Raw genomic sequence first — 57057 nt, forward strand, 5'->3', positions numbered from 1 at the left:
CCCCGCCCCGTAGGCTTGGGGCCATGCGATGGCTTTTGCTGATACTGGCTCTTTCGCTCGCGCCCTTCAAGGCAGCGGCGGAGGACGGGCCGGTCCGCCTCCATGCCCCGGCAGCCCTCGTCGACACCGGCCTCTTCGACTACATCCTGCCCCGCTTCACCCTCAAACACCGGGTCCGCGTGGCCCTCGTCGACACGCCCGCCGACGCGCATATCATCCTCGGCCCGGACGGCCGCCCGCTCTTCACCGGCCCCGCGCAGACCTGGGCCATGGACATCCGCGACGCCGACCACCCCGGCACCGCCACCCTCGCCGACTGGCTGACGGACGAGATCGGCCGCAACACCATCCTCGCCTACGCCCCCGAGGGCGACGCCCTCTTCTCCGAGGCCGAAACCATCGAACCCGAAACCGCGACCGCCGATCTCTCCGGCGACCCGGCCCTCGGCCTGCGCATCTCGAAAGCCAAATGCACCCGCTGCCACGCCGTCGACGACAGCACCCGCATGGCCGGCATCGGCTCCACCCCGTCCTTCGCCGTGTTGCGCAGCCTGCCCGACTGGGAACAGCGCTTCGCCGCCTTCTACGTCCTCAACCCGCACCCCAGCTTCACCCAGATCGCCGAGGTCACGCCGCCCTTCGACGACCAGACCCCAAGCCCCATCGTGCCCATGGAAATGACCCTCGACGAGGTCGACGCCGTGCTCGCCTACGTGGCCGCGATGGACGCGGCCGACCTCGGCGCCCCCCTGCAACATCAGTGATCCCGCCGCTTCGACAGGTAATCCTCCGTCGTGCGCACCTTGGGCCGCTCGCCCACCGCAAACGGGTTGTCCTCGCTATGAAACTGCGCGTTCACCCGGCAATCGTCGCACATCTGGATCATCCGCAGCTTGTCACCGCCGAACATCGAATGCCCCTCCAGCTTCGCCGTGATCCGCTCCACCGTGCTTTTGACGCCGAACAGCGCCCCGCACTCGATACAGGCAAACGGCTCCTCTTCCTTCAGCACCCGTTGCCCCAGCGCCGCATCCGTCAGGTCCAGCCGCGGCTCGTATGAAATCGCATCCTCCGGACAGACATTCGCACAGAGCCCGCATTGCAGGCACGCATCCTCCTGGAACCGCAGCTCCGGCCGGTCCGGATTGTCCCCCAGCGCCCCCGAGGGGCAGAGCGACACGCAGGACAGGCACAAGGTGCAACTGCCATCATCCACCACCACGGCCCCGTAAGGCGCCCCCTCCGGCAGCGCCAGAACCTCCGTGCCCGGATGCAGCGCCTTCGCCGCCTGCCGCGTGATCTGCCGCCGCGTCCCCATGGGCCGCACCGGCGTCGCCACCGTGCGCGGCTTCTCCTCGCCGTACAGCTCATCCGCCATCACATCCGGATCCGGCGTGTCGATCACTGCAACGGCCTCCCCGCCAATCGCCTGTGCCAGTTCCACCTGCGCCCCGATCGCGTCCATATCCGCGCCCGCGCCAACCAACAGCCGAACCGACGCAAACCCGGCCGCCAGGGCCGCCACCATCTCCGCATGGCCGAACGCCCCCACCTTCGGCAGTTCCATCGGCACAACATCCGCCGGCAACCCGCGCCCGTGCCGCGCACACAACCGGATCATCTCCGCCCCATGCGCATCATGCACCAGCAGCCGCGGCGCCTCGCCCCCCGCCTCCAGATAGGTCTTTGCCAGCACCTGCACCCGCCGCATCACCATGTCCACCGGCGGCGCGTCATAGGAAATCGCCCCCGACGGACAGACCGCCGAACACGCCCCGCACCCGGCGCACACCATCGGGTCCACCGTCACATGCTCGCCCGCGGGCAAAATCGCCCCCGTCGGGCACAAATCAAGACACCGCGTGCACCCCGTCTGCTCGGCCCGCGAATGGGCACATAGCAGCGGCTCCATCTTCACATGCAGCACCTTCTCGAACGTGCCCACCATGTGCGAGGCCGCCATCACCGCCGCCGAAACCGATGGCCCATGCCCCGGATCGGCCCTGAGATACCCCTCCCGCTTCTCATGCGCCGGGAACAAGGGCACCTCCCCCCGCAGATCCAGCAGGATATCACACTCCGACCGCCCGCCGTCCTTCGGCGCGCTCAGGCCAAAGCTCCCGCGCCCGCCCGGCTCCACCATCCGCAGCGCGTCGATCACCACCTCGAACTGCCCCAGTGCCCCCCTGGCCTGCCGCAGCCGCCCGGTCACCACGTCATAACCCCGCGTATCCGGCACCTCGGCGCCCTCGGGCAGCAACACCGTCACCCCCAGGTGCTCCTGCAACTGCTCCGCCGCCGGCAACGCCACCTCCGGCGCCCCGACGATCAGGCACAAGCCTTCCGAAATCACGTCCATCGTCTTCTCGCCCGCCGCCGGCAATTGCGCCTCGGCGATCAGGGCGGACATTTTGGGCACATTCGACGCGGGGTCATCGCTCCATCCGGCCCGGTCGCGCAGGTCCAGAACCGGGGGCGCCTCCACCCCCACCTCCTCGGCCAGCGCCTCGAAAACCCGCGCCTCCTGCGTGCAGCAGAAAATCGTCTCACCCTGCGCCATCGCCTCCGCCGCGCGGTCGAGCTGCCGGGTGCAAAGCGCCGAACAGGGGGTCTTCACCTCCAGCCCCGTCACCCGCGAAAGCGCCTCGGAATCGATGCGCTGACTCCCCTCGCAATCACATGTTATCAATGACTTGGCCATGGTGTCCTCCCTGCGTTCACCGGCGCTTGCAGACGCCCTCCAAGCGTGCCCGCACCGGTTAGCTACACATGATTCGACCACGCTCACAACCGGTTTCGGACCGCGCGATTCGCCACACCCCGCCCGCCCGGCGAGGTGATTCGCACCCCGTCACGCTCCGAACCGCCCGATCCCGATTCCCGACCAAAACGGTCAATTTGGACAAAAAGACGAGTTGGCCACCCCCGCCCCCCGCAACCCGGTCAAAATGACTTGATCGGGCAGTTTGCAGGCCACCCGGCGCAAAAACCCTTTCGCGTCAAAGCCCCGCTCGGCCATCCTGAAGACCAGGGAGGATAACGTGATCTACAATCCGAACGCCTATCGATCGATGCCGGTGGGGGTGGTCATGCGCCGTGCCCCCGGTGTGACCCGGTGGGCCAAATGGCACTGGACGGCCGTCGCCGTCCTTCCGGGCGCCGGCCCCGCCGACTGGCGCGAGCTGCGGCGCGAGGGCGAAGCCGTGGAATACCACGCCGCCACGCCCCTCCTCGAACTCCACGGCGCCGAGACCGAGGCCTATCTCCACGGCATCAGCGCCGAGATCCCCAGCGTCTACGTCGTCATGCGTGAAACCGGCACGCCCGGCCCCGTCCCCTACGAGGTGCTGCTGATCACCGCCTCCCCCTACCAGGCCCAGGATTACACCGACAGCGGCGAGGAGCTGGTCGGCAAGATCCCCATGCCCCACGGCCTTGTCGCCTGGGTCCGCGACTTCGTCGAGGAACACCACCAGGACGAGGTCTTCGTCAAACGCAAGCGCGACCGCAAGCGCATCGACGAGGTGCAGGACGGCATCGGCGACCCGCGCATCGGCAAGCCGGGCGACGTCTACGCCTCCCCCGCCCTCAAGCGGAGGCGCGTGCAATGACCGCATCCACCGGATTCTGGACCCGCCGCAAGGCCGCCGTCGCCGCCGAGGAACAGGCCGAGATCGCCGCCCGCGACGCGGCCGAGCGGCAGGCGCAGGAACAGGCCCTGGCCGAGCGTCCCGATGCCGAGCTTCTGGCCGAAGCCGGCATGCCCGAGCCCGAAACCCTCACCACCGCCGAGGAGGTGCAGGAGTTCCTGAAAACCGCCCTGCCCCAGCGCCTCAAGGCCCGCGCGCTCCGCCGCCTCTGGCGGCTGAACCCGGTGCTGGGCAATCTCGACGGGCTGGTCGATTACGGCGAGGATTACACCGACGCCACCCGTGTCATTGAGAACATGCAAACCGTCTACCAGGTCGGCAAGGGCATGTTCGACAAGTTCGCCGAGCCCGACCCGGAACCGGAGCCCGAGGAAGAGCCCCTGCTCGCCGAGGCCGAGGAAGAGACCGAAGAAGAGGTCGCCCCCGAAGACCCGGTCGAGCCCTACAGCTACACCTTCACCGACACCGACGACACCGAACCGGCCCCCGCCGCCAACACGCGGCGGATGCGCTTCCGGTTCGAGACCGAGGAAACCGCATGACCGCAAACCCCGCCACACCCCCCATTGCCGAGGAAGACCGCCTCCGCGCCGACCTCTACAACTACCTCGGCGTCCTCCTCTCCGGCCCGCCCGACGAGATGCTGCTGTCGCAGACCGCCGGCCTCTCCGGCGATGACGGCCCGCTGGGCCAGGCCATCACCACGCTGGCGCGCATGGCCAAGGTCACCAAGCCGAAAACCGTGGAAAGCGAGTTCAACAAGCTCTTCATCGGCCTCGGCCGGGGCGAGCTTCTGCCCTACGCCTCCTACTACCTCACCGGCTTCCTGAACGAGAAACCCCTCGCCCTCCTCCGGCAGGACATGTCGCGCCTCGGCCTCGCCCGCGCCGACACCGTGTTCGAGCCCGAGGACAACATCGCCAGCCTGATGGAGATGATGGGCGCCATGATCGTCGGCCGCTTCGGCACGCCGGCCCCGCTCGCCACCCAGCGCGACTTCTTCAACCGCCAGATCGCCCCCTGGGCCGGCCATTTCTTCGCCGACCTCGAGGCGGCGAAGAACTCCGTCTTCTACGCCCCCGTCGGCACCGTCGGCCGCCTCTTCATGGAGATCGAGACCGAAGGCTTCCGGATGAGCGGCACCTGACATTCACCGCCCGGGCCGGGCCCGGGCATCCAACGGGCGGCACCATCCGCCCCCAACCCAGAGAGAGGAGGCTCTCATGAAGAAGGAAGACGGCGCCACGCGCCGCGATTTCCTCAAGCTGGCCGGCACCACGGCGCCCATCGCGGCGGTCGCTGTTGCCTCCGGCACATCGGACGCGGAAGCGGCCGAGCCCGACCTGTCATCCGACAAGATGCAGGACACCGCGCATACCCGCGCCTACTTCGCCTCGGCGAAGTTCTGAAACCGACCGCCGGCCCGCATCCCGCGGACCTGCTTAACCGACCGAAGGCGACTGGTTGCGTGACGCCCGACTGTCCAAGGTCACCGTAAGTGCCAAGCAAGCCGGGGCGGGGATGCCCGGGCGAGCAAGGGAGAGAGAAACATGCTTAGGAAAAAGACCAACGGGGTTGCGCGACGCCCCCAGCGGACTTCGATCCTGTCCGAGGTGGCGCAAACCTCGGTTGACCGCCGCGCCTTCCTGCGCGGCTCGGGTCTGGCCATCGGCGGCCTCGCTGCCGTCGCCGCAACCGGCGGAACGGTCCAGAAGGCCAACGCCGCCTCCACCGCGGCCGGCGCCGTCGATCTCAAGAAATCCGTCTGCACCCACTGTTCCGTGGGCTGCACCGTCATCGCCGAAGTGCAGGATGGCGTCTGGACCGGCCAGGAACCCGGCTGGGACAGCCCGTTCAACCTCGGCGCCCACTGCGCCAAGGGCGCCTCGGTGCGTGAACACGCCCATGGCGAACGCCGCCTCAAGTACCCGATGAAGAAAGAGGGCGGCGAGTGGAAGCGCATCTCGTGGGAACAGGCGATCGACGAGATCGGCGACGGCATGATGTCGATCCGCGAGGAAAGCGGCCCCGACAGCGTCTACTGGCTCGGCTCGGCCAAGCACAGCAACGAACAGGCCTATCTCTTCCGCAAGTTCGCGGGCTACTGGGGCACCAACAACGTCGACCACCAGGCCCGGATCTGCCACTCCACCACCGTGGCGGGGGTTGCGAATACATGGGGCTACGGCGCCATGACCAACTCCTACAACGACATCCACAATTCCAAGGCCATCTTCATCATCGGCGGCAACCCGGCCGAGGCGCACCCCGTCTCGCTGCTCCATGTCCTGCGGGCCAAGGAACAGAACAACGCGCCGCTCATCGTCTGCGACCCGCGCTTCACGCGCACCGCGGCCCATGCCGATGAATATGTCCGCTTCCGGCCCGGCACCGACGTGGCGCTGATCTGGGGCATTCTGTGGCACATCTTCGACAACGGCTGGGAGGACAAGGAGTTCATCCGCACCCGTGTCTGGGGCATGGACCAGATCCGCGAGGAAGTCGCGAACTGGACCCCGGAAGAGGTCGAGCGCGTCACCGGCACCCCCGGCGAACAGCTCAAGCGCGTCGCCCGGACCATGGCCAACAACCGTCCCGGCACCGTGATCTGGTGCATGGGCGGCACCCAGCACACCAACGGCAACAACAACACCCGGGCCTATTGCATCCTTCAGCTCGCGCTGGGGAACATGGGCGTGTCGGGCGGCGGCACCAACATCTTCCGCGGCCACGACAACGTGCAGGGCGCAACCGACCTCGGCGTGCTCTCGCACACCCTGCCGGGCTATTACGGCCTGTCCAAGGGCGCGTGGGAGCACTGGTCCCGCGTCTGGGGCGAGGATTTCGAGTGGCTCAGCGGCCAGTTCGCCTCGATGAAAGGGTCCGACGGCAAGGACAAGAACCTGATGAACGAGACGGGCATCCCCGTGTCGCGCTGGATCGACGGTATTCTTGAAGACGCCGAGAACATGGACCAGCCCAACAACGTGCGGGCCATGGTGCTCTGGGGCCATGCGCCCAACTCCCAGACCCGCATGGTCGAGATGAAGAAGGCGATGGAAATGCTGGACATGCTGGTCGTGATCGACCCGTATCCCACCGTCTCCGCCGTTCTGCATGACCGCACCGACGGGGTCTACCTCCTGCCGGCGGCCACCCAGTTCGAGACCTATGGTTCGGTCACCGCATCGAACCGCTCGCTCCAGTGGCGCGAGAAGGTGGTCGACCCGCTCTTCGAGTCGAAACCGGATCAGGAGATCATTGGCCTCTTCGCCAAGAAGTTCGGCTTCCACGACCGCATCTTCCGCAACATCTCGATCGAGGATGACGGCGTGACGCCCAATGTCGAGGACACGCTCCGCGAGATCAACCGCGGCATGTGGACGATCGGCTATACCGGCCAAAGCCCGGAACGGCTGAAAAAGCACATGGAGAACCAGCACACCTTCGACAAGACCACGCTTCAGGCGATCGGCGGTCCGGCCGACGGCGACTTCTACGGCCTGCCATGGCCGTCATGGGGCACGCCCGAGATGAACCATCCCGGCACGCCGAACCTCTACGACATGTCGAAACCGGTGGCCGAGGGCGGCCTCACCTTCCGCGCCCGCTTCGGCGTGGAACACGAGGGCGACAACCTGCTGGCCGAGGGGGTCTTCACGCCCGGCTCGGAAATCCAGGACGGCTACCCCGAGTTCACCATGCAGATGCTCGTCGACCTCGGATGGGACGGTGACCTCACGGACGAGGAACGCCGCACCATGGCCGGTGTCGTCGGGCTCGACCTTGACGGCTCGGTCGGCGAAAGCGACGACGGCGACACCGACGCGGCGCAGGGCCTGACCTCCGGCGAAGGCACGCAAGGCGCGGACGAGGAGGTCGGAGAACAGGCGATGTCGCCCTTCCCCTCCGACTTCAACGAGAAGACCGCCTCGATCAACTGGAAGACCGACCTCTCGGGCGGCATCCAGCGGGTGGCCATCGAGCACGGCTGCGCGCCCTTCGGCAACGCCAAGGCCCGCACCGTGGTCTGGACCTTCCCCGACCCGGTGCCGGTCCACCGCGAGCCGCTCTACACCAACCGCCGGGACCTGGTGGAGGATTATCCGACCTACGAGGATCGCAAGTTCTATCGTCTGCCGACGATGTACGCCTCGATCCAGAAACAGGACTTTTCCAAGGATTATCCCATCATCCTGACCTCCGGCCGGCTGGTCGAGTACGAGGGCGGGGGCGACGAGACGCGCTCCAACCCCTGGCTCGCCGAGCTGCAACAGGACATGTTCGTCGAAATCCACCCGCGCGACGCCAACAATATCGGCGTGCGGGACGGCGCACAGGTCTGGGTCGAAGGGCCCGAGGGCGGCAAGGTCCGGGTCATGGCGATGGTCACCGAACGGGTGGGCGAAGGCGTGGCCTTCATGCCCTTCCACTTCGGCGGCCACTTCCAGGGCGAAGACCTGCGGTCCAAGTATCCCGACGGCGCCGATCCGTATGTCCTCGGGGAATCCACCAACACTGCCCAGACCTACGGGTATGACAGTGTCACCCAGATGCAGGAGACGAAGGCGACTCTCTGCAAGATCATGCCAGCGTAAGGAGGAAAGAGAATGGCTAGAGCGAAGTTTCTCTGCGACGCCGAGCGCTGCATCGAATGCAACGCCTGCGTCACGGCCTGCAAGAACGAGCACGAGGTGCCGTGGGGGATCAACCGCCGCAGGGTGGTGACGATCCAGGACGGCAAACCGGGTGAACGCTCGATCTCGGTGGCCTGCATGCACTGCTCGGACGCGCCCTGCATGGCCGTCTGCCCGGTGGATTGCTTCTACCAGAACGAGGAAGGCGTGGTGCTCCACTCCAAGGACCTCTGTATCGGCTGCGGCTATTGCTTCTACGCGTGCCCCTTCGGCGCGCCGCAATACCCGCAGGCGGGCAATTTCGGGTCCCGCGGCAAGATGGACAAATGCACCTTCTGCGCCGGCGGCCCCGAGGAGAACAATTCCAACGCGGAATTCTCCAAGTACGGCCGCAACCGGATCGCCGAGGGCAAACTGCCCATCTGCGCCGAAATGTGCTCGACCAAGGCGCTGCTTGCCGGTGACGGCGATGTCGTCTCGGCAATCTACCGCGAGCGTGTCGTCGCCCGCGGCTTCGGCACCGGCGCCTGGGGCTGGGGCACCGCCTACGACCAGAAGGGCGGCTGACCGAACACCCCGCCCGGCCCGCTTCACCGCGGGCCGGGCGGACCTTCCGACCACACCCGACGTCACGGACGCACGACCCATCCGCCCTCTCGCGGATCGGTGATGCGCCCCACCGGGGCACAACAGACACCGAAACGTTCCTCACGAGTTTGGAGAGACGGATGCGCTACCTTGTCCATGTCCTGCTGATCCTGATGCTGGCCCTGCCACTGGCGCCCGCCGCCACGGCGCAAGAGGCCGAAACCGCACAGCCCGACCGCTCCGCCACCGGCGGCGCGACCACGCTGGAAGACATCCTCGCCCGCCAGCGCGGCGAAAAGGTCGATGACAGCTACCGCTCCGGCAACACCGGCGACCCCGACAGCGCCGCCGCCATGGCCGAACAGCTCGGCACCCTCGGCGGCGCCTCCGACCCCGACCTCTGGCGCGCCCTGCGCTACAACGAGACCGACGTGAAGGTCTCGGCCGGCGGCGACGTCGCCAAGGTGCTGGTCCAGGACGGCGGCATGCGCTGGTGGACCTTCCGCGAGGGCCCGCTCGCCAAGTACGGCGGCTGGCTCCTCCTCGGCACGCTGGCCTTCCTCGCCGTCTTCTTCCTCCTCCGCGGCCGGATCCGCATCGACGCCGGCCGGACCGGCCACACCGTCACCCGCTTCGCCGCGTTCGAGCGCTTCTCCCACTGGCTGCTCGCCGGCTCCTTCATCCTGCTGGGGCTGACCGGCCTCTTCACCCTCTTCGGGCGCAAGTTCATCGCCCCCTACCTCGGCAAGGAATTCAACGCCTCGCTGCTGACCTATTCCAAGTTCATCCACAACAACGTGGCCTGGGCCTTCATGCTGGGCCTCGTCCTCGTCTTCGTCCTCTGGGTCTGGCACAACCTGCCCAGCCGGACCGACCTCACCTGGTTCCGGCAGGCCGGCGGCATCATCGGCAAATCCCACCCGCCCGCGAAGAAATTCAACGCTGGCCAGAAAATCATCTTCTGGTCCGTCATCATCCTCGGCAGTTCCATCGCCGTCTCCGGCCTCTCGCTGCTCTTCCCGTTCGAGCTGCAGCTCTTCGCCAAAACCTTCGGCATCATGAACGACCTCGGCCTGCCCGGCCTCTTCGGCTACGATCCCCTGCCCACGGCGCTGGCCCCGCAGGAGGAGATGCAGCTGGCGCAAGCCTGGCACGCCATCGTCTCCTTCGTGCTGATGGCCATCATCCTCGCCCATATCTACATCGGCTCCCTCGGGATGGAGGGCGCGTTCGATGCCATGGGCTCCGGCGAGGTTGACGAGAACTGGGCCGAACAGCACCACTCGATCTGGTACGAGGAGCTGAAAGAGAAGAACGAGACCACCTCGAAACAAGCTGCGGCCCCGGCCGAGTGATGCGCCTTCTCGCCGTCGCGGCCCTGCTGGCGACGCTCTCGCCGGCCGAGGCGCAGGACTTCACCACGCTCAAGGGCCATGGCGGCCCTGTCATGGGGCTCGCCACGGCCCCCGACGGCCGCGTCGCCACCGCCAGCTTCGACAATTCCGTGGGCCTCTGGACGGGGCGCAGCCCGGAATGGCTCGAAGGCCACGACGCCGCGGTCAACGCCGTCACCTTCGGCGCAGGCACGCTCGTCTCCGGCGCCGACGACTTCACCGTCCGCCTTTGGTCCGATACCCCCCGCATCCTCGGCACCCACAAGGGCAAGGTCACCGGCCTCGACATCGCCGAGGGCACCGTCGCCTCCGCCTCGTGGGACGGCACCATCGGCCTCTGGCCCCTCGACGGTGGCGACGCCCGCACCCTCACCGCCCCCGCCGGCGTCAACGCCGTGGCCTTCGACAGCCCCTCCAGCCTCTACGCCGGCACAACTGACGGCCTGCTCCTGCGTTACGACCTCGAAACCGACGCGCCGCCCATACAGGTCGCCCGCCACGGCTTCGGCGTGAACGAGGTCATCGCCACCCCCGACTGGGTCGCCTACGGCGCCGTTGATGGCGGCACTCGAATCCTTGACGCCGAAGGATCGGAGATCGCCGATTTCACCCTCGAACGCCGCCCGATCCTGTCGATGGCCTACCACGCCGAAACCCACCAGCTCGCCGTCGGCGACGGCCACGGCTACATCATGATCCTCGACACCGCCCAATGGAGCATCGCCCGCGATTTCCGCGCCACCCGCGAAGGCCCGGTCTGGGCGCTGGCCTTCTCCCCCGACGGCACCACCATCTGGGCCGGCGGGCTCGACGACGTGGCCTATGGCTGGCCCGTGGCCCTGCTCGACGAGTTCGACCCGGGCATCACCGGCGAACGCAGCTTCCTGCGCGACGCCGACACCATGCCCAACGGCGAACGCCAGTTCATGCGCAAATGCTCGATCTGCCACGCCGTCACCCCCGGCCCCTCGCGCAAGGCCGGCCCGACGCTGCACAACGTCTTCGGCCGCCCCGCCGGCACCGTGCCGGGCTATCCCTATTCCGAAACCCTGTCGGAATCTGATATCATCTGGAACGAGACCACCATCGACGCGCTGTTCGATGAAGGCCCCGATCACTATATTCCCGGCTCGAAGATGCCGATGCAGGTGATCGCCGGCCCCTCGGACCGCGCCGACCTGATCGCGTGGCTCAAGACCGCCAGCAAGGAGGGCGAGAAATGAAAGCGATGTTGATTGGCTTCGCGGCGATTGCCGTGATCGGCGTGGGCGCATATTTCGCCCTCGAGGAAATCGACTACACCACCTGGCAACGCACCTCGGGCGACAGTGTCCGCCTTGACTGAGGCACGCCACCGCATAACCCCCGAGGATTACGGCAGCGACCTCGCCGGCGCCTCGATCCTGGTGATCGACGACGAGCCGGGCATGCGCAACTTCCTCCTGAAAACGCTGGAACCCCGCGTCAAGCGGATCGAGATGGCCGCCTCCGCCGACGAGGCCTCCGCCAAGCTCGACGAGCATCATTTCGACCTCGTGATCCTCGACAACGTCATGCCCAACAAGACGGGGCTGGAATGGGTGCTCGAACAGCGCCGCCTCGGCTTTCTCGCCGACACCATCCTGATCACCGCCTATGCCGATCTCGAAACCGCCATCGCCGCCCTCCGCGCGGGCGTCAGCGATTTCGTCCTCAAACCCTTCCGCGCCAACCAGATCGTCAGCGCCGTCGCCCGCACCCTCGACCGCAAGTACCTGCGCCGCGACAACACCCTCCTCCGGCACGAATTGAACAGCGATCCGCAATCCGGCCGCCTCCTCGGCACCTCCGACGTCATGTCCGAGGTGCGCGCCATGCTCAAGAAACTCGCCCCCCTGCCCACGCCCGTCCTCTTCACAGGCGCCAGCGGCACGGGCAAGGAACTGGCCGCCCGCCACCTCCACCAGCTGTCCGACCGCGCGGCCCGCCCCTTCGTCACCATCAACTGCGCCGCCATCGCCCCCGACCACATCGCCGAGGAGCTCTTCGGCATCAACGGCCCGGGCGACGAGATGAAGCCGGGGCTGTTCCTGCTGGCCGATGGCGGCACGCTCTTCCTCGACGAGATCGCCCAGATGCCGGAACAGGCCCAGGCCGCCCTCCTCCGCGCCCTCGACGATCAGCGCGTCCGCCCCATCGGGGCCGAGCGGGAATTCCCGCTCAACCTCCGCCTGCTCTTCGCCACCAACGCCAATCTCGAGGAAGCCGTCGAACAGGGCCGCTTCCGCGCCGACCTCTACCACCGGATGAACGTGGTCCGCATCCACATGCCGCCCTTGAAGGACCGCTCAGAGGACATCACCGAACTCGCCGCCCTCTTCATCGAGCAATTCTCCACCACCCTCGGCCTGCCCGCGCTGGAACTCTCGGCCGAAACGCTCCTGAAAATGCGCCGCTACGACTGGCCCGGCAACGTGCGCGAACTGAAGAACCTGATCGAACGCTCCGTCATCCTCGGCGAATTCCCCCCCGAATTCGACGGCGACAGCCGCGTCACCGGCGCCCGCGCGATGGAAAACCTCGACGACATCGTCCAACGCCACATCCTGCGCATCCTCGACCTCTGCGGCGGCAACCGCGCCGAGGCCGCGCGTCGGCTGGGCGTGTCGCGCAAGACGATCGACCGGAAGGTGGCTGTCTGGGAAGGGTGAGGCGCCGCGCATCGCAGGGCCGCGGTGCGGCGATCCAACGCCGGCGATGAGCACTTTATGCCCGCCAAGCACATCCGCCCTAACGACGTTGCGCCTGCCTCACCAAATCGCCGTGCCGGGGGGCGGCCCGGCGATGCGCGGCGGCGCGCCCTTGGCGCGCCTTGATTCCGCGCGGGGTGAATTTCAAAGCCGTAGCGGCGCACCACGGCCCGCCGATGCGCGGCTCCTCCCCCGTTGCGCCCCACACAACATCTCGCCTGTTGCGCCCGGTACGCCGCATCAACCATTGCCGATACCGCCCCCGACACCGACGCGATACCGACAAAATACCGACGTGATACCGACGTCCAAACCCCAGCAAAACAATGCCGTTAACCTTCGAATCAGGCGTTCCACCGCACCGTGCCCAGCCCGGTCAGGTCATAGCCCCCCATATGCTCGGCCCGCGCCGCCATCGCCTCCGACTGGCAAAACGTCATCAGCCGCTGCAACGGCGTATCGAACCACGCCCGCCGATGCACCAGCAGGTCGAACCTTTCCTCGATCAGCGGCACGAAGGGCAGACCGAAATCCTTCGCCAGCGTCTCCAGCCCCAGCGTCGCCTCCGCATCGCCCCTGGCCACCGCCTGCACCGCCTCGGTCTCGGTCCGCGCCACCTCCGCCAGGTCCATATCCTCCGACCGCAACCCCACCTTCGCCGCCAACTGCGCAAACAGCACGTCACTCCCCGAATCCGGCTGCCGCGGCACCACCCGGCGCCCCTTCAGGTCGGCCATCTCCGCCACGCCCGACACCTCGCGGCCAAGCACCAACCCCCTGGCCCGCTTGGCAAATCTCACCAGCACGGCATTCCGCCCGCCGCAACTCCGCGCCACCGTCGGGATGTTCCACTCCCGGCCCTCTTCATCCAGCAGATGCAGCCCCGCTGCCACCCCTTCCCGTGCCAAAAACCGTGTCAGCCCATCGCTCGACCCGTCGAAATAACTCGCCAGCCCGCACCGAGACTCCCGCACCGCCCAGTCCAGCAACGGATCATGACTGCCCAAAAGCACGGCGGGGCGCGGCGGTTTCGCCAGCCCCCCGTCCGAATGATCGTCAAGCCATGCGCGGATCCCGCGCTCGGGAAACAACAGCTTCCCCGTCGCCCGCGTACACGGCACCTCGCCCGAGGCCGCAAGGTCGTACACCTTGCGCTCCTTGATCCGCAACAACGCGGCCAGCTCGGGCACAGTCAGGAATTCCGGGTCGCTCATCTCGCCGCCTCAGCTTGCCCGAGGCCCACCAAACAAGCGCCCCGGCCCCCGTTAGCTACCCTGTTCCGGCGCGTTGGGGAAGAACAGTTGCTGCCCGTCCACCTCGTAGGCGCCGATCGCCTCCTGCCCTTCGGCCGACACCAGCCAGTCCGCAAAGGTCTGCGCCGCCTCGACATTTACCGACGGGCAGGCCTCCGGATTGATCGGAATGACGCCGTACTGGTTGAACAGGTCGTCATCCCCTTCCACGACGATCCCGTATTCCTGCTTGTTGGCAAAGCTGATCCACGTCGCCCGGTCGGTCATCACGTAAGCGCCCATCCCGATCCCGGCATTGAGCGTCGCACCCATGCCCGAGCCGGTCTCGCGGTACCATTCGCCCGACCCATCGCCCGGCGACACGCCCGCAGCCTCCCACAGCGCCTTCTCCTTCTTGTGCGTCCCGGAATCATCCCCGCGCGAGGCAAACAGCGCCTCGCTCTCCGCGATCTTGGTCAGCGCCGCCTCCACGTCATTCATCCCCGCAACCCCCGCCGGATCCTCCGCCGGGCCCACGATGACAAAGTCGTTATACATCAGGTCCGTCCGCGCGGTCCCGCCGCCATCCGCCACGAATTTCTCCTCCGCCGGCTTGGCATGAACAAGCAGCACGTCCCCATCGCAATTCGCCGCGTTCTTGATCGCCTGCCCCGTGCCCACGGCCACCACGTTGACCGTGATCCCGGTCTTGTCGGTGAAGATCGGCAACAGGTAATCGTACAGCCCCGAATTGGCGGTGGACGTGGTCGACTGCACGATGATCGCCTCGTCGGCGACAGCGGAAACAGGGGCCAGCGCCACGAGGGCGGCAGCCATCAGCGTTCTGATTTTCATGGAAACTCCTCTGGTCGATGTTAAACGACAATCCTGCCGTTCAGGTAATCCCGTGCCTCACTGGTCCCAGGCTCCGGGAAAAACTGCTCTGCCGGCACATGCTCGAGGATGCGCCCGCGATGCAGGAACACCACCTCGTCGGCCATCCGCCGCGCCTGACCGGTGTCATGGGTCACGAGGATCACCTTCACCCCCCGCTCCCGCGCGCGCAGGATGATCCGCTCGATCGCCAGGACCGAGGCCGGGTCGAGGCTCGCGGTCGGCTCGTCCAGGAGCAGCACCTCCGGCTCCGTCGCCAGCGCCCGGCCCAGCATCAGCCGCTGCGCCTCGCCCCCCGACAACTGCCGGGCCGGCTGCCGCGCCTTGTCCAGAAGCCCCACATGCTCCAGCAACCCGTCCCGCAAGTCCCGGCTCCGCCCCCGCGCCTTCAGCACGAACTCGACATTCGCCGCCACCGACCGCCGCAGCAGCACCGGCTTCTGGAACACCAGCGCCTGCCGCGCGGTCGCAGCACTCGCCGCCCTGCCATTCCACGAAATCCGCCCCGCATCCGGCGCCTTCAACCCGTGGATCAGCTTCAGAAGCTGGCTCTTGCCCGCCCCGTTCGGCCCCATGATCACGGTGCACCCCGTCCCCTCGAGCCGCAGGTCCACACCATCCAGCACCGCCTTGCCATCAAGGCAAAGCCGAACCCCCTCAAGCTCCAGCGGCATCAGGTCCGTCTCCGTCCGCGGCACCACATCGGGAAAAACAAGGTCACGCATAAACATTCCGCCTTTCCGCAGACACCCGCAGCGACTGCACCAAGGCATTCACCCCCAGCGCGATCACCATCAGGATGATCCCCAAGGCCAGCGCCAGCGCCAGCTCCCCCTTCGAGGTCTCGAGCGCAATCGCCGTCGTCATCACCCGTGTCAGGTGGTCGATATTGCCGCCCACGATCATCACCGCGCCCACCTCGGCCACGGCCCGGCCAAAGCCTGCCAGCCCCACCGTCAGCAGCGCATAGCGCCCGTCCCACAACAGCGCCTGCACGCTCTGCCACCGGCCCAGGCACAGCGAGCGGAACTGCTCGGCATACTCGGCATTCAGGTCTTCGAGGATCTGCCGCGACAGCGCCGCGACGATGGGCGTGATCAGGATGGTCTGCGCAATGATCATCGCCGTCGGCGTGTAAAGCAGCCCAAGAAACCCCAGCGGCCCCGCCCGCGACAGGTTGAGATAGACCAGAAGCCCCACCACCACCGGCGGCAGCCCCATCAGCGCGTTGATCGCCACCAGCACCGCGCCCCGCCCCGGAAACCGCGTCACCGCCAGCAGCGCGCCCAGCGGAAGGCCCAGCAGGCAGGCCACCGCCGTCGCCGTCAGGCTGACGCGCAGCGACAACCCGACGATCTCCAGCAGATCGCCGGTCGGTGACAGCACAAGGCCGAACGCCAGCGCAAATGCCTCCCCGAAATCCTGCATAATTTCCGAAACCCTCCCTGTCTCGTCAGGTCGAGTTTAGCGCCGAAGGCGTGGTTCCGACAAGGGAAGCTTTGTATGGAAAGGGCCTTAACCGCCCGCCTCAGCTGGCCAATTTGACCACACCGTTCGGTGCCTAAGGAAATTCTGCAAGCATATGCAACGATACTCGGTCCAAGCACCACCCTCTTGGACTCTCCCGCCCGCCGCGCAATACTGCCGGCGAACCGCCCGATCCCCTGCAGGAGCCTGCCGAATGTCTCACGTCTTCCCGCGCCACACCCGCCTCAACCCCCCGGTCGCCGTGGGCGGCGAAGGCTGCTACCTGATCGACGCCGCCGGTAAACGATATCTTGACGCGTCGGGCGGCGCCGCCGTCTCCTGCCTCGGCCACAACGACGCAGAGGTCATCGCCGCCGTGAAGGCCCAGCTCGACCAGATCGCCTTCGCCCATACCGGCTTCTTCACGTCAGAGCCGGCCGAGCAACTGGCCGACCTGCTCATCGCCAACGCCCCCGGCGACCTCGACCGCGTCTACTATGTCTCCGGCGGGTCCGAGGCGACCGAGGCCGCAATCAAGCTCGCCCGGCAATACTGGGTCGAAAAGGGCGAGCCCCAGCGCAGCCGCCTGATCTCCCGCAAGCAAAGCTACCACGGCAACACCATCGGCGCCCTCTCCGCCGGCGGCAACGAATGGCGCCGGGCGCAATTCGGCCCCCTCCTCCTCGACGTCACCCATATCGACCCCTGCTACGAATACCGCCTCCGCCACGACGGCGAGAGCCTCGAGGCCTACGGCCAGCGCGCCGCACAGGCCCTCGAAGACGAACTCCTCCGCGTCGGCCCCGAGAACGTCATGGCCTTCATGGCCGAACCCGTCGTCGGCGCCACCGCCGGCACGCTCACCCCCGCCCCGGGCTATTTCAAGCGCATCCGCGAGATCTGCGATCAGTACGACATCCTCCTGATCCTCGACGAGGTGATGTGCGGCATGGGCCGCACCGGAACCCTCTTCGCCTGCGAACAGGATGGCGTCGCCCCCGACATCGCCTGCATCGCCAAGGGGCTTGGCGCCGGCTACCAGCCCATCGGCGCCATGCTCTGCAGCGCAAAAATCTACAAGACCATCGAAGACGGCACCGGCTTCTTCCAGCACGGCCACACCTATAACGGCCACCCCACCGCCTGCGCCGCCGGGCTCGCCGTGGTCTCCGCCATCCTCGACCGCGGCCTCCTGCCCCGCGTCCGGGCCCAGGGCGAGAAGCTCGCCCAGCGCCTCGCCGACCGCTTCGGCCAGCACCCCCATATCGGCGACCTGCGCGGCCGCGGCCTGTTCCACGGCATCGAGATCGTCGCCGACCGCGAAACCAAGGCGCCCTTCGACCCCTCCCGCGGCATCGCCGGCAGGATCAAGAAAGCCGCCTTCGCCGAGGGGCTGGTCTGCTACCCCATGTCGGGCACGATCGACGGCAAGCATGGCGACCACGTGATGCTGGCCCCGCCCTTCATCATCGAAGACGCCCAGCTTGACGAGCTGACCGACAAGCTCGCCACCGCCATCGAAACGGCCCTCCATTAACGTTTCGTTAACCCATTCTTAAACAGCGGGTTGACGGCGGGCCTTGCAAAAGCTGCAACGCGGCATTGCCGGATTGCGGGTTTATGCTGCAGTGCAGTATTTCTATATGCCTCGGGTAAGACGCAATACCCCCCACGAGGCACCGAAATGTACGACAAAGACACTCACGACCTGCTCGAAGCCGCCCGCGAATACCGCGCCGCCTATATCCGCGACCTGTTCCGCTCGCTCTTCCGCCGCCCGGCCCCGGCCTTCACCAAACCGGCCCACGCGGCCTGAGCCACGCGCCCTGATACCGACGGGATCGGCCACCACCGATCCCGCCGGTCTCACGCCCCGCTGGCCGCCTCCGTCCCGCCGGCCAGCACCCCGCTCGCCCGCAGCTCGGCGATCCGCTCCGCAGAATAGCCCAGCGCCCGCAGCACGGCCGTGCCATGCTCGCCCAGCTCCGGCGCCGGATGCCGCATCTCGCAGCCCTCGGGGCTGACCTTCACCGGAAACCCCAGCATCCGCACGGTCCCATGCTCGCCATGGGGCACGTCGACCACCATCTCGCGATGCTGCACCTGCGGGTCCTCGAACACGTCCGGCACCGACATCACCGGCCCCGCGGGCACCCCGCCCTCGTTCAGCCGGTCGATCCAGTTGGCGCAGCTGTCGGTCAGGAAGATCGGCTCGATCTCGGCCCGGATCGCCTGCCGGTCCGCCATCCGCTTGTCATTCGTGTCGAACCGCGGATCGGTCAGCAACTCCTCCCGCCCCAACACCTTGAGAAGACGCGCAAAGATCATGTCGTTGCTCGGCGCAATGGCAATCGGCGTATCCGCCGTCTGGAACAACCCGTAGGGCGCCACCAGCGGGTGATCGTTCCCGCTCCGCTCCGGCGGCTTGCCCGCGGCCAGCGTGTCGCTCGCCATGTAGCTCAGCAGGCTGATCAAACTGTCGGTCAGCCCCACGTCGACACTCCGGAACCTCCGCTCCTCCCGCGCCCCCGCCAGCGTCGCCGCCACGCCCAGCGCCGCGTAAAGCCCTGCCACCAGATCGGAAATCGGCACGCCGCTACGCTGCGGGTCGTCGTCGCGGTTGCCGTTGACGGCCATGAACCCGCTCATCGCCTGCGCGATGAAATCGAAGGACGGCCGTTCGGCATAAGGCCCGTCCGCCCCGAACCCGCTGATATGGCACACCACCAGCTTCGGGTTCAGCTCCTCCAGCACCGCATCGCTCAGCCCCATCTTCGCCAGCACCCCGGCGCGGTAATTCTCCACCAGCACATCCGCGCCCCGGATCATCTCGCGCAGAACCTCCAGCCCCGCCTCGCTCCGCAGGTCCAGCGCCACCGACCGCTTGTTCCGGTTGTAGCTGGCGAAGTACCAGCTCAGCCCGTCCCGCCCCTTCCCCTGAAGGCGCAGCGGATCGCCCGAGGGCGTCTCGATCTTGATCACGTCCGCCCCGAAATCCGCCAGCAACTGCGTGCAGAACGGGCCCGATATGATCCGGGTCAGGTCGATCACCTGGATGCCTCGAAGGCTCATGCCAACTCCTTCTTCGTCTCCCGGCCCTCAGCCCGCCGCGCGCCGCGTGCTGGCCAGCTCGACCGTCTCGCCCACCGGCTTGGCCCGCAGCAGGTGCGCCGGCAGCTTGCGCTCCAGCACCGTCTCGAACCAGTGCCCGGCCTCGATCAGCCGGCCGAGGTCCAGCCCCGTCCCGTGCCCCTCAAGATGCAGGAAATGCACAAGATCCTCGGTCGAGATATTCCCCGTCGCCCCCGGCGCGAACGGGCATCCGCCGACACCGCCCAGCGCGCTTTCATACCGGTCGACCCCCTCGGCCATCCCGGTCAGCACGTTGGCCAGCGACATGTCCCGCGTATTATGCAGGTGCAGCACCAGCACCGTCTCCGGCAACGCCTCCCGCATCGCCCGCACCACCTCGCGCACCCGGGCCGGCCACGCCGTCCCGATCGTGTCGCCCAGCTTGATCGTCTCGACACCCATATCCGTCATGCGCCTGGCCACATCGACCACGCGCGCCACCGGCACATCCCCCTCGAACGGACAGCCGAAACTGGTGGCAATCGCCCCCACCGGCACCACGCCCTCCTGCTTCGCCAAATCGATCACCGGCTGCAACCTTGCCAGCGCCTCCCCGGTCGAGGTATTGGAATTGGCCTGCGAATGGCTCTCGCTGGCCGAGGCGAAACACACCCATTCATCCAAGCCCAGCGCCGCGGCACGTTCCGCCCCGCGCAGGTTCGGCACCAGCGCCTCGATGATCAGGCCCTCCCGGCCGGGCACGCCCTTCACCACGTCTTCAGCATCCGCCATCGCCGGCACCGCCCGTGGCGACACGAAGGACGTGACCTCGAACCGTTTCATCCCCGCCTTGGCAATCCGCCCGATCAGCTCGATCTTCTGCTCGGTGCTGACGGCGTGCTTTTCATTCTGCAACCCGTCCCGCGGAGCGACCTCGGTGATCGTGATATCCATGGTCATTCCCCTGCTCCGAAAAGGTATTCCTCGCTCGGGAACTTCCGCGCCCGGACCTCCTCGGCGAACTGCCCGATGGCCCCCTCGATCTCGCCCAGCACCGACGCATAGCGCTTGACGAATTTCGGCTTGAACGCCGCGAACAGCCCGATCACGTCATCCACCACGAGGATCTGCCCGTCGCACTCCGCCGAGGCGCCAATCCCGATCGTGGTCACGCCGGTCGCCGCGATCACCGCCTTCGCGGCGCTCTCCATCACCCCCTCGATCACCATGGCAAACGCGCCCGCCTCCTCCATCGCCCGGCCATCGGCCACCAGCATCTCGACGGCGGCCTCGTCCTTGCCCTGCGTCCTGAACCCGCCCAGCGTGTTGATCGCCTGCGGCGTCAGCCCGATATGCGCCATCACCGGCACGCCCCGCTTGACCAGGAACGCCACCGTCGGCGCCATCTCCACCCCGCCTTCCAGCTTCACCGCGTCGCAGCCCGTCTCCATCAGCACCCGGCTGGCCGAGGCGAACGCCTGCTCGGGCGACCCCTCGTAGGAGCCGAACGGCAAATCCACCACCACGCAGGCATGGCTGCAGGCGCGCGCAACCGCCCGCCCGTGCCGGATCATCGTGTCCAGGTCGACCCCCACGGTCGAGCTTTCGCCATAGATCGTCATCGCCAGCGAGTCGCCCACGAGGATGAAATCCACCACCTCGTCCATCGCCGCCGCGATCGGCGCGGTATAGGCCGTCAGCCCCACCAGCGGCGTCTCGCTCCGCCGGTTCGCCAGCGACACGGCGGTCAGCTTCCTTGTCCCGGAATGTACGCTCATTGTCCTCTCCTGTTCTCGGGTCTGCCCTAATGCATCACGTCCGGCAGGAATGTCACCAGCGACGGCACGAACACCAGCAGCAGCAGCGTCAGCAGGATCGGCACCAGGAACGGCAGGATCGCCACCACCACCTTCTCGAACGGCATCCCCGTCAATTCCGTCAGCACGAACAGCACGTTGCCGAAGGGCGGCGTGATCACCCCCACCGACAGGGTCATCACCATCAGCACCCCGAACCACACCGGGTCGATCCCCAGCGACTGGATCGTCAGCATGAAGATCGGCGTGAAGATCAGCACCGCCTCCACCACGCTCATGAAACAGCCGATCACCAGGAAGAACAGCAGGATCAGCAAGATCGCCTGCGTCTCGCCAAGGTTCAGGTCCAGCAGCGCCATCGCCAGCTCCTGCGGGATGCGCACCCTGACCAGAAGCCAGCCATAGAAGGTGGCAATCGCGATGATGAACAGGATGACGGAGGTAAACCGCACCGTCCGCCTCAATGCCTCCACGAACTCCGCCAGCGTCACGTCGCGATAGATCACCGCCCCCAGCAGGAAGGCATAGATACAGGCCACCGCCCCCGCCTCGGTCGGCGTGAATATCCCGCTCCAGATGCCGCCGATGATGATGAACGGCGTCATCAGCGGCGGGATGGCCTGCAGGAACAGCCCGAACACCTCGCCCCCCGGCACCTTCTGCGTGCCCGGCAGGTCCAGCCAGTAGGAGGTCAGCAACACCGTCAGCGACAGACCCACGGCAAGGATGATGCCGGGGATCACCCCCGCCATGAACAGCGCCGCGATCGACGTGCCCGACAGCCACCCATAGACCACCAGCGCCACCGAGGGCGGAATGACCGGGCTGATGATCGACGCCGCCCCGGTGATCCCCACCGAGAAGCGCTGCGGATAGCCCCGCTCCTTCATCGCCTTCAGCTCGAGCTGCCCGATCCCGGCCACGTCCGCCACCGCCGTGGCCGACATGCCGGCAAAGATCACGCTGGCCAGCACGTTCACATGCCCCAGCCCGCCCCGGATCGGCCCCACCAGCGCGGTCGCGAAATTGAACAGCCGGGCATTGCTCGACCCGGTATTCATCAGCGACGCGGCCAGGATGAAGAACGGCACCGCGATGATCGGGAAATTGTTCATCCCGCTCAGCATCTGCATCGCGAACAGCTCTTCGGGGATCTTCTCGATCCCGCCCTGCACGACCAGCACGACAAGGCATGTCAGCCCGATGGAGATCGCAACCGGAACGCCCACGGCGAAAAGGAAGATCATCACACCGAGGAATATCAGGAGGTAGTCCATTCGCTCTTCGTTTCCGTTTGGCCGATCACGGCCTTTCCGTTGCGGATCAGGCTGACAAGGTAGGCCAGGCTGAACAGGATCATCGCCACCGTCCCGATCAGCAGTGCCAGGTAAAGCCATGTGAAGGAGATGCCCAGCGCGGTCGTGGTGTTGTTGGCACTGGCGAACATCATCAGGTAGGCGCCCCGCGCGATCACGTAGAACAACAGCAGCGCGCCGCACTCGATCAGCACCGAGATCCACACCCGGGCCCCCAGCGCGATCCGCCGCAGCAGCACGTCGATCACGATATGCCGCCGCTGACCCCAGGCCGCCGCGGCCCCCAGCATGACACTCCACGCCAGAAGCCCGGCCGCCACCTCCTCGGCCCATGGCACGGACAGCTTGAACACCTCCCGCGCCACGACCGAGTAGAAGATAGACAGCACCAGCGCCACCATGAGCACCATGGCGACGCTCTCGAGTATGCCCGCCCCCCGCATCACGAGGGACGGGCGCCGGCGCCCGTCGGCGTCACTCATTCCGCCGCGGCCTCGATGCTGGCCTCGATATCGGGCTGCACGGTGTCTGCCATGCCCGACATCGCCCGTTCGATGGCCGGCGCGGCCTTCTCGCGGAACGGCGCCTGGTCGACCTCGATGAACTCCATGCCCTTCTCGATCAGGGCCTCGCGATAGAAGTCATCCTTCTCGTTCTCGACCTGCGTGCCGTGCTGGCGGGCTTCCTCGGCGGCCTCGGCAATCGCCGTGCGCTGCTCTTCGGTCAGGCCGTCCCACCATTGCGCCGAGGCGACCCAGTGCCACGGGAAGGACAGGTGCGAGGTCTCGATGATGTAATCCTGCACCTCCCACATCTGGCGGGTATAGGGCGAGGCAAGGCTGTTCTCATGCGCCTCGACCTGCCCCGTGCGCATGGCCAGGTAGATATCCGACGACGGGATCACCACCGCCTGGATGCCCAGCTCTTCCCACACGTCGATCCACACCGGGATCTTCGGCATCCGCATCGGCAGACCCTCGAGGTCGTCCGGCGTGTTGATCGGCTTGTTCGAGGTCATGTGCCGGAACGCCCGCTTCTGCGGCCCGAGATAGACGAGGTTGCCCTTCTCGCGGGCGATCTCCTGCATCTTCTTTCCCGATTCCGTCTCCATGATGTAATGCTCGACCGAACCCCAGTTGGGCAGGACGAACGGCACCGACACGGCGTTGTACTCGGGCGCGTACTGGCCCATGAACGCACCCCCGGTCAGCGCCATCTGCGTCTGGCCGATATTGAGCAGCTCCAGCACCTCGGCCTCGCTGCCAAGCTGACTGTTGAGGTAGATGTTCACCTCGAAATCGTCGCCCAGCTTCTCGCCGATCAGCTCCTGGAACTTCTGCAGGGCGGCTTCCTCCGACCCGCCGGTGCCCATCGTGTTGTGAATTTCGATCGTCTCGGCCGCTGCGGGCAGCGTGCCCAGCCCGACCGTGACCGCCGCCGCAAGCGTTGCCTTGCGGACGAGTTGCGAAAGTGCCATCTGGTTCCTCCCATTCAATTCCACCGGCCACCCGCCAGAACAGGCGGCATGGCCCGGCATCTCAGCGAAAGATGAACAGGTTCCGGGTCTTGTCCTGCATCGGCCTCCCGCCGCTGCCTCACCCGAAAACGCCTGTCCCTCTCCTCCCGTCGGCGCCGCGGCCCGGGGGCCGCCACACGCCTGCGCGGAAACGTAAGTGCCCCATTTTGCAGCGGCAAGTGCTGAATCCGGGCCCCTGCGTCCCGTCCGACGCAACACCGGGTGTCAGCCCGCCTCGCCCCTCTCCCGCGACCGCTCCAGCAGGAACTCCCGAAAGATCGCCGCCGTCTTCGACAGCGTCGCGTCGCCGTGTTGCACAAGGCTGATCTCCCGCTCGGCCCAGCTTTCGTCGATCGGCACTGCCTTGATCGGCATAATCGCCTCATGCGGGCGCACGAACTGCTCCGGCAGGATGGCAATCCCGTGCCCATGCGCCACCAGCGTCCGCGCCACCTCGTTGGTATTCGCCATGTAGCGATACCTGACCTCGCCGCTGCCCAGCACCGACACCCGCCGGATCAGCCGTGTCATCGAGCTGCCCTCGATCACCCCGATACTCGGATAGGACGACATGTCCGACAACCGCACCGCCGGCAGCCGGGCCAGGTCATGCCCCTCCGGCACCGCCAGCACCAGCCGGTCGGTGCAATACCGCGTACAGACGATCTCGGGCGGCAAACGGAACGTCCTTGAAATCAGCCCCAGCTCCGTCCGCCCGCTCACGACCGAGGCCACCACGTTCGGGCTGATCTGCTCGAACAGCTCGATCCCGATATAGGGGTACGCATCCGAGAAATGCTTCATGTCCTCGGCCAGCCCGTTCACGAAGGCCGAGCCATTGGCGCTCAGCAAAAGGCTCCCCGCCTCGCCGCTGCTCAACCGCCTGAGCTCCGAATGCGCGCTGTCGATCGCCGCGAAGATCTCCCGCGCCTTCGCCGCCATCACATGCCCGGCATCGGATATCTCCACCCCCCGCGAATGCCGCGCAAAGAACGGCTGCCCGAAATTCTCCTCCAACTCCGCCAGCCGCCGGCTGATCGCCGAGGGCGACAGGTTCAGGCTTTCCGACGCCGACCGGATGCTGCCGGTGTCGATCACCGTCAGGAAGATCCGCAAGGTCACAAGATCGAACCGCGCCAGCGGGAAATTCTGCAAGTCCTTGGTCAACGCAGCCCCTCCGACGCCCCCGCGCCCGGACGTTACGCCGATCCGCCCGCCACTGGCAACCGGCGCCCGGGCCTACGCGAACAGCCCCTTGTACTCCTCCCGAAGCACGTTCTTCTGCACCTTGCCCATGGTATTCCGCGGCAGGCTCTCCACCACCACCAGCTTGCGGGGATGCTTGAACCGCGCCAGCGACTGCTGCGCCGCCGCCTCGATGGCCTTCAGGTCCGGGCGCTCCCCGGCCTCCGCCACCAGCACGCCCACCACCGTCTCGCCGAAATCCGGATGCGGCACGCCGATCACCGCGCTTTCCAGCACGCCCGGCTGTTCATCCAGCAAAAGCTCGATCTCCTTGGGGTAAATGTTGTACCCGCCCGAGATGATCAGGTCCTTGTCCCGCCCGACGATATGCACATACCCGTCCTCGTCGATCCGGCCGAGATCCCCGGTGATGAAAAACCCGTCCTCGCGCAACTCCGCCGCCGTCTTCTCCGGCATCTGCCAATAGCCCTTGAAGACATTGGGCCCCCGCACCTCGACCATGCCCACATCACCCTGCGGCACCTCGGCCCCGCTCTCGGGGTCGCACACCTTCAGCTCCACGCCGGGCAGCGGAAACCCCACCGTCCCCGCCCGCCGCTCGCCCTCATAGGGGTTCGAGGTGTTCATGTTCGTCTCGGTCATCCCGTAGCGTTCGAGAATCCGGTGCCCGGTGCGCTTCTCGAACCGCTCATGCGTCTCGGCCAGCAAGGGCGCGCTGCCCGACACGAAAAGCCGCATATGCTCGGCCAGTTCCTTCGTGAACCGCTCGTCATCCAGCAGCCGCGTGTAAAACGTCGGCACGCCCATCATCGACGTGGCCTTCGGCATCCACTCGATCATCCGGTCGATATCCAGCTTCGGCAGGAAGATCATCGCCCCGCCCGACAACAGAACGATGTTCGTCGCCACGAAAAGCCCGTGCGTGTGAAAGATCGGCAGCGCATGAAGCAGCACGTCCTTGTCCGAGAACCGCCAGCACTCCGTCAGGGTCTCCGCATTCGACAACAGGTTGTCCTGAGTCAGCATCGCCCCCTTCGACCGCCCCGTCGTCCCCGACGTATAGAGGAACGCCGCCAGGTCGCCGCCCTCCCGGTCCACCGTGGCAAATTCCCCCGGCATCCCCGAGGCCTTGTCCATCAGGCTCCCGCCGCCATCCGCCGCCAGCGTTTCCACCCGACAGCCCAGCCGCTCGGCAATCGGCGCCAGCGTCTCCAGCTTGCCCGGATCGCAGACGATCATCGCCGCCCCGCTGTTGTCGATGAAATAGGTCAGCTCGTCCGCCGTGTAGGCCGTGTTCAACGGCAGGAAGATCACCCCCGCCTGCACGCAGGCCGCATACAGCGCCAGCGCCTCCGCCGATTTCTCCACCTGCGCCGCCAGCCGGTCGCCGGGCTGCAACCCGGCTTCCGTGATCACCCCGGCGATCCGCGCCGCCGCCTCCAGAAACCCTGCATGGCTGATCACCGTGCCGTCGCTCAGGTACAGGAACGGCGTCTCCTGCCCGGCATACTTCCCGAAAAGCGCATCATACAAAGGGTTGGCCATGACACGTCTCCTTACGCGGCGGATTTCTCTGCGGCCGCCGCCAGACTGCTCACCTCCGACGAGGCCGCGATATCATGCGAGGCGGCGAACCGTTCGTGGTTCTGGGTGACTTTGTCGAGGTCGTAAAGGTAATTCACCATCGCCCCGGCAGATTGCCGCAACCCCTTCTCCGACGTGTCGGCCCCGGCATGGATGGCGTGCACCTCCGCCCCGTTGCCAAGGTGGAACCGCGCCACCGGGTCAAGCGGCAGGCCGTCGGGCCGCTTCGCCCCCAACAGGTACGAGGCCGCCAATTGCCGCAACGCCTCGTCATCCTCCAGCGGCGGCTGCATGTCGTTGGCGCCCAGCCACTGCACCAGCCCCGGAATGGGCGACAGCGTGACAAAGGTCTTCAACCCCGGCAGTTCCGCCGAAAGATCCGCCGCCACCTGCTTGATCAGCGAGTTGCCGAAGGAAATGCTGGCCAGCCCCGCCTGGCAGTTCGAGATCGAGTAGAACACCGCCGTATCCGCCTCGTCCGAGCCCATCTCCTCGCGATCCCCGGCCAGCAGGTCCTGCACCGAGCTTGCCACGCCCTTGGTCAAAGCCACCTCGACGAAGATCAGCGGCTCGTCCGGCATCGCCGGGTGGAAGAACGCGAAACACCGCCGGTCGCTCGGCTCCAGCCGCCGCCGCAAATCGTCCCAGCTGTCGATGGCATGAACCGCCTCGTAGGCGATGATCTTCTCGAGGATATGCGCCGGGCTCTCCCAGTTGATCGGCCGCAACACAAGAAAACCCCGGTTGAACCAGCTCGAGAACAGGTGCCGGAAATCCAGGTCCAGCGCCCGCAACTCCGGGTCGTCCGCCCCCATCCGGATCAGGTCGGTCCGCATCGACACCAGCCGCCCCGTCGCGCCGGGCACCTGGTTCAGCCGGCGGATCAGCTCCTGCCGCGGCGGCTCGGCCGCCTCGAGGAACGCGCGATAGCTTTCCTTGCTCGGCCCCGCCTCGTACTCGGCCAGCGCCGCGCGCACCTTGCCGGGGTCGATATTCATTCCCGTCGCAAGGTAGCGGAAGAAGGCCAGCCGCGCCTCGTCCTCCGACTGGCGATACCGTTCGAGGATGTTCCGCGCCAGCGTCAGGCCGGAAATCTCGCCCGTCGCCCCCACCAGCGCCTCCGACATCTCCTCGATCGAGCGTTTGTCGTCGCCCGCGGGCGCATTCCGGAACCGCCTTTCGAAGACGGTCGACAGCAAATCGGCAAGCAAGGTCAAATCCCCGTTCCCATAACAGCATCCGGAAGCCACGTGGCCAGGCCCGGAAAGAGGCAAAGCAATATGATCGCGATGACCATGCAGGCCACGAAAGGCAGCGAGCCGGTCAGGATCGTCTTCAGCGAAATATCCGGCGCGATCCCGTTGATCACATACAGGTTCAGGCCCACGGGCGGCGAAATCAACCCAATCTCCATGTTGATCGTCAGCACCACGGCAAACCAGATCGGGTCGAACCCCGCCGTCTCGATGATCGGCAGCAGGATCGGCGCCGCCATCAGGATCACCGCCACCGGCGGCAGGAAGAAGCCCGCGATCAGCAGGAAGATGTTGATCGCCCCCATCAGCACCCAGCGGTTCACGTCCAGCGTGCCGATCCACTCGGCAATCGACTGGGTGATGAACAGCGACGACAGCATGTAGCTGAACACCCCCGCCGCGGCGATGATGAACAGGATCATCACGCTTTCCCGCGTCGAGTCGCGCAGCACCACCCACAGCGCGCGCGGGTCCCAAAGCCGATAGATCACCATCGCGATCAGAAGGCACAGAAGCGCGCCAACCGCCGCCGTCTCCGACGGCGTGGCGACCCCGCCATACATGGCATAAAGCACGCCGAGGATGATCAGCAGGAAGGGCAGAACCCGCGGCAGGATCTCGAATTTCTGCCGCCAGGTGTAGCTGCCCGCGCCCAGCACGCCCGCCTGCCCCGACCGCCATGTCGAGTAAAGCGACCACGCCATGAAGAGGCCCACCAGCAGCAGGCCGGGAAAGACGCCGGCCAGGAACAGCCGCCCGATCGAGGTCTCGGTCGCGATGCCGTAGACGATCATCGTCACCGAGGGCGGAATGAGAATGCCCAGCGTGCCCCCCGCGGCAATCGAGCCTGCGGCCACGCCATCCGGATAGCCCCGCTTGCGCATCTCCGGGATGCCCATCTTGCCGATCGCCGCACAGGTCGCGGGCGACGAGCCGGACATTGCCGCGAACAGCGCACAGGCGCCGAGGTTCGACACCACCAGCCCCCCGGGCACCCGCGTCAGCCAGCGCTCCAGCGCCTCGTAAAGGTCCGCCCCCGCCCGCGTCGAGGCAATCGACGCCCCCATGATGATGAACATCGGAATGGACAGCAGCGCGAAATTGTTGAGCTTCCCGAACAATATCTCCGGCATCAGCTCCAGCGAGCGCAGCCCGTCGAAGACGATCAGGAACCCCGCCGACACGATCAGCAGCCCGATGGCCACCGACACGCCGGAAAACAGGACAAGAATGGTGGCCATGGCGACCAGCGCGCCAAGAAGCAGCGGATCCATCAGTGATCCTCCAGCCCGAAAGGTTTATCTATGCCCAGAAGCACGGCGACGAGATCGGCAATCAGCTGCAACAACAGCAGCGCAAAGCCGATGGGAATCGACAGGTACGGTATCCACAACCGCACGCCCCACACCGTGTCCGACTTCCAGTTCCGCTCATAGGCGAAATGCCAGTAATCGTAGCCATACCACAGCATCACCGCCACGATCACGATCGACACCCCCAGCGTCACCATGCACAACGCGAACCGCGCCGTCTCGGGCAATGCAATGGGCACCAGGTCCACGTTCACATGTCCCCTCAGCCGCTGAACGTAAGGCAGCCCGATCAGCGTCGCGGCCACCATCAGGTAGATCACCGCCTCGGTCTGCCAGATGGTCGATCCGTTCAGCACCGCCCGGATGAAGATCATCTGGCAAGTGATCGCCACCGCCGCCACGATCATCGCCGCGGCGCACCATCCGGCCAGCGTCGAAATCACCGCCACGGCGCGAAGGAAGGGGTTGTTACCGGCATGCGCGGGGGCAGCCGAGCTCGGGCCCGACATGGCCTGCTCCTGTCATTGGGTGTGAAAACAGCCTTGAGGCGAAGGGGCAGCCCACCGGCCGCCCCCGCCCGTCACATCACTCGACGGCCAGCGCCATGTCGAGCAGCTCCTGCCCGTCCGACACTTCCTCGACGAACGCCTTGTACGAGGTCTCCTTGGCCAGCTCGCGCCACGCCTCGAATTCCTCCTGGCTCATCTCGGCAATCTCGACGCCGGCTTCCTTGTACACCTCGACCGAGGCCGCATCCTGCTTCTTGGCCTCCTCGAGATAGAACGCCTCGGCCTTCTCCGAGGCATCCAGCAACGCCTGCTGCTGCTCCTCGGTCAGCCCCTCGAAGGTGGTCTTGTTCATCAGAAGCGGCTGGTACATGAACCACAGCGCCACGTCGCCCGCCGGCGTATAGCACGCCGCCTGCTCGTAGATCCGGTACGACACGAAGGACGACGACGAGGTGTTCGCCGCATCCAGAACGCCGGTCTGCATCGCGTTGTAGATCTCCGACGACGCCATCGACGCGATCGACGCCCCGGCACCCGCCAGCATCTGCTCGAACGCCTTGCCCGCGGCCCGCATCTGCAAGCCGTCCACGTCCTCGGGCGCGGTGATGCACTTGTCCTTGCCGACAAACCCGCCGGCCAGGTAGCCATGCACCAGGACCATCACGTCATCCTCGGCCATCTTCTCTTCCAGCGCGGCCATGAAATCGCTCTCCGACAGGCGCGCGGCGTGGTCGTGGTTCTTCACCAGCCCCGGCATCAGCGTCAGGTTATAGGCCGGCTGCTGCCCGCCCGCATAGCTCAGCGGCAGGACCGACATGTCCAGCTGCCCGCGGCTCAGCGGCTTGTACTGCTCGCGCGGCTTGAACAGCGATTTCGACCCGAAGATCTTGATCTCGAGGTCGACACCCGCCGCCTTCACCTCGTCGGCGACGATCTGCGCCACCTTGTGCCGCACGTCCTTGTTCGACCACTGGTGCGACAGGCGCAGCTCGGTGGCGCCCGCCACCGCGACACTGGCCAGCAAGGCCCCGGCGGCAACGGTCGTTGCTAGAATCTTTTTCATGATTTCCTCCCATAACGCGTCCGATTCTCGACCGGATCACCGCGTTTGTGCCATCCGCGTGTATATTCAGTCAACATTCTTGTATACAAAAATTCTCTTCCTGCATTTTGAAAACGCTGCTAAGAAGGCCCCATGCAACGAAAACGCGCCGATATCATTGCCGAGGAAATCGAAGGAATGATCTTCGATGGCACCATCGGCAATGGCGAACGGCTCGACGAGGTGCAGCTTGCCGCCCGCTTCGGCGTCTCCCGCACACCGATTCGCGAGGCCTGCCAGAAACTGGCGCTCTCCGGCCTCGTCGAACAACTCCCCCGCCGCGGCGTCTTCGTCCGCCAGCCGGGGCCCGTCGAACTGATCGAGATGTTCGAGGTGATGGCCGAGCTCGAGGCCTCCTGCGCCCGGCTTGCGGCCACGCGCATCACCGATGCGGCCCTCGACGAGATGCGCGCCGCGAACAAACTGTGCAAGGCGGCAGTGGGGGCCAAGGATACGGCCGCCTATTACGACGCGAACGAAACCTTCCACCACATCCTCTACCGGCAATCCGGCAACGGCTTTCTCGAACAGGAATGCCTGCGCCTGCACCGCCGCCTGAAACCCTTCCGCCGCTCGCAGCTTCGGGTGCGCGGGCGCCTGGCCCAGTCGATGCAGGAACACGAGGATGTCGTCGACGCCCTGACCGAAGGCGACGCCGAACGCGCCTCCGCCGCCATCCGCAAGCACGTGGCCGTACAGGGCGAGAAATTCCACCACCTCGTCGCCGGTCTCAGGGAAGTCGCCGAATAGCCGCTACCCGGGCGACATCACCAGGTCGGCCAGCACCTCCACCGCCCGGCCCATATCCTCGGGCGTGGCCAGTTCCTCCGGCCGGTGGCTCATCCCGTCACGGCAGCGCACGAACAGCATGGCGACGGGGCACAGGTCCGCCAAGGCCGAGGCGTCATGCGTCGCCCCCGAGGGCAGCACCAGCCCCTGGCCGCCGGCCCGCTTCACCGCCGCGACCAGCCGCTCCGACAACTCCGCCGCGCAGGGCTGCGCAGCTTGCTGATAGGTCACCTCGCAGCTCAGCTCCATCCCCGCGCAAACCTCTTCCGCATAGGCGTGAAGCGCCACGCCCGCCGCCCGCCGTTCCGCATCGTCCGCCGACCGGAACTCGGCCGTCATCCGCGCCACCCGGGGCACCGCATTGACCACGTTCGGCCCGATCGCCAGCGAGCCCACCGTGCCGCGCAACCCGTCCGAGGCCAGCGCCAGCCGGTTCACCTCCGTCACGATCGCCGACGCCGCGACCAGCGCATCCTTCCGGCCCTCCATCGGCATGGTCCCGGCATGTCCCGTCTCGCCGACGATCCCGATACTATGCCGCTCGATCCCGCAGATCGCCGACACCACGCCCAGCGCCTCGCCGGCCCGTTCCAGCACCGGCCCCTGTTCGATATGCGTCTCGATATAGCCGATCACGTCGGCCGGATCGCGCTTCAGCACCCCGATCCGGTCAGGCTCCAGCCCGAACGCCGTCATCGCCGCCCGAAGCGTCACGCCGTCGCCATCCGTCATCTCCAGAACAGCCGGGTCCACCGTCCCGGCCAGCGCCCGCGACCCCACCAGCGCCGTGGGAAACCGCACGCCCTCCTCGTCGGCGAAGGCAAGAACCTCGACCGAACAGGGCGTCGCGCGCCCCTCCGCCCGCAGCTTCTCCAGCGCGATCAGCGGCAGCACCACGCCCATGATCCCGTCATAGGCACCGCCCTGCCGCACCGAATCCTGGTGCGAGCCCATCAGCAGCGTGCCGCGCCCCTTGGGCCCCTCCAGGCGCCCGACAAGCGTGCCGGCATCGTCCAGCGTGACCGTCAGCCCCGCCTGTCTCATCCGGTCGGACAGCAATTCCACCGCCGCGCGATGCTCCGGCGTGAACGGCAGCCGTGTCGCCCCTGCCCCCGGCTCGGACAGGCACGCCAGGTCGTCCAGCAAATCCGCCGCGCGGGCGCCCCAGTCAGTCAAGGCCCCGCTCCCGGTCGTTCACCACCGGCACCTTCTCCGCCCAATACGCATACTCCCCGCTTGTCGCCCGCCCGTGCAGGTCGGCCAGCGCGCCGATCGGATCGTCGGCGTGGTGGTCCACCCGCAATGTCAGCGGCGCATGATCCGGGTGCAGCACCAGCAGCGCCGCCGACAGCAACCCCCGGCTGTCGCCCCCGGCCTGTTCCGCGGCGCGCAGGGCCGCCAGCAACCGCCGGTCCAGCCCGCCCGTGGCGCTGTCGAACGCCTGCACCATCCGGTCAAGCACATCGAGCCCCGTCAGCATGTTGCCCGACACGACCCCCGTATCGAAGGACACGCTGCCCATCTCCGGCGTGTTGCGATCCCCGGTGAACGCGGCCGTTCCGCCGTTCAGGTCCAGGGCGGCCAGTTGCCGGTATCCCTTCCCGGCATCGGCGCCGGTCACGTATCTCACGGCGGCATCGGCGCCTGCGCCGCCCTGCATCGCCGCCAGCACGTCTTCGCCCCAAAGGGTCGAGGGCGATGCACCCTGGCTTGCGCTCATGCCGGACGACAGATGCCCGCGCAACACCCAGCCGCCGACGCACAGGCTGCCCGTCGCGGCCGCCCCGCCGATGGCGCCCGTCTCGGGGTCATGGGCAAGGATCGAAAAGGTCATGATGCTCTGCCGGTCATTATGTTTCGGTATTTATCATGAAAAATTGACCGATGCAATTTATCATGATAAATTATCTCCCATAAAACCAGACAGGGAGACCACCATGACATTCATCACCTGGACCCGGCGGGGCCTCATGGCGGCGGCTGCCGGCGCCACCCTCGCCCTCGGCTCCGCCCCCCTTCCCGCAGCCGCCCAGACGCCGCCCGACGTGCTCATCGTCGGCCAGATCGCCGAGCCGAAATCGCTCGACCCGGCGGCGGTGACGGCGGTCAACGATTTCCGCATTCTCGTGAACCTTTACGAGGGCTTGACCCGCTACAAGGACGGCACGCTGCAGCCGGAACCGGCCCTCGCCACCGACTGGGAAATCAGCGAAGACGGCACCGTCTACACCTTCACCCTGCGCGAGGGCGTCACCTTCCACGACGGCACGCCCTTCAACGCCGAGGCGGTCAAGTTCAACTTCGACCGCCTGCTCGACGAGAATCACCCCTACCACGACACCGGCCCCTTCCCGCTGGCCTTCTTCTTCAGCGCGGTGGAAACCACCGAGGTGGTCGATGACATGACGGTAAAATTCACCCTCAACGCCCCCTACGCCCCCTTCCTGTCGAACCTCGCCTATCCCACCGGCCTCATCGTCTCGCCCGAGGCGGTCAAGGCCGGCGGCGCCGATTTCGGCCGCAACCCCGTGGGCACCGGCCCCTTCAAGTTCGTCGAATGGCAATCCAACGAACGCGTCGTCGTCGACCGCTATGATGACTACTGGGGCGACGCCGCCGGCCTCCAGGCCGTGGTGTTCCGCCCGATCACCGACGCCAACACCCGCGTCGCCGAAATGCTGGCGGGCGGCATCGACATGATGGTCGAGGTGCCCCCCACCTCCATGGGCCAGTTCGAGGGCGACGACTACACCGTCCACGAACAGGCCGGCCCCCACGTCTGGTTCCTGATCCTCAACGCCAAGGAAGGCCCCTTCGCCGACATGAAGGTCCGCCAGGCCGCCAACTACGCGATCAACAAGGAAGCCATCGTCAACGACGTGCTCGAAGGCACCGCCACCGTGGCCGCGGGGCCGACCCCGCCCGCCTTCGCCTGGGCCTATAACGAGGAACTCGACCCCTACCCCTACGACCCCGAGAAGGCCAAACAGCTCATCGCCGAGGCCGGGGCCGAAGGCGCCGAGCTCACCTTCTACGTCACCGAAGGCGGCTCCGGCATGCTCGACCCGGTGCCGATGGGCACCGCCATCCAGGCCGATCTCGAGGCCGTGGGCTTCGACGTCACCATCGAAACCTACGAGTGGAACACCTTCCTGGGCGAAGTGAACCCGGGCCTCGAAGGCAAGGCCGACATGGCCGAAATGGCATGGATGACCAACGACCCCGACACCCTGCCCTACCTCGCTCTGCGGTCCGAGGCCTGGCCCGACCAGGGCGGCTTCAACTCGGGCTACTACGCCAACGAGAAGGTCGACGAACTGCTGGAAAACGCCCGCACGGCGACCGACCAGGACGAGCGCGCGGAACTCTACCGCGAGATGCAGGCCATCGTGCAGGAAGAGGCGCCATGGGTCTTCATCGCCAACTGGAAACAGAACGCGGTGACCAGCGCGGGCGTCTCGGACTTCCAGCTTCAGCCCTCCTTCCTTCTGCACCTGGAAGGCGTGACGAAGGAATAAGAGCAGTGTCGCACCGGGCAAGCCCGGTGCGACCGGCGGGGGGCCAGCCCCCCGCGTTGAAATCCGGGGATTTCAACGCTCCCCCCGGAGTATTTTTGGAAAGATGAAGGGGCGAAGATGGGCAGCTACATCCTCAAGCGACTTGTGTCGGCCATCCCGGTCCTGCTGGGCATCACGGTCATCGTCTTCCTGATCATGTCGCTCATACCCGGCGACCCGGCCACCGCGATCCTCGGCTCCTACGCCACGCCCGAGAACGTGGAAAAGATCAACCGCGACCTCGGCCTCGACAAGCCGATGGTGCAGCGATACTTCGTCTGGCTCGGCAACATGCTGCAGGGCGATTTCGGCCGCTCCTTCTCATTGAACCGCCCCGTCCTCGACGAGGTGCTCGAACGCTTCAACGCCACCCTCGTGCTGGCCGGCACCAGCTTCGTGCTCTGCTCGATCCTCGGCATCCTCGCCGGCGTCGTCTCGGCCGCCCGGCAATACGGCTTCGCCGACAAGGCGATCACCTTCACCGTGCTGATCGGCATCTCGGTGCCCTCCTTCTTCCTCGGCATGATGATGATCCTCCTCTTCGCGGTGAACCTGAAATGGCTGCCGGTCTCGGGCATGTACGCCATCTATGGCGGTGGCGACCTGCCCGACCTGATCCGCCACCTGATCATGCCCGCCCTCGCCCTCTCGGCCGTGGCCACCGGCGTCATCGCCCGCCTCTCCCGCTCGGCTATGCTGGAAGTGCTGCGGCAGGACTTCATCCGCACCGCCCGCGCCAAGGGCGTGCCCGAGCGCAAGGTCATCATGGGCCACGCGCTCCGCGCCGCCATGGTCTCGATCATTCCTGTGCTCGGCATCCAGGCCGGTTTCGTCCTCTCGGGCGCGGTCTATATCGAGATCGTCTTCCAGTGGCCCGGCGTCGGCCGGATGCTGGTCGACGCGATCCTCACCCGTGACCTGCTGCTGGTGCAGGGCGGCGTGGTCTTCGTCGCCGCCTGCTACGTGCTCTTCAACATCGCGGTCGATGTCGCGCAAAGCCTTCTCGACCCGAGGATCAAGACATGATGGCCTTCCTCAAGCTGCTCTTCCGCAACCGGCTTGCGGCCATGGGCGCGGTCGTGCTGGCATTCATCGTGGTGCTGGTGATCCTCACCCCGATCCTGCCGCTGCAGAACCCCGACATCACCGCTACCGCCGACCGCTTCAAGCGGCCCTTCACCGATGGGCACCTGCTGGGCACCGACCATCTTGGCCGCGACCTTCTCAGCCGCCTGCTCTGGGGCACCCGGCTTTCCCTCGCCGTGGGCGTGGCGGCCGCCGTGCTCGCCGCATTCTTCGGCTCGGCCATCGGCATCACCGCCGGCTATTTCGGCGGCAAGGTCGACAACATCTTCATGCGCGGCGTCGACATGCTGATGGCCTTTCCCTACATCCTGCTGGCGCTGGCCATCGTCGCGGCCCTCGGCCCCGGCCTGATGAACGCGCTCATCGCCGTGGCCGCCGTCAACGTCCCCTTCTTCGCCCGGAACATCCGCGGCATCACCGTGGGCCTTGCCGGGCGCGAATTCATCGACGCGGCGCGCCTGGCCGGCATGGGCCACACCCGCATCATCCTGACCGAGCTTCTGCCCAATGTCCTGCCGGTCATCATCATCGCCATGTCGACCACCGTGGGCTGGATGATCCTTGAAACCGCGGGCCTCTCCTTCCTCGGCCTGGGCTCCCAACCCCCACAAGCCGATCTCGGCTCCATGCTGGGTGAGGCGCGCTCGGCCCTCATCTCCCACCCGCACACCTCCGTCGTGCCGGGGATCATGATCTTCCTGATCGTCATGTCCATCAACCTCCTCGGCGACGGGGTGCGCGACGCGCTCGACCCGCGCCTGCGCTCGGGCGCCCTCTCGCGCCCGCTGCCCACCACGCTGGTCAACCGCAAGGGCACTATCCCGGCGGCCACCGACGACCTCCTCGCCATCCAGGAGCTGGAAACCCAGTTCCACGTGGGCAAGCGCATCTACAAGGCCGTCGGCGGTGTCTCTCTCGCCGTGAAACCGGGCGAATGTCTCGGCGTCATCGGCGAATCCGGCTCGGGCAAGTCGGTCACGGCGCTGTCGGTCATGGGTCTGGTCGCCTCTCCTCCCGGGGTGATCACGGGCGGCGCGGTGCGCTTCCAGGGCGAAGATCTTGTCGGTGCGCCCTACGAGAAGCTGCGGCAGAAACGCGGTGACCGCGTCGCCTACATCTTCCAGGACCCGCTCTCGACCCTGCACCCGCTCTACAAGGTGGGCCAGCAGCTGGCCGAGGCGATCCAGTCGCACCACAAGCTGTCGAACTCCGAGGCCCGCACCCGCGCCATCCAGCTTCTGAAGGACGTGCGCATCCCCAACGCCGAAAGCCGTGTCGACAACTACCCGCACGAGATGTCGGGCGGGATGCGCCAGCGCGTCGGCATCGCCATGGCGCTCGCCAACGAACCCGATGTCATCATCGCCGACGAGCCCACGACGGCGCTCGACGTCACCGTGCAGGCCCAGATCCTGTCGCTGCTCGACGACCTGCGCCGCGAACGCGGGCTCGCCATCATCTTCATCACCCACGATTTCGGCGTGGTGGCCCAGCTCTGCGACCGGATGGCGGTGATGTATGCCGGCCGCATCGTCGAGGAGGGGCCGACGAACACCGTGCTCTCGCACCCGCTCCACCCCTACACCCGGCGCCTGATCGCCTGCGTGCCGGAACTTGGCGAAGGCCGGCGCGAGCTGGCCGCCATTCCCGGCCTGCCGCCGGTGGTCGACGACCTGCCGCCCGGCTGTGCCTTCGCGCCCCGCTGCGAAAAGGCCCGCGACGAGTGCCGGCAGGGCGACATCACCCTCGACCGCTCCGGCGCCCGCGCGGTCCGCTGCCTCTACCCCGAGGATACGCTATGACGGTACATCGCACCGACGTAATACCGACAAAATACCGACGTTATACCGACGTTGGATTTGACCCCGATCCGGAGGGCCTCGCATGACCGCCCTGAAAGTCGAAAACCTCGCCAAGACCTTCCCGCTGAAAGGCTCGCTTTTCCGCCCCGCCCGCGACGGCGTCCGCGCCGTGAGACCGATGAGCTTCTCCGTCGAGCCGGGCGAAACCCTTGGAGTCGTTGGCGAATCCGGCTGCGGCAAGTCCACTTTGGCGCGGATGCTGGTCGGTCTGCTGGAGCCGTCCGAGGGTCATATCGAGATCGAGGGCAAGGCCCTCGACAACGCCGACCCCGCCCAGTTCGGCAAATTGATCCAATATGTCTTCCAGGATCCCAACAGCAGCCTCAACCCCCGCAAATCCATCAAGCAGATCATGGAGGCACCCCTTAAGCGCCTGTATAATATGCCAAAATCGGACCGCGAAAATCGCATCCGCGAGATCTTCGCCTCCGTCAACCTGCGCGAAGAGTTCCTCGAACGCTACCCCCACGAATTCTCCGGCGGCCAGGCCCAACGCATCGGCATCGCCCGCGCCCTCGCCGCCAATCCCCGCATCATCATCCTCGACGAACCGGTCTCGGCGCTCGACGTCTCGGTGCAGGCGCAGGTGCTGAATTTGCTGGCCCGGCTGAAGGAAGAGTTCGGCCTGACCTACCTCTTCATCACCCACGACCTCGCCGTGGTCGAGGCGGTCAGCGACCGGATCATCGTGCTCTATTTCGGTACGGTGGTCGAGGTGGGCAAGGCCGAAAAAATCTTTGCAAACCCCCGTCATCCCTATACAAAATTGCTGGCCGACAGCGCCCCCGTCGTCGGCCGCGCCCTCACCGCGCCCGAGCAGAAAGGCACCGAACTGCCCGACCCGCTCGACCCGCCGCCGGGCTGCGCCTTCGCCGGCCGCTGCCCCCGGGCAACCGACCTGTGCCGGGCCGAGGAGCCGGAGCTGAGACCAATGGGAGAGGACCAACTTGCCGCCTGCCACCACCCCCTCGAGGCCATCGAAGGCTGAACCGAAGCTCAGCCGGCCCGTTCAGGTTGCCGAGGCGATCAAGGAGTGGGTGGTCGACCAGGGGCTTCAGGCCGGCGACCGCCTGCCGGCCGAGGCGGAGCTGATCGAGCGTTTCGGCATGGCCAAGAGCACCATCCGCGAGGCCATGCGGATACTGGAGGCGCAGGGCCTGATCAAGACCCGCACCGGCCCCGGCGGCGGCAGCTTCATCCACGAGGTCAGCCGGCAGCGCGCCAAGGCGCTATTGGGAAATTACTTTTATTTCAAGGACCTGACCATCGGTGACATCTACCAGCTTCGCCTCGCATTGGAGCCGGAGCTGTCGGCTTCGCTGGCCGGAAAGCTTGACGAGGCGGTGCTGCAACAGCTCGAATCCCACCTCGCGGACTATGCCGAACCGGCCGCCACGCTGGAGGAGGAACGCCAGCAGCACGTGGCCTCCCTCCGCTTCCACGCCATTCTCGCCGAGCAGGCTGGCAATCCCCTTTTGGGCTTCGTGATCGACTTCATGGTCAACCTGCTGACCGACCTGACCGTCTATCGCCGGCTCTACTCCCCGCCCAATCTCGAGCTCTGGAAACAGGGCCGCGCCCACCAGCTAGACCTGGTTCAGGCGCTCCGCTCGGGCGACGCGGAGCGCGCCCGCGCCGTCATGACCGATCACATGCAGACGGCATGGACCCTGATGCGCGGACAGGAAGTCGAGATGCGGAACCGGTTCATTTCCGAATAGGCCGAAACCGGTTTATCCGCCTGAAATCGCGTGACATTTCCGCCTTTTTCAAACGCTCATCGTTGCCGCCACGGCCCGCTTCCAACGATCGTACTTGGCCTTGCGCGTTTCCGCCTCCATCCGCGGCTCGAACCGGCGGTCGAGCGCCCATTCGCGGGCGAACCCTTCCTGATCGGGGTAGAGCCCGGCCTTCATCCCGGCCAGCCACGCCGCCCCCAGCGCCGTCGTTTCCAGCACCTTCGGCCGATCCACCGGCGCATCCAGGATGTCGGCCAGGAACTGCATCGCCCAGTCCGAGGCACTCATCCCGCCATCCACGCGCAGCACCTCACCCGCGCGGTCTTCCGTCCAGTCGGCGGCCATCGCCTCCAACAGGTCGCGGGTTTGGAACCCCACGCTTTCCAGCGCCGCGCGGGCAAACTCCGCCGGGCCGGAATTGCGCGACAGCCCATAAATCGCCCCCCGGCAATCGGCCTTCCAGTATGGCGCGCCGAGCCCGGTAAAGGCCGGGACCAGAACGACATTCTGGCCGTCATCGGCGCGTTCCGCCAGCGGCTGCGTCTCCGACGCCTCGCGGATGATCTTCAACCCGTCGCGCAGCCACTGCACCACCGCGCCCGCGATGAAGATCGACCCTTCCAGCGCATAGGTGGGCTTGCCATCGAGCTGGTAGGCAATCGTCGTCAGAAGCCGGTTCTTCGAAGTGACCGGCTCGTCCCCGGTGTTCATCAGGGCGAAACACCCGGTCCCATAGGTCGATTTGAGCATGCCCGGCGAAAAGCACGCCTGCCCCACCGTCGCCGCCTGCTGATCGCCGGCGACGCCAAGGATCGGAATCTCGCGACCGAACAGGTCGGCCCGGGTCTTGCCGAAATCATCCGCGCTGTCCCTGACCTCGGGCAGCATGTTCATCGGGATGTCGAGCAGGTCGCAGATCGACTGGCTCCACCGCCCCTTGCGGATGTCATAGAGCAGCGTCCGCGCGGCGTTGGTGGCGTCGGTCGCATGCACCGCGCCGCCCGTCAGTTTCCAGATCAGGTAGCAATCGACCGTGCCGAAAAGCAGCTCGCCCTTCTTGGCCCGCGCCTTCGCGCCGTCGACGTTCTCGAGGATCCAGGCCAGTTTCGTGCCTGAAAAATATGGGTCGAGCAGAAGCCCTGTCCGCTCGGAAATCATCTCTTCGTGGCCAGCCTCGCGCAGCTTTTCGCAGGTGTCAGCGGTGCGGCGATCCTGCCAGACGATGGCGCGGTGCACCGGCTCGCCCGTCTCGCGGTCCCAGACCAGCGTGGTTTCGCGCTGGTTGGTGATGCCGATGGCGGCAATGTCGGCGGTGCGGATGCCGGCGCGCTCGATCACCTCGCGGCAGGTGCCGGCGGTCGTGGCCCACAGGTCAGCCGGGTCATGCTCGACCCAGCCGGAGGCGGGGAAATGCTGTTCGAATTCCTCCTGCGCGGTGGCGCGGATGCGCATCTCGCGGTCGAAAAGGATCGCGCGGCTGGAGGTCGTGCCCTGGTCGATGGCAAGGATATGGGTCATGGCGTTCTGTCGCGTTCTGAAAATCTGACCGTAGCGGAGGAATCGCCAGGGAAAAAGCGCCGGGGCCCGAAGGCCCCGGCTGCCCGGCTCATTCCTGCCAGGACTTGATCAGCTCGTCATAGGACACCGTTTGCGGCTCTTCATCCTCGTTTTCGAGGGCCGCTTTCGGGGCGCCCGGCTGGCTCAGCCAGTGCTCGGGGTCCATTTCCTCGTTCATCTTCGGACCGAGGTCACCCTGCACGCCGGCGCGTTCCAGACGCTCCAGCACACGCTCCTGGTCGGCGCAGAGGCTGTCGAGCGCTTCCTTGGGCGTCTTCGCCCCCGACATTGCGTCGCCGATATTCTGCCACCAGAGCTGTGCCAGCTTGGGGTAATCCGGCACGTTGGTGCCCGTGGGCGACCACCGCACGCGGGCGGGCGACCGATAGAATTCCACCAGGCCGCCCAGCTTGGGCGCGCGGTCTGTGAAGCTCTGGTCGTTGATGGTCGACTCGCGGATGAAGGTCAGGCCGACATGGCTTTTCTTCACGTCCACCGTCTTGGAGGTGACGAACTGGGCGTAAAGCCACGCCGCCTTGGCACGATCGACGGGCGTCGATTTCATCAGCGTCCACGAGCCCGCATCCTGGTAGCCGACCTTCATGCCTTCTTCCCAGTAGGCGCCGTGCGGCGAGGGGGCCATGCGCCATTTCGGCGTGCCGTCCTCGTTGAGCACGGCCTCGGCCCCGTCGCCCACCATGGCGGCGGTGAAGGCGGTGTACCAGAACATCTGCTGGGCAATCGCGCCCTGCGCCGGCACCGGCCCGGCTTCGGAGAAGGTCATCCCGGCCGCTGCGGGCGGCGAGTATTTCTCCAGCCATTCGATGGCCTTGGTCACGGCATAGACGGCGGCCGGGCTGTTGGTGGCCCCGCCCCGCGCGACGCAGGAGCCCGTGGGCTGGCTGTTCTCGTTCACCCGGATGCCCCATTCGTCGACCGGCAGGCCGTTGGGTTCGCCCTTGTCGCCCATGCCGGCCATCGACATCCACGCGTCGGTGTAGCGCCAGCCAAGCGAGGGGTCTTTCTTGCCGTAGTCCATGTTGCCATAGACTTCCTCGTCGACGCCCATGTGGCTGAGGTCACGGCCGGTGAAGAACTCGGCGATATCCTCGTAGGCCGACCAGTTGACCGGAACGCCGAGGTCGTAACCGTATTCTTCCTTGAAGTCGGCCTGGTTCTTCTCGTCCTGGAACCAGTCGTAGCGGAACCAGTAGAGGTTGGCGAACTGCTGGTCGGGCAGCTGGTAGAGCTTGCCGTCCGGCCCGGTGGTGAAGGACGTGCCGATGAAGTCGTCGATGTCGAGGTTCGGGTTGGTCACGTCCGCCCCTTCGCCCGCCATCCAGTCGGTCAGGTTGCGGGCCTGCTGATAGCGCCAGTGGGTGCCGATCAGGTCGCTGTCGTTGATGTAGGCATCGTAGATGTTCTGGCCCGACTGCATCTGCGTCTGCAGCTTCTCGACCACGTCCCCCTCGCCGATCAGGTCGTGGGTGACGTTGATCCCGGTGATGGCGGTGAAGGCCGGGGCGAGCACCTTGGATTCATACTCGTGCGTCGCGATGGTTTCCGAAACCACCTTGATATCCATGCCCTGAAACGGCTCGGCGGCATCGACGAACCATTGCATCTCTTCTTCCTGTGCCGCCCGGTCGAGCGAGGAGAGGCCGTCGATCTCGGAATCGAGAAACTCGTTGGCCTCCTCCATGCCGGCGATGGCTGCCCCGCCCGTCAGGCAGAGCGCCGTGGCCAGCGCGGTGGTCGTTCGTAAGGTCAAGTTCATGTGATCCTCCCATTTTTCGAACTTGGTCGTCGTGAAGCGGTCCCCGTATCCTCTGCGCGGGGCCGCCGGTTTCGCTCAGCTACACCCAGCGGAAGACCGCGGCGGCATAGGCAAGGCAAACGATGAGCGCGTAGGGCTGGTTGGTGCCGATGAGGCCCAGCCACGCGATGTTGATGAAGGCCGACCCGAGCAGCGTGATGAACAGCCGGTCGCCGCGGGTCGTCTCGATCCGGAGCACGCCGCGCTTGGGCGTTTCCGGATAGCGCGCCGCGAGGATCGTGAAGACCACCAGCAGCAGCCCGATGATCCCGAAAAAGGCGGCGGTCGGCCATGTCCATGCCATCCAGGTCATGCGACGTCTCCCTTATACTCGGCCCAGGGCAAAGCCCTTGGCGATGTAGTTGCGGACGAAATAGATCACCAAGGCCCCCGGCAGGATGGTCAGCACACCGGCGGCGGCCAGCACGCCCCAGTCCAGCCCGCTGGCGCTGACCGTGCGGGTCATGGTGGCGGCGATGGGCTTGGCCGCGACGCTGGTCAGCGTGCGCGACAGGAGCAGCTCCACCCACGAGAACATGAAGCAGAAGAACGCCGCCACCCCGATGCCCGAGGCAATCAGCGGCATGAAAATCTTCACGAAGAAGCGCGGGAAGGAATAGCCGTCGATATAGGCGGTCTCGTCGATCTCCTTCGGCACGCCGCGCATGAACCCCTCGAGGATCCAGACAGCCAGCGGCACGTTGAAGAGGCAATGCGCCAGGGCCACGGCGATATGCGTGTCGAAGAGGCCGACGCTGGAATACAGCTGGAAGAACGGCAGCGCGAAGACGGCGGGCGGCGCCATCCGGTTGGTCAGCAGCCAGAAGAACAGGTGCTTGTCGCCGATGAACTGGTAGCGCGAGAAGGCATAGGCGGCCGGCAGCGCCACGGTGACCGAGATCACCGTGTTCATCACCACGTAGATCATCGAGTTGACATAGCCCATGTACCAAGACGCGTCGGTCAGGATGGTCACGTAATTCTCAAGCGTGATGTTCCGCGGCCAGAGCGTGAAGGAGCCGAGGATCTCGGCATTGGTCTTCAGGCTCATGTTCACCAGCCAGTAGATCGGCAGCAGCAGGAACAGAAGGTAAAGCACCATCACCACGGCCGAGCCGTTCACACGGATGCCGCTGCGGGCTTTGCCCGTGGCCCGCGGGGCGTTGGCGGTTGCGTCGGCCATGGCTCAGCTCCCTTCCTTGTCGAGATTGGTCATGACCGTGTAGAACACCCAGCTGATCAGCAGGATCACGAGGAAATACATAATCGAGAAGGCCGCGGCGGGCCCGAGGTCGAACTGGCCGAGCGCCATTTTCACGAGGTCGATGGACAGGAACGTGGTGGCGTTGCCAGGGCCACCCCCGGTGACCACGAAGGGCTCGGTATAGATCTTGAAGCTGTCCATGAAACGCAGCAGGATCGCGATGGTCAGAACCCCACGCATCTTCGGCAGCTCGATATAGCGGAACACCTTCCAGCGGCTTGCCTGGTCGATCTTGGCGGCCTGGTAATAGGCGTCGGGGATCGAGACCAGCCCGGCATAGGCCAAGAGCGCCACCAGCGATGTCCAGTGCCAGACATCCATGATGATGACCGTGGCCCAGGCATCGAAAATGTCCTGCGTGTAGTTGTAGCGGAACCCGAGCTGGTCGAGCGTATGGCCCAGCAACCCGATATCGACGCGGCCGAAGATCTGCCAGATCGTGCCGACCACATTCCACGGGATCAGCAGCGGCAGCGACATCAGCACGAGGCAGACGGAAACCCACACGCCCTTGCGCGGCATATTGAGCGCCACGAAGATGCCCAGAGGCACCTCGATGGCAAGGATGATGGCCGAGAAGACAAGCTGTCGCTGCAGCGCTTCCCACATCCGGTCGCTTTCAAGAAGTTCGCGGAACCACAACAGCTTGTCGTCGAGCGGGAAGAATTCGCCCGCAAAGGTGTCCTGCACCGCGTAGTTGACCACGGTCATCAGCGGGATGACGGCCGAGAAGGCCACTAGCACCAGCACCGGCAGAACGAAGAGCCACCCCTTCTGGTTGACGGTCTTTTCCTGCATCACGCGGCCCTTCCGTGGTTGTCCTGCGGCGCCACGCGCCACTCGTCGGCGTAGACGTTGACGCCCCCGGGGTCGAACTCGATGCGGGTCATGTCCGGCCCGATCTCGGTGCTCTCTCCGGCGATCACATTGATTTCCGTGCCGAAACACTCGGCCCGCACGATCTTGTGGCGGCCCACATCCTCGACCCGGCGGATCTTGACGGGCAGGCCGCCGCTGTCGGACAGGCGCACGTATTCCGGCCGGACCCCAAGCGCCACCTGCCCCGCGGGCGTGCCGTAAGCGTTGGCAAGCTCGATCTCGGTGCCGTTGACGTAGGCGCGATTGCCCTCGACCTTCGCCGGCAGCACGTTCATGCCCGGCGAGCCGATGAAGTAGCCCACGAAGGTATGCTCGGGCGTCTCGAACAGTTCCTGCGGCGTGCCGATCTGGATCACCCGTCCGTCATGCATGACCACCACCTTGTCGGCGAAGGTCAGCGCCTCGGTCTGGTCATGGGTGACGTAGATCATCGTGTGCCCGAACTGCTGGTGCAGCTGCTTGAGCTGGGTGCGCAGCTCCCACTTCATGTGCGGGTCGATCACGGTCAGCGGCTCGTCGAAGAGGAGCGCGTTGACGTCCTCCCGCACCATGCCGCGGCCAAGGCTGATCTTCTGCTTGGCATCCGCGGTCAGACCTTGGGCCTTGCGGTCGAGCGTGTCCTCCATGCCGATCATCCGCGCGATTTCCTGCACGCGCGAGGCCACGTAACTGGCTTCGGCGCCACGGTTTTTCAACGGAAAGGCAAGGTTTTCGCGCACCGTCATCGTGTCGTAGACCACCGGGAACTGGAAGACCTGCGCGATGTTGCGTTCTGCCGTCGGCGCCTGGGTCACGTCGTTGTCGTCGAACAGGATGCGGCCCTGGCTCGGTTCCAGCAGGCCGGAAATGATGTTGAGCAGGGTGGACTTGCCGCAACCCGACGCGCCAAGCAGGGCATAGGCCTCGCCATCGTTCCAGTCGTGGTTCAACTCCTTCAGCGCGTAATCATCCGGACCACCCGGGTTGGGCAGGTACGAGTGGGCGAGATTGTCGAGCGTGATCTTTGCCATGTCTCTCTCCTCTCACGCGGCCTGGGCATAGGCCGCGGGGGCGACAAGCTGTCCGCCCTCGCTGAAAACGTAAACGTGCCGCGGCTCGAGATAGACCTTCAGCCCCTCGCCCAGCGTGATGTCGTGCACCCCGTGGATCAGCCCCACCCAGCGCTCGCCATGATGGTCGAGGTGGATGAAGGTTTCCGAGCCGGTGATCTCGGTCACCGCCAGGCGCGTCGAGAATTCCAGGGCATCCCCGACCTCCGTCCTGATATCGAGGTGATTGGGGCGGAAGCCGGCGATATAGCGGCCGTCCTCCAACTGTGCGAGCTTGCCGGTCGCGCTGGCCGACTGGCCCTCGCCGAACATGATCCGGTTGCCGGTTTTCGATATCTGCAGGAAATTCATCGGCGGGTCCGAGAACACGCGCGCGGTCTCCATGTCGACGGGGCGGCGATAGACCTCCGGCGTCGGCCCGAACTGGGTGACACGGCCTTCCCACAGCGTCGCGGTATTGCCGCCGAGCAGTAGCGCCTCCTCCGGTTCGGTGGTGGCGTAGACGAAGATCGAGCCGGACTCCTCGAAGATCTTGGGGATTTCCTGCCGCAACTCCTCGCGCAGCTTGTAATCGAGGTTGGCCAGCGGCTCGTCGAGCAGCACGAGGCCCGCGTTCTTGACCAGCGCCCGCGCCAGCGCGCAGCGTTGTTGCTGGCCGCCCGACAGTTCCAGCGGCTTGCGGTCGAGCAGCGGCCCCAGCTTCATCAGGTCCGCCGTCTTGCGCACCGCGGCGTCGATCTCGCTGGCAGGTATCCGTTTGAGCCGCATGGGAGAGGCGATGTTCTCGTAGACGGTCATCGACGGGTAGTTGATGAACTGCTGGTAGACCATGGCGACGCCACGATCCTGCACGCGTTTGCCGGTCACGTCTTCGCCGTCCCACAGGATGCGCCCCGTCCACGGCGCGTCGAGCCCGGCCATCAGCCGCATCAACGACGTCTTGCCCGCCAGTGTCGGCCCCAGCAGGACATTCATCGTGCCCTTCTCTAGCGTCAGGTCGGTGGGGTGGATATGCACCTGCCCCTCGACTTGCTTCGACACGTTTTCCAGAACCAGGGTCATTGGTCGTCCTTGTGTTTCATTCCGCGGCTTTCGTCGCATGGTTGTTTGGCTTGGCGTCGCGCATCCACCGATCAAGCGCGGCGACCTGTTCCCCGGTCATCCGCAGGCCCAGCTTGGACCGGCGCCAGACCACATCCTCGGCCTCGCGCGCAAATTCCTTGTCCATCAGCCAGCGCACCTCCCGCTCGGTCAGCGTCGCGCCGAAATCGCGGCCGAGGTCTTCGGCGGATGCCGCCTCGCCGAGCAAGATGCACGCCTCGTCGCCGTAGGCGCGCGTCAGACGCCGGGCCCAGAATTCCGAAAGGAACGGGTAAGCCGCGCGCAGGTCGGCCACCAGTTGTTCGACCTGGCCCACCTCGAAATCGCCGCCGGGCAAGCGGGCAACCGCGGTCCAGCGCCCGATAAGGGCGGGGAAAAACGGCGCGAGCTGCTCCATCGCGCTTTCGGCAAGGCGGCGATAGGTGGTGATCTTGCCGCCGAAGACATTCAGCAAGGGGGCGCCGTTGTCGTCGACCTTCAGCACGTAGTCGCGCGTGGCGGCGGTGGCCGATTTCGCCCCGTCATCGTGGAGCGGACGAACGCCGGAATAGGTCCAGACGATATCCTCGCGGGTCACCGGACGTTCGAAATATTCCGACGCGAAGGCGCAAAGATAGTCCTGTTCCTCGGGCGTGCAGACCGGTGGCTCCGAAGGGTCGCCATGGTCGGCATCTGTGGTGCCGATCAGGGTGAAATCCGTCTCGTAGGGGATGGCGAATATGATCCTGCCGTCCTTGCCCTGGAAGAAATAGCACTTGTCGTGGTCGTACAGCTTGCGGGTGACGATATGGCTGCCACGCACCAGCCGAACACCTTCGGAGCTGTTGAACGACGCGACCTCCTCGATCACCTTGCCGACCCAGGGCCCGCCGGCATTGACGAGCGCGCGGGCGTGGCGTGTCGACTGCCGGCCGCTGTCGCTGTCTTCCAGCGTGATCGCCCACAGATCGCCCTCGCGCCGTGCCTCGACCACCTTGGTGCGGGTCAGGATTTCCGCCCCCATCTCGGCCGCGTCGCGCGCGTTGAGAACGACAAGGCGGGAATCCTCTACCCAGCAATCGGAATATTCGTAGGCGCGCCGGAACTTCTGCTTGAGCGGTGCGCCCTCGGGCGTGCCATCAAGGCTCAATCGGGTCGTTCCGGGCAGGATTTTCCGCCCGCCCATGGTGTCATAGAGAAAAAGACCGAGCCGAATGAGCCAAGCAGGTCGGCGCCCCTTCATCCACGGCATGAGCGTTTCCAGCACCTTCGAGGTCGGCGTACCGCTTTCGAAGCGCATGTCCTTGTGCCACGGCAGCACGAAGCGCAACGGCCAGCTGATATGCGGCATCGCCCGGAGCAGGATTTCGCGTTCGACCAGCGCTTCGCGCACAAGCCGGAATTCGAAAAACTCCAGGTATCGCAGGCCGCCATGGAAAAGCTTGGTCGAGGCCGAGGAAGTTGCCGAGGCAAGATCGTTCATCTCGGCCAGCGTGACCGTAAGGCCCCGGCCTGCCGCATCCCGAGCGATGCCGCAACCGTTGATCCCCCCGCCGATGACGAAAAGATCACGCACATCGGCCTCGTGCGGCGCTGATTCCACCGTCGGTCTCCTCCCGAATTCGGGCCAAACGAACCATAGCGATGCGCGTTATGTCAATTTATATTTTCGTTTATGTTCGTATTTGTGAGTGATAGGCTCGTATCCATGGGAACGCGCCCACCGCAATTCGGAAGCGCGGAGCAGGAGGAATAGCCCATGTCTCAGACGTTTCGGCATCCGGACATTCTCGAAATCGCCCGGCGCGAGGGGAAGGTCGTGGTCGAGGATCTGGCCGAGCGGTTCGGCGTGACCGTGCAGACCATTCGCCGCGACCTGACCGAGCTGGCCGATGCCGGCAAGCTGGAACGGGTGCATGGCGGTGCGGTCTTGCCCTCCGGCGTGTCCAATATCGGCTACGAGGACCGGCGCGGGCTGAACGAGGATGCCAAGCAGCGGATCGCCCAGGTCTGCGCGAAGGAGATCCCCGACAACGTGTCGGTCTTCCTCAATATCGGCACCTCGACCGAGGCGGTGGCGCGCGAGCTGCGCCATCATCACAACCTGATGGCCATCACCAACAACATGAACGTGGCCAACATCCTTGCCGGAAACTCGGATTGCGAGATTATCGTCGCGGGCGGTGTCCTGCGCCGGTCGGACGGGGGTTTGGTGGGCAACCTGACCACCGCGACGATCGAGCAGTTCAAGTTCGACTTTGCCGTGATCGGCTGCTCCGCGCTGGATGGCGATGGCGACCTGCTCGATTTCGACTTTCAGGAGGTGAAGGTCAGCCAGACGATCATCCGGCAGGCCCGCAAGACGTTTCTGGTGGCGGACCATTCCAAGTTCCAGCGCCATGCCCCTGCGCGGATTGCCTCGCTGAAGGATATCGACACGTTCTTCACCGATCGCGCAATCGGGTCGAGCCTTGTCGCGAAATGCCGGGAGTGGCAGACGAACGTCGTCTTGTGCGACTGAGGCTGCTCGAGCTGTGCATTGGCGGACATCCAGTGTGTCCCCATGCGCAGATCACCCGCTCCGGCGGTAAACGGCATGCATCGGCCCTTGCAAACCCGGGCCTGAATCTATCTTAGTTCGCGTACTCCAAGCCTCGCACCGTGTCTTTGGGTGCGTTTCGCTGGAAAGAAAGGTTCACCATGTCGCTGCTTTCCCGGTGCCCCGTCGCATTCGTCGCAATGCTATCCTGCCTGGTTTCGCCCGCGCTGGCGCAAGAAGAGCGCCCGCCGGCGACCGTTACCGTCGTGACCGTCGCGCCCGAGGCCGTGACGCTGACATCGACATTGCCCGGGCGCGTGGCGGCCTCGGCGCAGGCCGAAGTTCGACCGCAGGTCAATGGCATCATCACCGAAAGGCTGTTCGAGGAAGGCGCCCAGGTGGAACTGGACGCACCGCTCTACCGGATCGACGCGGCCAGCTACGAGGCCAGCGTGCAGCAGGCCCGGGCCAGTGTTTCTCAGGCCGAGGCCCAGCTGGGCGCCGCTGAACGGGAGGCGGAGCGCCTGCAGGAACTGCAGGCGCGCAACGTCGCCTCCGAACAGGCGCTGGATGATGCACAGTCGACGCGCGACGCGGCGGCGGCGGCGCTCGAACTGGCCAAGGCACAGTTGAACGCGGCCGAGATCGAGCTGTCGCACACCACGATCCGCGCCCGTCTGTCGGGTCGCATCGGCCTGTCACAGACCAGCCAGGGCGCGCTCGTCACGGCCAGCCAGGCCGAACCGCTGGCCGTGATCCGCAGGATCGACCCGGTCTATGTCGACGTGACGCAATCGGCCTCCGACCTGCTGCGCTGGCGCCGCGGGGAAACGGAGAGGGAGCTTGCCGACGCCGACAGCACCGTGCGGCTGACCCTCGCCGACGGGTCGGAATATGATCACACGGGGCGTCTGCAGGCGGCCGAGCCCAACGTGAACCCGCAGACCGGCGTGGTGACCCTGCGCCTGCGGTTCGACAATCCCGATCTGCTGTTGCTGCCGGGCATGTATGTCCAGGTGGAGATGCCGGTCGATGTGGCCGAGAACGCCATTCTCGTCCCGCAGGAGGGTGTGGTGCGCGACCGTCGCGGGCGGCCCAACGCATGGGTCGTCAATGCGGAAGGCGTCATCGAGGAGCGCCCGCTGACCATCCTGCAGGATCGCGGCGACGACTGGGTGGTGAGCGAGGGGCTGGCGGCTGGCGACAGGGTCGTCGTGGAAGGGTTCCAGAAGGCCGCGCCCGGCGCCCCCGTGACACCGGAAGAACGCGCCGAAGATCCGGCACAGGCGCAATCGGAATAACGGGCGGACACGGGGAGCGCTTGGCATGGCACGCTTTTTCATCGACCGTCCGGTCTTTGCATGGGTCATCTCGATCCTGATCATGGGGATCGGGATCCTTGCCATTCGGCTACTTCCCATTGCCCAGTATCCGCAGATCGCGCCGCCTTCGGTCACCATCAACGGCACATATCCGGGGGCCTCGGCCAGCACGGTCGCCAACACTGTCACCCAGGTGATCGAACAGCAGATGACGGGCCTCGACGGGCTGCGGTACTTTTCGTCCAATTCCACGTCTGCCGGCAGCGCCCAGATCACGCTGACCTTCGAGACAGGCACGGATGTCGATATTGCCCAGGTCCAGGTTCAGAACAAGCTCAGCAGGGCAACACCACTCCTGCCTGAAATCGTGCAGCGCCAGGGCCTGACGGTCGAGAAATCCTCGGCCGGTTTCCTGATGGTGGTCGGCCTCATCTCGACCGACGGCAGCCTCGAGCAGGTCGACCTTGCCGATTACATGGTCACCAACCTCGTCGACGAGCTCAGCCGGATCCAGGGGGTCGGCTCGGTCAACGTGTTCGGCGGGCAGTACGCGATGCGCATCTGGCTCGACCCGGCCAAGCTCGCGGCGTTCGAGCTGACGCCATCCGATGTCGTCTCTGCCGTCTCGGCCCAGAATGCCCAGATCTCGGCCGGCGCCTTTGGGTCGCGGCCAACGGTCGACGGCCAGCAGCTTAACGCCACGATCACGGCGCAGTCCCTGCTCAGCACGCCGGAAGATTTCCGCCAGATCGTGCTGCGGGCGGAAACCGATGGCGGGCTCGTGCTGCTCGACGACGTGGCGAGGGTGGAGATTGGCGCCGAGAACTATGCCACCATCGCGCGGTTCAACGCCAACCCGGCCTCGGGCATGGCGATCAGCCTCGCCCCCGGCGCGAACGCGCTGGACACGGCCGAGGCGGTGAAGGCCCGGATGGCGGAATTCGCCAGGTTCTTCCCCGAAGGCGTGGATTACGTCATCCCCTACGACACCACGCCCTTCATCGAGATCTCGATCAAGGAAGTGGTGAAAACCCTGTTCGAGGCCATCGGCCTCGTCTTCCTCGTCATGCTGCTGTTCCTGCAGAACCTGCGCGCCACCCTGATCCCGACGCTGGCCGTGCCGGTCGTGCTTCTCGGCACGTTCGGCGTGCTTGCGGCGGCGGGTTTCACGATCAACACGTTGACCATGCTGGCGATGGTACTGGCCATCGGCCTTCTGGTCGACGATGCCATCGTGGTGGTGGAAAACGTCGAGCGTATCATGGAGGAGGAAGGCCTCTCTCCGCGGGAGGCCACGCACAAGTCCATGGGCCAGATCACCGGCGCGCTGATCGGGATCGCGATGGTGCTTTCGGCCGTCTTCGTGCCGATGGCGTTCTTCCCCGGCTCGACCGGGGTGATCTACCAGCAATTCGCCATCACGATCGTCTCGGCCATGGCGCTTTCGGTTGTGGTCGCCCTGACCCTGACACCGGCGCTGTGCGCCTCGATGCTGAAGGCCAAGAGCCATGGCGAACGGCGCGGCTTCTTCGGCCTGTTCAACCGGGGGTTCAACGGTCTGACCAATGGCTATACCGGCACGGTGCGCTGGTCCGTCCGGCGCCCCTTCCGGGTCGGCCTTGTCTACCTCGCGCTGGCCGGGGCGATGGCGCTGCTGTTCCTGCGCACGCCGACAGGGTTCCTTCCGGACGAAGACCAGGGGATCCTCTTCACCCTCATTCAGGCCCCCACGGGCGCCTCGGCCGAACGCACGCTCGATGTGCTGGAACAGGTGGAGAACTACTACCTCACGCAGGAGGAGGGCGTCGTCAAATCCATGTTCGGCGTGGTCGGGTTCAGCTTCGGCGGCAGCGGCCAGAACATGGGCATCGCCTTCGTGCAGCTCGAGGATTGGGACGATCGGAAAGAGCCGCAGCAGAGCGTTCAGGCACTGGCGGGCCGGGCCTTCGGGGCGTTCAGCCAGATCCGTGATGCGATGGTCTTCCCCGTGGTGCCACCTTCGGTCATCGAACTCGGCAACGTCTCGGGCTTCGATTTCTACCTGCAGGCCCGCGAGGGCCAGAGCCATGCCGACCTTGTCGCCGCACGCAACCAACTGCTCGGCGCTGCCGCGCAAAGCCCGCTGATCGCTTCCGCCCGCCCCAGCGGGCTGGAGGATGCCGCACAGTTCAACCTCGACATCGACTGGCGCAAGGCCGGCGCGATGGGCCTGACACCCACCGATGTCGGCCAGCTTCTGCAGATCGCGTGGGCCGGCACCTACGTTAACGATTTCGTCGACCAGGGCCGGATCAAGCGCGTCTATGTCCAGGGCGAGGCAGAGGCCCGCGCGACGCCCACGGATATCGACAAGTGGCGGGTCCGCAATGCCAGCGGCGGGTTGGTTCCGTTCTCGAACTTCGCGGAAGGGGGCTGGGAATACGGCGCGCAGGGGCTGTACCGCTACAATGGCGTCCCGTCGATCCAGATCCAGGGGTCGCCCGCGCCCGGCGTGACAACCGGCGAGGCGATGGCCGAAATGGAGCGGCTGGTCGCAGGGCTGGGGCCCGGTTACGACGCGGCCTGGACCGGCCTTTCACTGGAAGAACGGCAATCGGGCAGCCAGGCGCCGCTGCTGTATGCCCTGTCGCTGGCGGTGGTGTTCCTCTCGCTCGCCGCGCTTTACGAAAGCTGGTCGATCCCCTTCGCGGTCATGCTGGCCATGCCGATCGGGATCCTCGGGGCCTTGACTGGCGCCTGGCTGGGCGGGTTCGAGAACGGTGTCTTCTTTCAGGTCGGCCTGCTGACGGTGATCGGCCTGACCGGAAAGAACGCCATCCTGATCGTCGAGTTCGCACGCGAAAGGCACGAGGCCGGCGAGCGAGTCATCGACGCCGTTGTCACCGCCGCGCGTCAGCGGTTCCGGCCGATCATCATGACCTCGATGGCCTTCTCGCTGGGTGTTCTGCCGCTGGTTCTGTCATCGGGCGCAGGCTCGGGCGGGCGGAATGCCATTGGCTCCGGCGTGTTGGGCGGTACGCTGTCGGCCACCATCCTCGGGGTGGTTTTCGTGCCGCTGTTCTTCATGATCGTGACCCGGCTGTTCCGCCGGGGACGGCAGCAGTTCGAGTAGCCGCCGACGCCCGTCTCAGCGCAGCCCGGACCGAGCGATCTCGACCACCAGCTTGCGCACGGCCTGGCCGCGTGCCTGTGCAATTCCGGCCACGGTGTCGATACCGCTGATCGGCACCGTCAGGTCGAACAGGCGGGCCCGGTCACGGCCGGTTTCGGACGAGACGAAATACTGCCCGGCCAGACGGAACGTGCCGTTGCTTTGCGCGAGGATATCCTCGATCCGCACCTCGACTCGCGCCTGGGCCGGTTCCTCGAACGGCCACGGTTCCGACGCCACCTGCGCGCCGGTCACCTGCGCCAGCTGACGCGAGATTTCCAGCGTGATCGCCCGGCTCGGATCATCGGCCCAGAGCAGCCCCTCGCGGCTGTTCAGAAGCCCGGCCTCGTCCGCGACATAGATCTCCTCGGCGGAGGCATAGCTTGGCAGGGACACCTCCCGCAACTCGACGGTGCGATAGGATATCGCCATCTTCTCGGCCACCTGCGCCTTCGGGATGGCCACGCGCTGTGGCGGCGGGCCACCGCAGGCGGCAAGAACAGGAAGGGTTAGAAGGAGAAGGGAAAGAATACGCTTAGGCATGAGGATCAACGCCCTGTCAGAAGTGAATTGGGATTGCGTTCGATGGCGCGGGCCAGCGAGGCGACGGCCTTGGCCGCCTTCTGGATTTCGGAAAGCGCATCGCGCGCCTCGCGCCCGAGGCCGTTATCCGCGCGATAGCCTTCCAGCGTCGCCCGGGCCTGGGTCAGCACCCGGCGCGCGTCGGCGATGAGATCGGGAAGATCACGGCCCGCCTCGGCGATGGTATCCGCCGCCTCACTAGCGGAATCGAAGGCCGACGACACGTTCTCGACCACACCGCCTTCGCGCAGCTCCGTCATGATCGCGCTCAACTCTGACAATGCACCGTTGAGCTTGCCCGGAAGCGCCTTGGCCTGTTCGCTGCCCAAAAGGGCGTCCGTCGTCTGGATGAGCTCGGTAAGCTCCTCGGCCATTTCCTGAAGTTCGACCTCCTGGGCCTTTGCCGCCACCGCATTCAGCCGGTCGACCAGTTCCGGCACGCCCTCTACCGCCGTGGAGACACCCTTGGCCGCGTCGGAGGCATTATCCACGGCGGTGGCCAGCTTGTTCGCCACCGCGGCTTCGTTGAACTGGGTGACCGTCTTGTCAAGTTCCGCAATGAGCGCCTCGAGCCGGCCGGGCAGTGCCTGGACCTCCTCGGAGCCGACCACCTTGCGGGCGTCGCCCAAAAGGTTGTTGAGGTTCTCGGGCACGCCGCGCACGTCCTCGCTGGCCAGCAGCGCCCGGGCCTCCTCGAAAAGCTCCGTGGCCGAGACCATGACCTCTTCGATCGGCAAGGCGTTGATGCGTTCGAAAACGCCCTGCGCGGTGGCCGACACGTCGGTAATGTCACTCTCCGCCGTGGGCAGGTAGTAGGTCCCCTGCTCCCCTTGGACGAGCGTGGTGGGCTCGGCGTCCGGGTCGTCGACCAGTTCGATCTTCAACCCGCCGGTCAGGATCGAGGCCGAGGCAAGCCGGGCCCGAAGCCCGTCTTTCACCCGCTCCCGGAAATACTCGAGGGCCTCGTCCGATCCGGCTTCCTCTCCAAGGCCCAGTCGGCCGGCCTTGATCGACAGCGAAACGACAAGGCGTACCCGGTTGTCCCCGAATTCTTCCTCGTCGATGATCCCGTTGAGGGCGGTGACCTCGCCAATCTTCAGCCCGTTCATTTCGACCGGCGCATCGGTCGTCAGACCGCCGATATTCTCGGAAAAGACCACGGACAGGGGAAGTGCTTCGCCTTCGTCGGCCGCAAACAGGCTTGTCCGGGCGGCCGATTCCTCGGGGTAGACTGTAAAGGTGGTGTCCGGTTCGACCGGGTCGCCGCCCGAGACCATAGTCTCGAAAGTCACGCCGCCGGCGACCAACGAAGCCACGGAACTGAATTCGAGCGCAGCGCCGCCCGGCCCGAGCGAGAAGGTAAAGCCCGACGTATCCCAGAATCGCGTGGCGGAACTGACAAGCTTGTCATGCGGCGCGAAGATCATCGCCTCCGCCTGGGCCGAAGAGCCGTCTTGCGTGATCGAGGGTTTGCCGATCCGCCCCACGGTCACGCCGCGATAG

At 66.0% G+C, this 57057-nt stretch carries 51 protein-coding genes (1 of these 51 only partly in view); 22 read left to right on the forward strand and 29 right to left on the reverse strand.

Translation table 11 applies throughout. From position 1 onward, the window contains the following. The first annotated feature begins 23 nt into the window (after positions 1-23). The gene (locus tag ACO07J_RS16915) at positions 24-764 is read left to right on the forward strand and encodes a hypothetical protein (RefSeq protein ID WP_422031089.1); all 741 of its coding nucleotides are present in this window, start codon (positions 24-26) and stop codon (positions 762-764) included. Here ACO07J_RS16915 and ACO07J_RS16920 read toward each other — a convergent pair. Then, positions 758-2701, reverse strand: a complete 1944-nt coding sequence (locus ACO07J_RS16920; RefSeq protein ID WP_422031091.1) for a 4Fe-4S binding protein — start codon at positions 2699-2701, stop codon at positions 758-760. The genes ACO07J_RS16915 and ACO07J_RS16920 overlap by 7 nt on opposite strands. A gap of 370 nt (positions 2702-3071) precedes the next feature. On the opposite strand from ACO07J_RS16920, the gene ACO07J_RS16925 reads away from it, so the two are divergent. The 10 genes from ACO07J_RS16925 (at position 3072) to ACO07J_RS16970 (ending at position 12959) form a co-directional block, all read left to right on the forward strand. Beyond that, positions 3072-3611: a DUF3305 domain-containing protein gene (locus ACO07J_RS16925; protein ID WP_422031412.1), complete on the forward strand. Its 540-nt coding sequence runs from the start codon at positions 3072-3074 to the stop codon at positions 3609-3611. After that, positions 3608-4192: a DUF3306 domain-containing protein gene (locus ACO07J_RS16930; protein WP_422031092.1), complete on the forward strand. Its 585-nt coding sequence runs from the start codon at positions 3608-3610 to the stop codon at positions 4190-4192. Before ACO07J_RS16925 ends, ACO07J_RS16930 begins: the two co-directional genes overlap by 4 nt. Next, complete coding sequence (locus tag ACO07J_RS16935) at positions 4189-4797, forward strand: TorD/DmsD family molecular chaperone (RefSeq protein WP_422031094.1); 609 nt, start codon at positions 4189-4191, stop codon at positions 4795-4797. The genes ACO07J_RS16930 and ACO07J_RS16935 overlap by 4 nt, the downstream gene beginning before the upstream one ends. Before the next feature lie 76 nt (positions 4798-4873). Beyond that, a complete protein-coding gene (locus ACO07J_RS16940) occupies positions 4874-5059 on the forward strand; it encodes a twin-arginine translocation signal domain-containing protein (protein WP_300893219.1) in 186 nt (61 codons plus the stop codon). 141 nt (positions 5060-5200) lie between these two features. Continuing rightward, complete coding sequence (locus ACO07J_RS16945; protein WP_422031096.1) at positions 5201-8248, forward strand: formate dehydrogenase subunit alpha; 3048 nt, start codon at positions 5201-5203, stop codon at positions 8246-8248. Between the two features lie 12 nt (positions 8249-8260). Continuing rightward, complete coding sequence (gene fdh3B / locus ACO07J_RS16950; protein ID WP_422031098.1) at positions 8261-8854, forward strand: formate dehydrogenase FDH3 subunit beta; 594 nt, start codon at positions 8261-8263, stop codon at positions 8852-8854. Positions 8855-9015: 161 nt separating this feature from the next. Beyond that, complete coding sequence (locus ACO07J_RS16955; protein WP_422031100.1) at positions 9016-10230, forward strand: formate dehydrogenase subunit gamma; 1215 nt, start codon at positions 9016-9018, stop codon at positions 10228-10230. Continuing rightward, entirely contained in the window at positions 10230-11492 is a 1263-nt protein-coding gene (locus ACO07J_RS16960) for a c-type cytochrome (RefSeq protein ID WP_422031102.1), read from the forward strand. Before ACO07J_RS16955 ends, ACO07J_RS16960 begins: the two co-directional genes overlap by 1 nt. Further along, positions 11489-11614 carry a hypothetical protein gene (locus ACO07J_RS16965; RefSeq protein WP_350125187.1) on the forward strand — a complete coding sequence of 42 codons (126 nt, stop codon included), beginning with the start codon at positions 11489-11491 and terminating at the stop codon, positions 11612-11614. Before ACO07J_RS16960 ends, ACO07J_RS16965 begins: the two co-directional genes overlap by 4 nt. After that, on the forward strand, positions 11607-12959 hold the full coding sequence (locus ACO07J_RS16970) for a sigma-54-dependent transcriptional regulator (protein ID WP_422031104.1): 1353 nt from the start codon (positions 11607-11609) through the stop codon (positions 12957-12959). Before ACO07J_RS16965 ends, ACO07J_RS16970 begins: the two co-directional genes overlap by 8 nt. Before the next feature lie 383 nt (positions 12960-13342). Here ACO07J_RS16970 and ACO07J_RS16975 read toward each other — a convergent pair whose 3' ends face one another. Genes ACO07J_RS16975 through ACO07J_RS16990 form a run of 4 tightly spaced genes read right to left on the reverse strand, consistent with a single transcriptional unit; the run spans position 13343 to position 16552 of the window. Further along, positions 13343-14212 (reverse strand): substrate-binding domain-containing protein, encoded by an 870-nt coding sequence (locus tag ACO07J_RS16975; protein ID WP_422031106.1) that lies wholly within the window; start codon positions 14210-14212, stop codon positions 13343-13345. Between the two features lie 51 nt (positions 14213-14263). Next, complete coding sequence (locus tag ACO07J_RS16980) at positions 14264-15085, reverse strand: substrate-binding domain-containing protein (protein WP_422031108.1); 822 nt, start codon at positions 15083-15085, stop codon at positions 14264-14266. A gap of 20 nt (positions 15086-15105) precedes the next feature. Beyond that, positions 15106-15849, reverse strand: coding sequence for an ATP-binding cassette domain-containing protein (locus ACO07J_RS16985; RefSeq protein WP_422031414.1), 744 nt, complete (start codon positions 15847-15849; stop codon positions 15106-15108). Next, positions 15842-16552 (reverse strand): ABC transporter permease, encoded by a 711-nt coding sequence (locus ACO07J_RS16990; RefSeq protein WP_422031110.1) that lies wholly within the window; start codon positions 16550-16552, stop codon positions 15842-15844. Before ACO07J_RS16990 ends, ACO07J_RS16985 begins: the two co-directional genes overlap by 8 nt. Before the next feature lie 253 nt (positions 16553-16805). Between ACO07J_RS16990 and ACO07J_RS16995 the strand changes: the two genes are divergently transcribed. Both ACO07J_RS16995 and ACO07J_RS17000 read left to right on the forward strand, forming a co-directional pair. Further along, positions 16806-18128, forward strand: coding sequence for an aspartate aminotransferase family protein (locus ACO07J_RS16995; RefSeq protein WP_422031112.1), 1323 nt, complete (start codon positions 16806-16808; stop codon positions 18126-18128). Between the two features lie 147 nt (positions 18129-18275). Next, the gene (locus ACO07J_RS17000; protein WP_422031114.1) at positions 18276-18407 is read left to right on the forward strand and encodes an RSP_7527 family protein; all 132 of its coding nucleotides are present in this window, start codon (positions 18276-18278) and stop codon (positions 18405-18407) included. Positions 18408-18457: 50 nt separating this feature from the next. On the opposite strand, the gene ACO07J_RS17005 is transcribed toward ACO07J_RS17000, so the two are convergent. From ACO07J_RS17005 to dctP, 12 genes are all read right to left on the reverse strand, one after another. Continuing rightward, positions 18458-19663, reverse strand: coding sequence for a CaiB/BaiF CoA transferase family protein (locus tag ACO07J_RS17005; protein ID WP_422031116.1), 1206 nt, complete (start codon positions 19661-19663; stop codon positions 18458-18460). Between the two features lie 27 nt (positions 19664-19690). Continuing rightward, positions 19691-20623, reverse strand: coding sequence for a hydroxymethylglutaryl-CoA lyase (locus tag ACO07J_RS17010; RefSeq protein WP_422031118.1), 933 nt, complete (start codon positions 20621-20623; stop codon positions 19691-19693). Next, positions 20620-21441, reverse strand: a complete 822-nt coding sequence (gene panB / locus ACO07J_RS17015) for a 3-methyl-2-oxobutanoate hydroxymethyltransferase (protein WP_422031120.1) — start codon at positions 21439-21441, stop codon at positions 20620-20622. Before panB ends, ACO07J_RS17010 begins: the two co-directional genes overlap by 4 nt. Before the next feature lie 26 nt (positions 21442-21467). Then, positions 21468-22757 carry a TRAP transporter large permease gene (locus tag ACO07J_RS17020; RefSeq protein ID WP_422031122.1) on the reverse strand — a complete coding sequence of 430 codons (1290 nt, stop codon included), beginning with the start codon at positions 22755-22757 and terminating at the stop codon, positions 21468-21470. After that, positions 22742-23278, reverse strand: coding sequence for a TRAP transporter small permease (locus ACO07J_RS17025; RefSeq protein ID WP_422031124.1), 537 nt, complete (start codon positions 23276-23278; stop codon positions 22742-22744). The genes ACO07J_RS17020 and ACO07J_RS17025 overlap by 16 nt, the downstream gene beginning before the upstream one ends. After that, the gene (locus ACO07J_RS17030) at positions 23275-24273 is read right to left on the reverse strand and encodes a TRAP transporter substrate-binding protein (RefSeq protein ID WP_422031126.1); all 999 of its coding nucleotides are present in this window, start codon (positions 24271-24273) and stop codon (positions 23275-23277) included. Before ACO07J_RS17030 ends, ACO07J_RS17025 begins: the two co-directional genes overlap by 4 nt. Before the next feature lie 264 nt (positions 24274-24537). Further along, positions 24538-25479, reverse strand: a complete 942-nt coding sequence (locus ACO07J_RS17035; RefSeq protein ID WP_422031128.1) for a LysR family transcriptional regulator — start codon at positions 25477-25479, stop codon at positions 24538-24540. A gap of 72 nt (positions 25480-25551) precedes the next feature. Then, positions 25552-27063, reverse strand: a complete 1512-nt coding sequence (locus ACO07J_RS17040; protein ID WP_422031130.1) for a malonate--CoA ligase — start codon at positions 27061-27063, stop codon at positions 25552-25554. 11 nt (positions 27064-27074) lie between these two features. Further along, entirely contained in the window at positions 27075-28319 is a 1245-nt protein-coding gene (locus ACO07J_RS17045) for a malonyl-CoA decarboxylase (protein WP_422031132.1), read from the reverse strand. Beyond that, positions 28316-29632, reverse strand: coding sequence for a TRAP transporter large permease (locus ACO07J_RS17050; protein ID WP_422031134.1), 1317 nt, complete (start codon positions 29630-29632; stop codon positions 28316-28318). Before ACO07J_RS17050 ends, ACO07J_RS17045 begins: the two co-directional genes overlap by 4 nt. After that, complete coding sequence (locus ACO07J_RS17055) at positions 29632-30180, reverse strand: TRAP transporter small permease (protein ID WP_422031136.1); 549 nt, start codon at positions 30178-30180, stop codon at positions 29632-29634. Before ACO07J_RS17055 ends, ACO07J_RS17050 begins: the two co-directional genes overlap by 1 nt. Positions 30181-30256: 76 nt before the next feature. Then, positions 30257-31243 (reverse strand): TRAP transporter substrate-binding protein DctP, encoded by a 987-nt coding sequence (gene dctP / locus ACO07J_RS17060; protein ID WP_422031138.1) that lies wholly within the window; start codon positions 31241-31243, stop codon positions 30257-30259. Between the two features lie 132 nt (positions 31244-31375). Between dctP and ACO07J_RS17065 the strand changes: the two genes are divergently transcribed. Next, positions 31376-32032 carry a GntR family transcriptional regulator gene (locus tag ACO07J_RS17065; protein WP_422031140.1) on the forward strand — a complete coding sequence of 219 codons (657 nt, stop codon included), beginning with the start codon at positions 31376-31378 and terminating at the stop codon, positions 32030-32032. A gap of 3 nt (positions 32033-32035) precedes the next feature. On the opposite strand, the gene ACO07J_RS17070 is transcribed toward ACO07J_RS17065, so the two are convergent. Then, on the reverse strand, positions 32036-33247 hold the full coding sequence (locus ACO07J_RS17070) for a M20 family metallo-hydrolase (RefSeq protein ID WP_422031142.1): 1212 nt from the start codon (positions 33245-33247) through the stop codon (positions 32036-32038). Further along, on the reverse strand, positions 33240-33905 hold the full coding sequence (locus tag ACO07J_RS17075; protein ID WP_422031144.1) for a DUF1028 domain-containing protein: 666 nt from the start codon (positions 33903-33905) through the stop codon (positions 33240-33242). Before ACO07J_RS17075 ends, ACO07J_RS17070 begins: the two co-directional genes overlap by 8 nt. Positions 33906-34008: 103 nt before the next feature. Between ACO07J_RS17075 and ACO07J_RS17080 the strand changes: the two genes are divergently transcribed. The 5 genes from ACO07J_RS17080 to ACO07J_RS17100 all read left to right on the forward strand — a co-directional run bounded on the left by ACO07J_RS17080 (position 34009) and on the right by ACO07J_RS17100 (position 40297). Beyond that, positions 34009-35589: an ABC transporter substrate-binding protein gene (locus ACO07J_RS17080; RefSeq protein ID WP_422031146.1), complete on the forward strand. Its 1581-nt coding sequence runs from the start codon at positions 34009-34011 to the stop codon at positions 35587-35589. Positions 35590-35706: 117 nt separating this feature from the next. Beyond that, positions 35707-36654: an ABC transporter permease gene (locus ACO07J_RS17085; protein WP_422031148.1), complete on the forward strand. Its 948-nt coding sequence runs from the start codon at positions 35707-35709 to the stop codon at positions 36652-36654. Further along, positions 36654-38516 carry a dipeptide/oligopeptide/nickel ABC transporter permease/ATP-binding protein gene (locus ACO07J_RS17090; RefSeq protein WP_422031416.1) on the forward strand — a complete coding sequence of 621 codons (1863 nt, stop codon included), beginning with the start codon at positions 36654-36656 and terminating at the stop codon, positions 38514-38516. Before ACO07J_RS17085 ends, ACO07J_RS17090 begins: the two co-directional genes overlap by 1 nt. An 82-nt stretch (positions 38517-38598) precedes the next feature. Continuing rightward, positions 38599-39564, forward strand: a complete 966-nt coding sequence (locus ACO07J_RS17095) for an ABC transporter ATP-binding protein (RefSeq protein ID WP_422031150.1) — start codon at positions 38599-38601, stop codon at positions 39562-39564. Continuing rightward, entirely contained in the window at positions 39524-40297 is a 774-nt protein-coding gene (locus ACO07J_RS17100; protein WP_422031152.1) for a FadR/GntR family transcriptional regulator, read from the forward strand. Before ACO07J_RS17095 ends, ACO07J_RS17100 begins: the two co-directional genes overlap by 41 nt. A 48-nt stretch (positions 40298-40345) precedes the next feature. Here the strand turns inward: ACO07J_RS17100 and glpK are convergent, their stop codons facing one another. From glpK to glpD, 8 genes are all read right to left on the reverse strand, one after another. Beyond that, a complete protein-coding gene (gene glpK / locus ACO07J_RS17105) occupies positions 40346-41833 on the reverse strand; it encodes a glycerol kinase GlpK (protein ID WP_422031154.1) in 1488 nt (495 codons plus the stop codon). An 88-nt stretch (positions 41834-41921) separates the two neighbouring features. Further along, a complete protein-coding gene (locus ACO07J_RS17110) occupies positions 41922-43649 on the reverse strand; it encodes an ABC transporter substrate-binding protein (RefSeq protein ID WP_422031156.1) in 1728 nt (575 codons plus the stop codon). A gap of 79 nt (positions 43650-43728) precedes the next feature. Beyond that, on the reverse strand, positions 43729-44001 hold the full coding sequence (locus ACO07J_RS17115) for a DUF2160 domain-containing protein (RefSeq protein WP_422031158.1): 273 nt from the start codon (positions 43999-44001) through the stop codon (positions 43729-43731). A 12-nt stretch (positions 44002-44013) separates the two neighbouring features. Continuing rightward, positions 44014-44871, reverse strand: a complete 858-nt coding sequence (locus ACO07J_RS17120; protein WP_422031160.1) for a carbohydrate ABC transporter permease — start codon at positions 44869-44871, stop codon at positions 44014-44016. A 3-nt stretch (positions 44872-44874) separates the two neighbouring features. Continuing rightward, complete coding sequence (locus ACO07J_RS17125; protein WP_422031162.1) at positions 44875-45750, reverse strand: carbohydrate ABC transporter permease; 876 nt, start codon at positions 45748-45750, stop codon at positions 44875-44877. Next, positions 45750-46841: an ABC transporter ATP-binding protein gene (locus ACO07J_RS17130; protein ID WP_422031164.1), complete on the reverse strand. Its 1092-nt coding sequence runs from the start codon at positions 46839-46841 to the stop codon at positions 45750-45752. Before ACO07J_RS17130 ends, ACO07J_RS17125 begins: the two co-directional genes overlap by 1 nt. Before the next feature lie 12 nt (positions 46842-46853). Beyond that, a complete protein-coding gene (locus ACO07J_RS17135) occupies positions 46854-47942 on the reverse strand; it encodes an ABC transporter ATP-binding protein (protein WP_422031166.1) in 1089 nt (362 codons plus the stop codon). Between the two features lie 16 nt (positions 47943-47958). Continuing rightward, positions 47959-49563 (reverse strand): glycerol-3-phosphate dehydrogenase, encoded by a 1605-nt coding sequence (glpD, locus tag ACO07J_RS17140; protein WP_422031168.1) that lies wholly within the window; start codon positions 49561-49563, stop codon positions 47959-47961. A 156-nt stretch (positions 49564-49719) separates the two neighbouring features. On the opposite strand from glpD, the gene ACO07J_RS17145 reads away from it, so the two are divergent. The 3 genes from ACO07J_RS17145 to ACO07J_RS17155 all read left to right on the forward strand — a co-directional run bounded on the left by ACO07J_RS17145 (position 49720) and on the right by ACO07J_RS17155 (position 54933). Continuing rightward, positions 49720-50481: a DeoR/GlpR family DNA-binding transcription regulator gene (locus tag ACO07J_RS17145; protein WP_422031170.1), complete on the forward strand. Its 762-nt coding sequence runs from the start codon at positions 49720-49722 to the stop codon at positions 50479-50481. Between the two features lie 179 nt (positions 50482-50660). After that, positions 50661-51800, forward strand: a complete 1140-nt coding sequence (locus tag ACO07J_RS17150) for an efflux RND transporter periplasmic adaptor subunit (RefSeq protein ID WP_422031172.1) — start codon at positions 50661-50663, stop codon at positions 51798-51800. Positions 51801-51825: 25 nt separating this feature from the next. Continuing rightward, the gene (locus tag ACO07J_RS17155; RefSeq protein WP_422031174.1) at positions 51826-54933 is read left to right on the forward strand and encodes an efflux RND transporter permease subunit; all 3108 of its coding nucleotides are present in this window, start codon (positions 51826-51828) and stop codon (positions 54931-54933) included. A 15-nt stretch (positions 54934-54948) separates the two neighbouring features. Here the strand turns inward: ACO07J_RS17155 and ACO07J_RS17160 are convergent, their stop codons facing one another. Together ACO07J_RS17160 and ACO07J_RS17165 are read right to left on the reverse strand one after the other, a co-directional pair. Next, positions 54949-55437, reverse strand: coding sequence for a PqiC family protein (locus ACO07J_RS17160; protein ID WP_422031176.1), 489 nt, complete (start codon positions 55435-55437; stop codon positions 54949-54951). Between the two features lie 83 nt (positions 55438-55520). Then, positions 55521-57057: the 3' portion of an MlaD family protein gene (locus ACO07J_RS17165; protein WP_422031178.1), read on the reverse strand. The gene runs 557 nt beyond the window's last position; the window shows 1537 of its 2094 coding nt (coding positions 558-2094); its start codon lies beyond the right edge, outside the window; it ends in the stop codon at positions 55521-55523.

Source organism: Roseovarius sp. (assembly GCF_965228755.1).
GTDB lineage: Bacteria > Pseudomonadota > Alphaproteobacteria > Rhodobacterales > Rhodobacteraceae > Roseovarius.

What these genes read in the sequence shown, in the direction of transcription:
- ACO07J_RS16985 (WP_422031414.1), bottom strand. Translation starts at nt 15,849, where the DNA reads ATGCGTGACCTTGTTTTTCCCGATGTGGTGCCGCGGACGGAGACGGAC.
- ACO07J_RS17090 (WP_422031416.1), top strand. Translation starts at nt 36,654, where the DNA reads ATGGCCTTCCTCAAGCTGCTCTTCCGCAACCGGCTTGCGGCCATGGGC.
- ACO07J_RS17040 (WP_422031130.1), bottom strand. Translation starts at nt 27,063, where the DNA reads ATGGCCAACCCTTTGTATGATGCGCTTTTCGGGAAGTATGCCGGGCAG.
- ACO07J_RS17095 (WP_422031150.1), top strand. Translation starts at nt 38,599, where the DNA reads ATGACCGCCCTGAAAGTCGAAAACCTCGCCAAGACCTTCCCGCTGAAA.
- ACO07J_RS17065 (WP_422031140.1), top strand. Translation starts at nt 31,376, where the DNA reads ATGCAACGAAAACGCGCCGATATCATTGCCGAGGAAATCGAAGGAATG.
- ACO07J_RS16940 (WP_300893219.1), top strand. Translation starts at nt 4,874, where the DNA reads ATGAAGAAGGAAGACGGCGCCACGCGCCGCGATTTCCTCAAGCTGGCC.
- ACO07J_RS17120 (WP_422031160.1), bottom strand. Translation starts at nt 44,871, where the DNA reads ATGGCCGACGCAACCGCCAACGCCCCGCGGGCCACGGGCAAAGCCCGC.
- ACO07J_RS16955 (WP_422031100.1), top strand. Translation starts at nt 9,016, where the DNA reads ATGCGCTACCTTGTCCATGTCCTGCTGATCCTGATGCTGGCCCTGCCA.
- ACO07J_RS17080 (WP_422031146.1), top strand. Translation starts at nt 34,009, where the DNA reads ATGACATTCATCACCTGGACCCGGCGGGGCCTCATGGCGGCGGCTGCC.
- ACO07J_RS16945 (WP_422031096.1), top strand. Translation starts at nt 5,201, where the DNA reads ATGCTTAGGAAAAAGACCAACGGGGTTGCGCGACGCCCCCAGCGGACT.
- glpK (WP_422031154.1), bottom strand. Translation starts at nt 41,833, where the DNA reads ATGACCCATATCCTTGCCATCGACCAGGGCACGACCTCCAGCCGCGCG.
- ACO07J_RS17135 (WP_422031166.1), bottom strand. Translation starts at nt 47,942, where the DNA reads ATGACCCTGGTTCTGGAAAACGTGTCGAAGCAAGTCGAGGGGCAGGTG.
- ACO07J_RS16920 (WP_422031091.1), bottom strand. Translation starts at nt 2,701, where the DNA reads ATGGCCAAGTCATTGATAACATGTGATTGCGAGGGGAGTCAGCGCATC.
- ACO07J_RS17050 (WP_422031134.1), bottom strand. Translation starts at nt 29,632, where the DNA reads ATGGATCCGCTGCTTCTTGGCGCGCTGGTCGCCATGGCCACCATTCTT.
- ACO07J_RS17000 (WP_422031114.1), top strand. Translation starts at nt 18,276, where the DNA reads ATGTACGACAAAGACACTCACGACCTGCTCGAAGCCGCCCGCGAATAC.
- ACO07J_RS17030 (WP_422031126.1), bottom strand. Translation starts at nt 24,273, where the DNA reads ATGGCACTTTCGCAACTCGTCCGCAAGGCAACGCTTGCGGCGGCGGTC.
- panB (WP_422031120.1), bottom strand. Translation starts at nt 21,441, where the DNA reads ATGAGCGTACATTCCGGGACAAGGAAGCTGACCGCCGTGTCGCTGGCG.
- ACO07J_RS16980 (WP_422031108.1), bottom strand. Translation starts at nt 15,085, where the DNA reads ATGAAAATCAGAACGCTGATGGCTGCCGCCCTCGTGGCGCTGGCCCCT.
- ACO07J_RS16935 (WP_422031094.1), top strand. Translation starts at nt 4,189, where the DNA reads ATGACCGCAAACCCCGCCACACCCCCCATTGCCGAGGAAGACCGCCTC.
- dctP (WP_422031138.1), bottom strand. Translation starts at nt 31,243, where the DNA reads ATGAAAAAGATTCTAGCAACGACCGTTGCCGCCGGGGCCTTGCTGGCC.
- ACO07J_RS17115 (WP_422031158.1), bottom strand. Translation starts at nt 44,001, where the DNA reads ATGACCTGGATGGCATGGACATGGCCGACCGCCGCCTTTTTCGGGATC.
- ACO07J_RS16990 (WP_422031110.1), bottom strand. Translation starts at nt 16,552, where the DNA reads ATGCAGGATTTCGGGGAGGCATTTGCGCTGGCGTTCGGCCTTGTGCTG.
- fdh3B (WP_422031098.1), top strand. Translation starts at nt 8,261, where the DNA reads ATGGCTAGAGCGAAGTTTCTCTGCGACGCCGAGCGCTGCATCGAATGC.
- ACO07J_RS17110 (WP_422031156.1), bottom strand. Translation starts at nt 43,649, where the DNA reads ATGAACTTGACCTTACGAACGACCACCGCGCTGGCCACGGCGCTCTGC.
- ACO07J_RS17005 (WP_422031116.1), bottom strand. Translation starts at nt 19,663, where the DNA reads ATGAGCCTTCGAGGCATCCAGGTGATCGACCTGACCCGGATCATATCG.
- ACO07J_RS16995 (WP_422031112.1), top strand. Translation starts at nt 16,806, where the DNA reads ATGTCTCACGTCTTCCCGCGCCACACCCGCCTCAACCCCCCGGTCGCC.
- ACO07J_RS17055 (WP_422031136.1), bottom strand. Translation starts at nt 30,180, where the DNA reads ATGTCGGGCCCGAGCTCGGCTGCCCCCGCGCATGCCGGTAACAACCCC.
- ACO07J_RS16925 (WP_422031412.1), top strand. Translation starts at nt 3,072, where the DNA reads ATGCCGGTGGGGGTGGTCATGCGCCGTGCCCCCGGTGTGACCCGGTGG.
- ACO07J_RS17125 (WP_422031162.1), bottom strand. Translation starts at nt 45,750, where the DNA reads ATGCAGGAAAAGACCGTCAACCAGAAGGGGTGGCTCTTCGTTCTGCCG.
- ACO07J_RS16965 (WP_350125187.1), top strand. Translation starts at nt 11,489, where the DNA reads ATGAAAGCGATGTTGATTGGCTTCGCGGCGATTGCCGTGATCGGCGTG.
- ACO07J_RS17130 (WP_422031164.1), bottom strand. Translation starts at nt 46,841, where the DNA reads ATGGCAAAGATCACGCTCGACAATCTCGCCCACTCGTACCTGCCCAAC.
- ACO07J_RS16915 (WP_422031089.1), top strand. Translation starts at nt 24, where the DNA reads ATGCGATGGCTTTTGCTGATACTGGCTCTTTCGCTCGCGCCCTTCAAG.
- ACO07J_RS17150 (WP_422031172.1), top strand. Translation starts at nt 50,661, where the DNA reads ATGTCGCTGCTTTCCCGGTGCCCCGTCGCATTCGTCGCAATGCTATCC.
- ACO07J_RS17085 (WP_422031148.1), top strand. Translation starts at nt 35,707, where the DNA reads ATGGGCAGCTACATCCTCAAGCGACTTGTGTCGGCCATCCCGGTCCTG.
- ACO07J_RS17020 (WP_422031122.1), bottom strand. Translation starts at nt 22,757, where the DNA reads ATGGACTACCTCCTGATATTCCTCGGTGTGATGATCTTCCTTTTCGCC.
- ACO07J_RS17155 (WP_422031174.1), top strand. Translation starts at nt 51,826, where the DNA reads ATGGCACGCTTTTTCATCGACCGTCCGGTCTTTGCATGGGTCATCTCG.
- ACO07J_RS16930 (WP_422031092.1), top strand. Translation starts at nt 3,608, where the DNA reads ATGACCGCATCCACCGGATTCTGGACCCGCCGCAAGGCCGCCGTCGCC.
- ACO07J_RS16960 (WP_422031102.1), top strand. Translation starts at nt 10,230, where the DNA reads ATGCGCCTTCTCGCCGTCGCGGCCCTGCTGGCGACGCTCTCGCCGGCC.
- ACO07J_RS17075 (WP_422031144.1), bottom strand. Translation starts at nt 33,905, where the DNA reads ATGACCTTTTCGATCCTTGCCCATGACCCCGAGACGGGCGCCATCGGC.
- ACO07J_RS17010 (WP_422031118.1), bottom strand. Translation starts at nt 20,623, where the DNA reads ATGACCATGGATATCACGATCACCGAGGTCGCTCCGCGGGACGGGTTG.
- ACO07J_RS17145 (WP_422031170.1), top strand. Translation starts at nt 49,720, where the DNA reads ATGTCTCAGACGTTTCGGCATCCGGACATTCTCGAAATCGCCCGGCGC.
- ACO07J_RS17025 (WP_422031124.1), bottom strand. Translation starts at nt 23,278, where the DNA reads ATGAGTGACGCCGACGGGCGCCGGCGCCCGTCCCTCGTGATGCGGGGG.
- ACO07J_RS16975 (WP_422031106.1), bottom strand. Translation starts at nt 14,212, where the DNA reads ATGAGCGACCCGGAATTCCTGACTGTGCCCGAGCTGGCCGCGTTGTTG.